Source organism: Bradyrhizobium guangxiense (assembly GCF_004114915.1).
Classification (GTDB): Bacteria; Pseudomonadota; Alphaproteobacteria; order Rhizobiales; family Xanthobacteraceae; genus Bradyrhizobium; species Bradyrhizobium guangxiense.
This window is the reverse complement of record NZ_CP022219.1, coordinates 1081430-1139100: the sequence shown is the minus strand read 5'-3', so window position 1 is coordinate 1139100 and position 57671 is coordinate 1081430. Positions and strand designations below refer to the sequence as shown.

The following is a 57671-nucleotide window of genomic DNA, read 5'->3' as shown; positions in this document are numbered from 1 at the left end:
TCGCGCAGCAACGGAGCTCGAGCCGCCGCGATATGCTGCCACCATCCGCTATGCTGACTTCCTGATTGCCACGAACAATCTGGATCGTGCGCGCGAGGTACTGCAGAAACTAAACGAAAGATCTCCGTCATATCTGCCGCCCCGCGTGGTACTGATGAAGTTGGCATGCTCTGCCAAGCAGGATGATGCGTGCGTTAGCCGCGTCCAGAACGTGCTGTCGCAGGATCCCATCAATTTCGATGCATTGTTGATCAGCGGAAATATCAGCCTCGAAAAGAACGATCCAACGGCCGCAATAAGATCGTTCGACCAGGCGCTCAAGCTTAGCGGCCAAAGCCCTCAACTCTTGTATAGCCTCTCGCGTGCGTATTTGATGGTCGCGCGCACCGTCGACTCGGTAAATGCCCGCAAGTACGTTGACAGCTCCGAGGGCCTGCTCACATCCGCCCTTCAGCTTGCACCCAACTTCGATCAGGCAGCCCTTCTTCTCGCCGATTTGAAGATTCGCAAGGGTAGCGGAGCCTCTGCCGTCGATCTCCTCACCCCCCTGATCGCCCGGCAACCAAGCCCGGAGGCATATAACTTGCTCGCTGCTGCTTATCTGTCGCAGCAAAATACTGACAGTGCGCTCGAGGTATACCAGCGGATGGCCGGACTGTTTCCGAAAAACCCGCTTCCGCATCAAGCGATGGGTGCGATCTATGTCGCCAAGGGACAAGCAGCAGAGGCCCGGCAAAGCTTCGAGAAGAGCTTGTCGATCTCGCCCGATTTCGGGCCGGCAACGGAAGCGCTGGTCACCCTCGATGTACAATCCGGAAATTTCGATGCAGCGCTGGCGCGCGTAAAGCAACAGCTCGACAAGCACCCTGCCGAGGCCCAGTGGTGGGGCTTGTCCGGAAAGGTGAAGCTTGAAAAGCGCGACTATGACGGTGCCGAACAGGATTTGGCCAAGGCGCTCGAGATCGATCCTGATCTGGAGCTAGCCCAGCTGCTTCTCGGACGAACTTATATCGCCGCGAACAAGCCTGAGATGGCGATCAAGAAGCTCACGGAGATTACGACCCGAAAGAAGACCGTGGCTCCGCTCATCCTCCTGGCCAGTCTCCAGGAGCAGCAGAAAAATGTCCAGGCTGCGCGAGAGACCTATGAGTCGGTGCTGACGGTGGCGCCCACCAATGCGATGGCGTTGAATAATCTGGCCGTCATTTACTCCAACCAGGGTGACCTGGAGAAGGCATCGGACCTGGCCAAGAAGGCCCAGGATGCAGCTCCGAGCGACTCCAGGATCGGCGACACGTTGGGTTGGATCCTGTACAAGAAGCACCAGTACCGCGAGGCGTTATCGCTGCTGCGTGACAGCGCGTCCAAGAACCAGAACGATCCAGATATCCAGTTTCATTATGGAATGGCCGCGTACGCTACCGGCGACGAGAGTGCTGCCGCCGCTGCTTTTGGAAAAGTAGCGCAGTCCGGCGTCGATACGCCGTTACGATCGGAGAGCCAGCGCCGTATGGATTTTCTGTCGCTGGGAAGCGGCGGCGCCATGCCGGATGAATCTCGGATCAAGAGCTTCCTGAAGGACTATCCGGACGATCCCGTCGCACTCAGGCGGCTGAGCGAGCTCGCCGCGAAAAGGGCGGACGCCGATGGCGCGATCCAGGGATACGAGAAGCTGCTTGCAATGTATCCCGAGTTCGCACCTGCTGCGCGAGAGTTGGCGCTGCTGTATGCCGGCAAGACAGGCAACAATCCGAAGGCTTTGGAAGTGGCCTTGAAAGCGCGGCAGAGTTATCCGAGTGACCCTGAGGTTGGACGGGCGGTTGGCATTCTTCAATTTAAGGCGGAGAACTATCCTCGCGCGGTCGAGCTCCTGAAGGAGGTTGTCAGCAAGCGCCCTGAGGACGCAACTGCGTACTATTTCCTCGGGAAGAGCTATCACGAGCTCAAAGACCGGCCGCAATGCAAATCTGCTCTCGAGCGATCCATCGCTCTCAACGTTGAGCCACAATTCGCAGAATCCGCTAAATCCGGGCTTGCCGATTGCACGGAGCCGTCACAATAGCACGGTCTTCGCGGTGCATGTTCGGCCGCTCGCCTCTTTCAGATTTCCCAGGCGAGCGGCTGACCCACCACCGTGCCGCATGATTGCAAAGGTCGGCGCGCACCAGCGTGCGCGTTACCGCGAGGTCTCGATCTCAAGAAGTTCGCGGGGGCCGCCGGGCCGAGCGTCATCGAAAACGCCAATAGCCAGACGTCCGGTTTTCCAAGCCATGCAGTCGAGATTGGTCCGGCCAGCGGTCAGAAGGGGGCCCGAGGGGTTCGCGTCATGTCCGTGCACAACGTGACGTTGGCCATGGCCCTGCTCGACCTGGGGCTGGTAGCGCTTCCACAGGAGAATGCGCTCTGATTGCGCTTCCAGCGGTTGATCGGGGTCCACTCCGGCGTGCACGAAGACTCGGTGCTGATCCACATGGATCCGAGGTAGTTGCGCGATGAACTGCAGGTGAACCGCAGGCAACCGTCTCAGGTCGGCCGGGTTTACCGGGTCGAGGCCATACGAAGCAAGCGTCTGAGCGCCGCCGTTCTGCATCCACCATTGATGTTTTGCTTGGCCGAGGCAGGCCGCCAGCATCATCACCTCGTGATTGCCCTTCAGGGCAATCAGGCGAGGATGGCGATCCGGCCAGTTCATGATGAACTCAAGTACTTCGGCGCTCTGCGGGCCGCGGTCGACGTAGTCCCCCAATGTGACGATTTTTGCTTGCCGCCCCCTCGAATGGTCGATGATCCGACCCACGGCCAGTTTGAGCAGATCTGCGCGGCCGTGGATATCCGGGATCGCATATGTAAATTCAACACCAGCCACTGCTGCACCGTACCGTGATCAAACGTCGCTCCAATTGGAGCACAACGAACGAGGCGCTGGACGGCAGTTCCATCAGGCCCAACCCCGTCAAGGCCTATAGCATCCGCCCCGGGGGTCATAGGCCTAGTCCGCCGTGGAGCTTAGATTCCAAGCTGAATGTTAATTTATAGGCAGCTGTGGCATACTCGATCATCGAGGCCGGCGAGATTAACCCAACCGATCGACAGTTCCGCCGCCGCCAAGGAGATTATTCCAATCTATTTCAATGTCGCTTTGAGATGAAGTAAGAGTGAGAGGTCGACCTTTTACGTCGTGGACCACAATACAAGACCAATTCTCTATCGGATGTGTATTAGACATGCATACGGCTTCCAAACGTGTTGCGCTGATCACCGGGGTTACAGGACAAGACGGTGCCTATCTGGCCGAGTATCTCCTGGGGCTCGGTTATACCGTTCATGGCGTGAAGCGGCGCTCGTCCTCGTTCAATACGGCGAGGGTCGACCATCTGTATCGTGATCCTCACGACGAAGACGTGCCCTTCCTCATGCACTATGGCGACATGACGGATTCGACGAACCTGATCCGTCTCATACAACAGATCCGACCGACGGAGATCTATAACCTCGCGGCTCAGAGCCATGTCGGGGTGAGTTTCGAGAGTCCGGAATACACCGCCAACGCGGATGCGGTCGGAGTCCTGCGTATCTTGGAGGCTATCCGCATTCTCGGAATGGAGAAGGAGACGCGCTTCTATCAAGCGTCCACTTCCGAGCTATTTGGACTTGTGCAGGAAATCCCTCAAAAAGAGACTACTCCGTTTTATCCGCGTTCTCCCTACGGTGTCGCCAAGCTTTACGGTTACTGGATCACGGTGAACTACCGCGAAGCGTACGGCATGTTCGCCTCCAATGGCATTCTGTTCAATCACGAAAGCCCGCTTCGCGGAGAGACGTTCGTAACACGCAAGATCACTCGCGCCGTCGCGAGAATTGAGGTCGGCTTGGAGGATACGCTTTATCTCGGAAACCTCGATGCACAGCGTGATTGGGGACACGCGAAGGACTACATCGAGGGCATGCACCTCATTCTGCAAGCAGATCGACCTGACGACTTTGTTCTTGCAACCGGCGAAATGCACTCCGTGCGAGAATTCGTCGCCGCTTCCTTTGCAGAAGTGGACCGCCGGATCGAATGGCAGGGGAAGGGAATCGACGAGGTCGGCATCGACAGGAAAACGGGCAAGGTCCTCGTGAAGATCGATCCGACCTATTTCCGGCCGACAGAAGTCGAGCTCCTTATCGGCGATGCTTCCAAAGCACGGCAGATCCTTGGATGGAGTCCGAAAAGAAAATTTGCCGAGTTGGTCTCCGAAATGGTCGGAAGCGATCTGGCCGCGGCGAAGCGGGAGGTTGCCAATGGCCGAAACGCGGTTTGAGCTGAGGGGAAAGTCGGTCTTTGTCGCCGGCCATCGCGGCATGGTCGGCTCTGCACTCGTTCGGCGTTTGGCGTCCGAAGGAGTTCAACTCCTGACGACAACACGAAGCGAACTCGACCTCCGCGACCAAGCTTCCGTATTCGCGTGGTTCTCTGCCAATCGTCCGCAGGTCGTCTTCTTGGCCGCAGCGAAAGTCGGCGGGATCGTCGCCAACAACACGCTCCGTGCAGAATTTCTCTATGACAATTTGGCGATCATGAGCAACATCGTCCACGCCGCTCACGTGAATGGCGTAGAGAAGCTGATGTTTCTAGGGTCTTCCTGTATCTACCCCAGGCTGGCTCCTCAACCCATCGAGGAAAGCGCGATCCTGACGGGCCCTCTGGAGCCTACGAATGAACCATATGCGATCGCAAAGATCGCGGGCATCAAGATGGTCGAGGCTTATCGTCATCAGTACGGCGCCGACTTCATCAACGTGATGCCAACCAACCTCTACGGACCTGGAGACAACTACCATCCCGAATACAGCCATGTCGTGGCGGCCCTGATCCGCCGCTTTCATGAAGCCAAGCTCTCGGGCGCGGACCAGGTCGTGGTGTGGGGCACGGGGATGCCGCGGCGGGAGTTCCTTTATGTCGACGATCTTGCGGATGCATGCATCCACATCATGAAGATCTATTCTGGTTCGGATCTGATCAACATTGGCACCGGACAGGATATCACCATCGGCGAGTTTGCTCGGCTGATTGCGGAAGTGGTGGGCTATCGTGGACAGATCGTCTTCGATACGACGCGTCCGGACGGCACTCCGCGCAAGCTGCTGGATGTGACACGCCTGGAGAAGCTCGGTTGGCGTGCTCGAACTTCGCTGACGCATGGCATTCGCCTGGCTTATCAAGCATTCCAGGAGGAGACAGCGGCTCGGGCAAGCTGACGCTGCTGGCGACACTCCGCGCGCCAGCCTCCCTTCCGAGCCCTTGCAGTTTGCCAGGATGGCTTACTATGACGCTCCCGTCGCGAAACTAGCCGGCCAGCTCCGCATGCCGTGGTCTCGGATTACACAGCTTTTTGCAGCCCTCTTGGGCCTGACAGCCGGCTATGGCCCGGCAATGGCGCAAATGGCGGAAGACACCCTTCCGCCGTTTGCGATCAACATTCACCGGACACCGAAGCAGGATTGGCGGGGCTACGGCATCTATCTTGGCAGGGGGGATTTTTTGACTGCCGCACACGTTGCGGGCCAAGCCTGGTTGACGAAGCCGCGGGTCGTGATCGAGGGTCGGGAATACCCAACTACGATGGTCAAGGAAGGCACTTTCGAGGGGACGGATCTCACTCTTCTTTCGGTCGAGGAAGCTCTCCTGCCGATGCGATTGGCCCTGCGCAGAATGCGGCTGTGCGCCGCCGTTCCGGCGCCGGGGGAAGACGTCGTGACACTCGTCCCGGAGAGGATCGAGCATTCGCGCATATTTCCTCCGCAGATGATCCCCGAATCGGCACGGCGCTTCAGGACGGCCATAGCGGATGTGGCTCAGACCGGGAATTCCGGCGCAGGGGTGTTCGACCTTCGGCGTCACTGCTTGGTCGGGATCATGAGCCGCAAGATCTCCGAGGTCCGTCGGGAAAGGCTGACCGGCAAGAACGATAGCCGGGACATCGCGAAATACTTCGTCCCTGCACCTGACATCGGGGCCTTTCTGCCTCCTGGCGTGCTGGGCGGGTCAGATCGATAGAGGTGTTTAATTACCTCCATCGGCGATCCGTCAACAGGCGGGTAGGTATCTAAAAGACCGGCACATTCATTGCAGGAAGCCCATGCATTGCAGGAAGTCATGCAATTGCGTTCACTCGACCGTGAGCGAACCACGGCAAGGCTTCTCGGTACCAACGTTCATTAAACGGCGAGGACAGATCCATGCAGCGCTCAAAGCCAATCAAGACAAGTCTTGGGCCCTCTCCCGATTCCACACGGGAAAGCCTGGATGTCGCTTACGCTCAGATCGTCAGGCTGCGGCAGGAGATCGTCGAAGCCCAAGCTGCGTTGAAGCCCGAGGCGATCAGCCAGTCAGCACCGAAAGAACTCCGGACCTGATGCCGCGGGGCGCGGGGGCTTCTTCTCCAGACACCGAGCACCGCAGTCCGCGCTGAATCGGCCCGATCGGGAGCAGCGTGTATTAGCTTGACCCGTTAGCCCATGACGCCCGCGTGGTGCGTGCGTCCGAACTTGCCTTCTTTACGTCCTTTCCGCTCGGTCCCAATGAATAGACGTTGTACTCGCCCTGATCAGTGACGGCGTATTGATACGGCCGGCCCCAGGGATCCAGCAGGGTCTTGGCATTCTTCAGATACGGACCATTCCAGCGGGGCGCCTCCGGGGGTGCCTCGACCAACGCCCTCAAGCCGACGTTGATGCTCGGATATGCACCATTTTCCATATAGTACATTTCAAGGGCGGTGTTGATATTCTCGATCTGCAATTGAGCAGACTGAGCTTTCGCCTTTCCGAAATATCCCATCAATTGCGGCGTCGCGACGGCCGTGAGGATGGCGATGACCCCCATGACCACCAACAACTCGAGCAGAGTGTATCCCGCATCGGCGCGGCCCCGCCTCAAGCGAGCCCTCCCAGTCAGCCCCTGTCTATTCCGAACGATCTCCAACACGATCCCGCCTCCGAATTTGTCTACTGTTCATTTTGGACCCAATCCTGATGCGAAGTTGTCTCCAAAGACTTGACGTCCTCAGGCCGACCAATTCGGCGGTGAATTTCGCGTAACTCAATCAGCTAAAATTTAGTGCAAGGCTCGGATTCCAGACCAGGCGCCTGTCCAGGCTTCGGTAGTGCTATTGGAGCGTTAATTGAGAATGCCGTCTCTCTGTGGATATTACGTTCGAAGCGATACACTTCGCTCTGTCCTCATGACGACACCGACGGCACGCTCATGCTGCTGTCTATCGTAGCCGCCGCGACCATTCTCTGCTCGATATCTTGATCTTTGCAGTGTCAAAGCTCTCTGTCGGCGCGCTCCCACCCTTCCCTTCAAATCGGGCGCAACGCGCGCAGTTAACCTCAATGTCGATGTCAAGCTTAACCGCACGTTTCTGTTGTAGTTGGAGGACCATTCAATAAGTTCCCCCGCTATTGAATTCGCGGCCGATCGCTGACCACCCAATCGTCCGACATTGCCATGAACAGCAACTCGGAAAATAGCGTGGTCACATGCGTCTCTTTGTTGGATTAGACCTGCGTCAAGCCGCGCATGAAAAGGACGATTTTGATGGCGGTGGCAAAGAAGCGGTCGAGGGTAAAGCCAGGCGATCCGAGGCAGCATAACGGCTCGCTGCAGGCTTTGATCGCGGAGGGTATTTCACTCCGCGAGATGGTCGCAAAGGCCGAACTCCAAGCTCTCAATCGCAAGATGCAGAAAGCGATCTCCGCCGAGGCAGCGACCGCCCGCCGGCCGAAGGATTGATTCCTGAACGAATTGACAGGATCTGCGTATCCTGCCGACGGTGTCTGCCAAACCAATATGCCACGCGCGTCGGGTTTCAATAATGGAACACAGGTCCGGAGCTCGGCTTTCTCTTCACCCGAGCGCAACTAAATTGTAAACTTGATCGAGAGCATTTAGGCTGGCTCTCAATTTTTCAACGAACGTTGCTGATCAATACAAATTTTCAGGAGAGCTAAAGGTGACACTTCGGCGACACAATTCTGCTCGTTGCGGCCGTCAACCCACACGAAAATCTTTACAAGCCCGCTACGCCGAAGTCCTGAGGTTGCGAGAGGCAATTGATCGAACCCAGGCCAAGCTCGTCCGAATGACCGAAGCCGGCCGACGTACAGCAAAGTAAGCTTTCGCCCGGCAACTCAGTCGCAACGGCGGATTGTGCGCCATCGCACCCCAAGGCTGGTCCGCACCGGCCGTCGTAAATCATAGCAAATTGCACCGACGGCCCATCGGCCGTAAGTCGCATACTCGCCATATCCGAACGGATAATCATATCCATCATCCAATGGATTGGCGGTGAACGCATCTTGCACGACAGCTGGCCAGGGAGCGCGGACCGGCGGGCCGACAAGAACGCCCGGACCATAGTAGAACGGCATCTGCGCCTTTGCAGGGAAGGAGCATAATAGGCCAGCCGCGACAATCGCTAGCGAGGAAGCCAATCGCATGGTGTAAATCCGGTCCGATAGACAGCGTCTGAGCAAACGGAGATCGCTTGTTCTATCTTGCCGGCTTGCCGCCATACAGCAGAGTTGCTGCCGCTGGTTAATCGCAACTGGTCATCCAACCGCAAATTGGCTGGATGAAAGGGACTAGACGCTTCCGAAAGCCCAAAGCTTATCGAAATTCCAGGTCAGCCAGATACCGGCTGCGAGATGCGGGCCAAACGGAATGGCCGGCCGGCCGCCAACCTCGTATCGTTCGGCACCGGAGAGCAGGATGGCCGCAAGCGCCGAGCCAACAGCAATCAGAATTGCTCCCGGCAAGGCTGCGAAACCAATCCAAAGGCTCGCGGCACTGACGAATTTCACGTCACCAAACCCAAACCCGTCATATCCGCGCAACCAGCGGAAGGTGCTTCGAAAGGCGGCAACCGCAACGAAGACCGCAGCCGCTTCGAAGACGCCGATATACACCGCGGCGCCATGCGCGAACGCATATTCTGCCACTCCACCGGCGGCGAGCGCCAGGTTGAAGCTATCCGGGATGATTCCGAAACGCGCGTCGATCGCGCAGACCGCCATCAAGACCACGAGCAAGTAAAGTCCGGAACACAGCGCTTCTGGCTCGATCGCGCCGGAAAACAAACTCGCAACGAGCCAAATCGAACCGCCGACCAGAGACCAAGCCACAAGGGCGTCGTGCCGTCGCGCCCGACGGAATGTCAGGCCATCCGCGAGGAAGCGGCCAACGCGCCTGGCGATCTTGGGCAAGGCGCAGTTCACTTTGATGCCACGCTCCGCTTCAGCGCAAGCGTCTGGCCTTGGCCTTCGAGCGTGACCTGTTCAGGTTTCACCTCGATAAGTCGCCAGCCGTCGATTTCCCCATTGACCTGGATCCAGCGGCCCATCGGATTTTGGGCTGACGTGATGAATGCTTTTTGCAGCGATCCGCTGATCAGGACGCCTCTGAGAACGATGTTCGAATCCAGTGCTGCAACGGCCGGGCTAACGGTCGGAGACGCAGCATCCGCCGACGCGTCTACAACCGCAATCGGCGCTTGCCGCATCCGCGCGAAGACAGGACGCGCGGTGACATGATCGTAGGCCTTCTTCCCACGCGCTTCGCTCGTCGAAACCGTGGAGGAGCCGGCCCCCAGCGAGGTCGAGGGTATCATTACCGACACCTTCAAGGCGAGGATTGCGGCGATGGTCGCGATCCCGGTCAGCACGATCGACACCCGCAACCCGGTCATGAGATAGCGCGACGCCGGCGGGAGCTCCGCAAACGCTTCCCGCGACGGCAGGATCGCCTCGATGGGCGCGGCAAGGCTCCGCGCTCGCGGAAAACTCCGCGACCAGATCGTTGCCAGCTGGACGCGCCTGCTTTGCCGAACTTCCCCGGTCATTGCCTTGTCCTCGTTCCAGCGAGGTCGGCAGCGCGTTGATCCTCCTTCATTCCCGGCGGCTTGCCACGAAGATCCTGCATGACGCCTTCCACCTTGAACTCCGCCCGAAGCATGGTTGCGTCGCCGTCACTGGCCGGCCTCAAAGAAGCGTCGGTGATGAATAGAAATGGAGATTGATCCTCAATTTCGGCTATCACGTCGCGCACAATTCCGAGCGATCCCTCAAACTGCAATCCAACTGCAACCGTCCTGGATTGCGCGACACGACCGCCCTGCAATCCGCGAAGCCCGAGCACATGCGCACCCCTGGCGGTCGCCATGGCTTGCAGCCTCGCTTGCAGATCGGCACTGACGACGCGTTCCTCATCGCCAGCCATGAAGGGTTGCGCGCTCTGGGCGCCGCGCTGCTCCATCACCTGTGCTCCGCGGGTGATGCGCTGGAGATACGCCAACTGCGCGACGCTGTCCTGGATCTCGTCGTTTCGAGTCGAGAAATGAGAAAGCACCGGCCCGACGAACAGAAGAGCCAAGAGCATCAGACCGACCACATTGAAGGCCAGGAACGCTCTCCCACGCACCTGCCTGCCAAACCACCCCATCATTGCTCCGCCTTCCATACGGGCTCGGTTGGCCGTGCCAGTAAGCTGTTGCGCAAACGGAACTTGATGCTGAACCGGTCCTTACCCTCATTTGCATCAGGAACGATGGCGGCGATCAGGGTCGCTCCTGAAAACATCGGCGACTGGTCAAGAATTCTCACAAGATGCGCCGCCTGCGAAGAGTAGCCGGATATGGTCACCTGCCCCTGATTCATTCTCAGCTCTGTCAGGAATGTATCGTCTGGCAGAACGCGGGACAGTTCGTCCCAAACGGCCAGGAAGCCACCGTCCGCTTTCAGCGCGTAGAGCCGAATCCTTTGGCTGGACTGGCTCTTCCCCTCCTGCAGGCTTGCCTTGGCTTCCAGGAGTTCGGTATCCAGCTCGGCTGCCAGGCCGGCTTGGTACCATTCGAAGATCATGAGACCCAAAACCGCTGCCGCGAACAGCGTTAGCCACAGAGACTTGATGGCGCGAACGGCCTCCGGCGCACCCGCCGCCGCATCAGGTCGGATCTGAACCACAGAGACGAGCTGACCAGCATCAGTCCTGACAGCCAGAAAGTCGATCTCTTCCATCGCAACCGCCATGGGAGCGATGGCCGCTGTCGCCCGCTCTCGCGCGATGATCCAGTGGCAATGGGGGACGGTCCCGTCGCGAGACGCATTGGGGATCGGGCAGGCTGCATGCCAGACGTCCGTGAGCCGAAAGGGCGTTCGGCGGACAATCTCCTGATCAAGTATTTGAGGCAGCGAAGCGAGAGCCTCGCCGGGAACGTTCAGATTTCGCCGCAAGAACAGATCTTCAGGAAGAACGGCAGCGAGCAGAACCTGATCGCGTCGGAGGCCGAGTTGCGCGAGCCATTCGAGCAGCGCGGAGCTGTCAAAAGCAGCCGAGGGGAACTGCTGCCGAACCGTCCGCCCGTCCTGGTCCAGATCGCATGTGACGGCATCGTCACCACGCGACACAAAACACGTCGGCCGGGCCTTGCGGTTGAGCAAAGGGCGCCACCTGGGCGGGATGGCCGTGCGAAACTCGGCCATCCACCAATGCGTGAACTGGCGCCAGCCAAGCGCAAGAGTCTCCCGATCAAGAGGACGGATTTCCGAAAGGCCGATCATCGCGCGCATTGTTCCTTGCAGGAGCCCAGCTCAGCTCGACAAGCATATTTACTAAATCTTTACGAAGAGTAACGAACCGTTCCGGCCTGCCGGTTGCTCAACCTTGCCGAAGGGCAACCACGGCCCGGGGACCGCTTGTTCGCCCGTCTTCGAAGTCGACCATGATGGAGACCAGGCTTGGCAAGCTTTGCGAATTCCACTCGGTCTGCCAGACGGCCTGCCCCGACGCACTGAAATACCCGAAGTGAACGGCGCGAACGCCGCGTAAAACCACCACCGTCGAAATCGGCGATTTGCCCTGTTTCGGGCCTTCCGGGCGGCGGGCAATCTTGAGCACAAGCTCCCCGCCGACGCGCCTTAGATCCACCCCGTAGGCGCCGCCACGAAGCGCACGCCCTTCGCTCAGCGCGACAAAGCGGATCTTCTCCTCACCGCCTTCGAACACCGCGGAATTCTTCTCGTCGATAGGATAGGGCAGCGCCGAAGCCAGCAGATTCAGAAGGCTTTGGATCGCCGCATCAGCTCTTGCATCATTTCCGTTGGTTTGATCGGAATCGAATGCACGGCGGCCGATCGACAGCCCTCCCATGATGCAGCCGGCAAGCAGAGCAAGGATCGCCATCGATACGAGCAGCTCGACCAGGGTCAGCCCCTGCTCGGCCGCGCGAGAGCGCATGGGGCGCCGCGGTCCGCGCTTTCCGACGAGTCCCATCATGGCGCAATCCGAGGCGCAATTTTCAGGGCAGATAGCCTCTCCTCGCGTCCATCCGGCGAGCTAACCATGACTTCGACCCAAACGGGAATGATGGCACTATCGGCCTCCTTGGCCACCCTGCCTTTCCGTTGCTCGCCTTCGATCGTTGCGCGAGTCACAGTCTCTCGCCACATGAACTGGCCAACTTGGCCTTGTTGCTGACCGATCACGAGCTTCGACGTGATCCCGGCCGCTTCCAAACGCGACTGCGCAATGCGATTCATGACTCTGCTATTGCGGGCCTGCGTGTCGGAACGCATGGCGACAGCGATCCCGACCAATATGGTCCCCATTCCCAGCGCCAGAACTGCAAAGGCAATGACGATTTCGATCAAGGCAAATCCGTCGCGACCGCCGCTCCTCGCTGGACCGATCCGAGGGTAAGCAAATCGGCCCATCATCGACCCAGGACCGGCTGGCCAGTAAACCAATTCACCGCAATCCGCCGGGTGTGGCCCTGATAGCTCAGCAGAATGTCTCCGCCGCTGGACTGACCGTCCGGAAAGAAGCGGAGCGCGCCCGTGTCGCCGCGGCGTTCTATTTCCGCAATCGTCACTGCGATGCTCATCCCTTTCGGCAATTTGTGCATCGCATTCAGATAGCCGAATTCCGCATTCACCGGATCGATCGCAACGACGACGTCTGTGTTGGCGGCCATCGCTCGAGACCGCGCGAGCTGGAACGTGGCAGCCATCGATCGAGCCGTCCCTTCGACGCGGGCCACGGCATTCCGTGGCCGCGCCATGACCGCTGACGCGAGGATAAGCGCCATGATCCCAAGAACCACGAGGAGCTCAATCAATGTGAACCCTGCGGATGAGCTTGACCGAAGCCTCATTGGATCGCCAGATTGTTGATCGAGAGCACGGCGCTCATCACCTGCATGATGAGCGCGCCCACAGCGCCGCCGATGACAAGCGTAAGAACCGGAGTCAACAGACTGACCATCTGCTCAATCCGACGCTGCAGTTCTCCGTCGAGAGTGGTCGCAATCCGGATCAGCATGCGCGCGAGTTGCCCGGACTGCTCTCCCACCGCGATGAGTTGCAGCGCCGCCGGTGGCAGAAGATCCGTGCCGGCGAACGCCTGGTTCAATGACACGCCTTCTGGCACGCGAGCGATTGCGTCGGCATAACCTGCATTCATGTAGCGATTGGCGATCAGCGACCTGGCTATCTGCAGCGCAGTCATGAGCGGCACTCGCGCATCGAGTAGCGTGCCAAGCGAGCGTGCAAAGAGGCCGGCCTCCCGCATCTGAAGCAGTCGACCGAAAACGGGAGCCCTGGACTTTATGCGATCAAGCTTCAGCGCCAAACTTGCGCTCTTCCTGATTTTGTACCAGAGCATTGCGCAGAGCGCCGCCCCTCCCAACAGACAAACCGTCAACGGCAACCAGTAATCCGGAATGCTGGCCAGGACTCCGAGAATTCCCGGCAGCGGCAAACCGGCATCTGCAAAGATCGGCGACAGGTTGGGGATGAGCACGAAGACGATCACCGCGACGGAGGCGAGTGACATGAGAAGGAGGATGGCGGGATAGACCAGCGAAGATCTGATCTTGTTGCGGATCTCCAGGCGCTTCGTGAGCATGTCGCCAATCTGCCCCAAGACTTCGCCGGTGCGTCCGCTGGCCTCCCCTGCGCCCACGATCGCCACGTAATCCTGCGGGAAGATCGCCGGCCGGTGACGCATGGCCTCAGAAAGCTGAGCACCGCCCAGGATCTCCTGCAGCAGATCGGTGGCCAGGCGAGAGCGCTTGGGCGACGTACCCGGCCCGGCCAACACCCGAAACGATACATCGAGCGGCAAGCCCGAATTGACCAGCGCCGCCATTTCAACGGTGAAAGCCGTCAACTCGCTCAGACCCAACTGGTTCGATCGCACCAGTTCCCGGCGCCAAATCGGCTGGCTTTTCTGGGGTGCTGAAGCTGGCACCTCGTCACCAGCCTCGGATAGGGAAGTCTCGAATGGCGTGAGCCCGGCGGTATAAAGGGCGTCGATCGCCGCATCGATTCCCTCAGCCGCGATCGTCCCCGCCGTGACGACTCCCTGAGCCGTATAGGCTCGATATCGATAGGTCGCCATCGCAGTGCTCCTTCATGTCGTGCGGGTGACGCGAAGCACTTCGTCCAAGGTCGTTTCCCCAGCGGCGACCTTCATCAGTCCGTTCTCGTAGAGGCTCACGAATCCGGCAGCCCTTGCCAGGTTTTCGAGCGCCAGCTGATCGCCACTTCTTCGGCCGATCGCCTGTCGTACATCGTCGTTGACGACGAGCAACTCGGAGACGGTTGTTCGGCCGTTATAGCCCGTGCCACCACAGGCCTCGCATCCAACCGCCTCGCGGCTATCGGACCAATCCACCACCATGCCATCGGGGGGCGCGATGGTCAGCCTGGCCGGGATACCGCCGTGATCGACGTGCCGACGCGAGCAATGTCGACACAAGCGGCGCACCAGGCGCTGTGCCATCACTCCCGAGACTGTCGAAGCAAGCAGGTAACGCTCGAGCCCGATGTCTATGAGGCGCGTGATCGCTGCGAGGGCTCCGTTGGTATGCAGGGTGGAAAACACGAGATGACCAGTCAGAGCCGCCTGGACGGCGATACGCGCGGTCTCGACGTCGCGGATCTCGCCGACCATGATAACGTCAGGGTCCTGACGCAGGATCGCGCGCAGGGCCGACGGAAAATCAAGTCCGATCTGCGGTTGAACCTGAATTTGATTGATGCCGGCAAGCTGGTATTCGATCGGATCTTCGACCGTAAAGACCTTCAGCTCCGGACGGTTGAGGTGCTTCAGTGCAGTGTACAAGGTCGTCGTCTTGCCGCTGCCGGTTGGCCCCGTCACCAGGATAAGCCCATTCGGAAGCGCCATCAGTCGATGAAGATTCTCCTCCGTCGCTTTGTCCAAGCCGAGTTTCGGGAATTCGAGTTCGACGCGACTGCGGTCGAGAATTCGCAATACGAGGCTCTCGCCGAATGCGGTTGGTATCGTCGATACACGAATATCGACCTCGGTCCCTCGAACCGCGGTCTTTATCCGACCGTCCTGCGGCAGTCGTCGCTCCGCGATATCCAGCCTGGCCATGATCTTGATACGCGTCGTCAAGGCAGCTCGAAGTGTTGTCGGTACAGATCGCTCGGGCCGGAGGAAGCCATCAAGACGGATGCGAATTGCGACTTCGTCGCGCCCAGGCTCGACGTGAACGTCCGAAGCACCCCGCTCGACAGCGCGCGATATGATCTGGTTCACCAATCGTATGATCGGCGCCTCATTCGCGATATCGCGCAGCCGTTCAACGTCCGGCTCATTTCCCTCGTTGCCGCCGATCGCCGTTAGCTGCTCATCGTCAGCCTGAGATGCTGGCTCCTGGTCCTGATAGACGTTCCGGAAAGCGCGTTCGATGTCGGCAGGCGCAATTACGGCGAGGTCGACGCGAATGCCCAACATGTAGGAGATCGAACGACGCGCCTCGTCGTCGAATGGATCCACGACGGCCAGCAACAAGGACTCTCTGCCGAGCGCAACGGGAAGGGAGCGGCTCGTCTTGAGAAACGTCAATCCCAGCCGTTCGGCCAGGACCGGCCGCGCCGGGATGTCGCCGGGCCCGACCACGGGCAACCCGCAGTAGGATGCATAGGCGCTGCACAGGTCGACCTCGGACACCAAGCCGAGCTTCACCAGAACGGAGTCGATACGTTCCGAAGCCGCCTCCGCCGCTCGCCTGGCTCGCGCCACCGCGCTCCTGTCGAGAATTCCTTCGGCGACGAGGTGGCCGGTAAACGCTTCCGCGAAGTTCGGATCTTTGGGGGGCGGCCCCACCCCGCTGTCCTCGGGCAGACGCGCATGCCGCAGCAATTCCTGAACACTGGACGGCATCGCGTGCTCGTGGACCTGACCTGTGAGAAATACCGGGGAATCCTAGAGCGGTTTGGTTAACACATGCTGTTTGACGGATCGTTTGCCATTTGTGTCTAGTTTGGCCGAACCCGATCTGCGAGCCTGGCAAACTGCTCGAAATGGACGACATTCCCCGCAAAATCCCCCCTGGGTCGTTGCTATATAGCCGTCAGCGCGGCTTCGCCCTGGTGACCGTGATCTGGGGCTTGGGATTGATCCTCCTGCTCGGAGGAACGCTCGTTGTCGGCGCGAAATATCGCAGCAAGATCGCGAGCGCGGGCACTTCGGTCGCCAGGGCATCGGCGGCGGCCGAGAGTGCAATCAATCTGGCTATTGCGGCAACATTGATGCCGGAAGGAAGGACAAGGTTTCCATTGCAATGCAGGATGCCGGGCGGCGAACGCGCTTTCGTCACGGTGGAGGAGGAGATCGGCAAGGTCGATCTGAACGCTGCATCCAAACCCATTCTGGAACGGTTGTTCGCTGCGCTCGCAAGCGACAAGGCCCTCGGCGAGAGAATAGCCGGAGAAATCCTGAGAGCCAGGAGCACCGTGCCGAGCACCACGCCAAGGCTTGGCACAGAGGCGGGGATTCCACCACCGTCCACCACGAACGGCAAGCAGGGTCCTCGACCCGGATTCGCCAGCATCATGGAACTGGATCAGATGGCCGGCATGTCGCCCGGGCTGTTCCGGAAGGCATTGCCGTTCGTCACCGTTGCATCGGGCCGCACTGCTCCTGCGGGCGAAGCGGCCTCTCCCGCCCTGATCGAGGCGCTTGGGCTGAGCCCTCCGCCTGCTCAACCTCGCCGGATCTTGGCATCAGGCAATGTCACTATACGCGCGGATGTGACGTTGAGTGATGGGTCCAGACAAGTCCGTGAAGCGCTGATCGACTTCGAGGGTGGAGCCGGGCTGCCCTACGCGATACGCGAGTGGCGACTAGGCACTGCGACCCTATCGCCAACGCAGCAGCGACGGCTGCCGCCCTGCGTGAGAATCTGACATCGGGCCTAGCCCTTCGAATTCAGGACGACCGGCGGGCGAGACGCACGTGCCGATTCCTCGAGGCGCTCGCGCTCCGCGGCAACGGCAGGACCCGGGTCAATGACCGTGCAGCCTTTGGTGCGCTGAAGGTCCGTCAATGCATCCAAGCGCTTCCGCTCGTCGAGCAGTTGCTTAGGAGCATCGAGGGGAAATCGTTCCGAGTCGTAGCCCGCGAGCGGACCGACAGCGAGCCAGTATTCGAAACGCGCCGCACGCCTCACCGAGTACCGAAACGATGCGGCAATTGCGTTGCATGACATCGATTCGTCGACCGGCAGCACCATGTACGGAGAGGGCGGAGCAAAGCTGTAGTAACCCGTCGCACAGCCCCCGAGGGTGCACACCAGGACGGGGAACAGGGCTAGGCGCAACGCGGTGCTCACGGGACCACCAGCCGTTGCGCCGTATTGGCGAAAGTGCGCTCCCGGGTCGACGTATGAGGCATATAGACATGCATCTTCCGCCGGTATTCCTCCGTAACGAGACGGCTTTCCGTCGGATCCCGCACGACCTTCGGTGTGATGAGGATGACAAGCTCGGTCTTCTGGACCGAGTTGCCTCTGTTCGCAAAGAAAGCTCCCAGGCCAGGAATGTCGCCAACGATGGGAATCTGCGTGCTCGTCCTGTTAGACTGATCCTGGATCATGCCGCCGAGCGCGAGGACCTCACCGTCGTTCACGACGACGGTCGTCTTCACGCGCCGTTGCTGGATGGTCGGCGAATCGATGTTGGAAGTGGTCGTCTTCACGACGCTGCTGACTTCCTGCTCGATGTCCAACTGAACTCGACCGCTTTCATTGATCCTGGGGGTTCCCGCCAGGATCACGCCGGTATCCTGCATCGTGATCGAATTCACGATCGCCGTGTTGGCGGTGACCGTGCTGGTGGCCGTCTGCGTGGTGATCGGCACCTGATCGCCGATTTGCAGTCGGGCGGTCTTGTTGTCGAGCACCATCAGCGAGGGCGTTGAGATCACGTTAACATGGGTAAGAGCGTCCAGCGCGCTGAGGGTGGCCGCGATGCTCGCGGTATTCACAGCGTAGTTGAATCCCGGAAACGCCGCCGCGACTCCTCCCGCAAGGGCGCTGGAGAACGTGGCGGTTGGCTTCCCCTGCTTCGCGAGCTGCCATTGCAATCCGAATTGCAGATTGTCGTTCAACGTCACTTCGGCGATCACCGCTTCGATGAGCACCTGGCTCGCAACGACATCGAGACCCTGAACGACGCGCAGTACGCGCTGATAGTCCCGGTCGTTGGCCATGATCAGCAGGGAATTCTTGGCTTCGTCGGCCACGATCTTGAGAACGGGCTCCCCCTTCGAATCCGCACTGCCGCTGTCTTCGGACGGCTCTGCCGCAAGGCTGTCGGGATCCATATCTGCCTGGCGAGAATTGGACTGCGTGTCACCCCCTCGTCCAAATCCACCGGGCCCGGCCGAGTCCGCCGCGGTCGCGACACCGTTCGGCTTTTTCATGTCGCCCAGCAGACTGACCTGCTTCGAACGCGGGGATACGCTCCTGGTCGACGAGCGCACCACCTTCATCTCGCTGGAGAACATGGATTGGAGGACCGCCGCAAGCTCTGCAGCCGTTCGATTCTGCACCTGGTAAATGTGCAGCTGAGGCTCAGTTCCGCTTGCACGGGAGTCCAGCCGTCGGATCCAAGACTGCGCGCGAGGGAGATAACTTGGATGGGACGTTATGACCAGAATTGCGCCGAGCCGATTGTTCGCGACAAACTTCACGCGCCCCTTCAGCGGCCCTTCCTTGTCGGACGAAAAGACCGCCTTGAGTTCGTCCACCATTTTTTCAGGCTGGGAGGCCTTTACCGGGACAACCGCAAACGACATTCCCTTCATCACGTCGACATCGAAGATCGCAATGGAGTCGAGCATGTTGTCGATTTCGGAAGGCGTGCCCTTCAAGGCCAGAATGTTACGCGCGTCGTCGGCCTGAACTATCGCTCCCTTGGGCACCATCGGCTCAAGCACACGAGCGACCTCCGTTGCGGCCACATATTTCAGTTGAACGACTCGGACTCCACTGCCCGGACTTGCTCCATCGCCTCCTCCACGGACGGTGGCCACGATGCCAGTGGCGGCTTGGTCGGTCGGGACGATTCGGTAGACGCCCCGGCTCTGCACCAGTGTTGCTCCGGCGGGTGCCAGCGCTGCTTGAAACAATTCCAGCGCTTCCGCCTTCGTGACCGGCTTCGTCGTCTCGACCGAGATCACACCGTCTACGCGCGGATCAAGGACGTAGTTCACGCCGATCAGATCTCCGAGGACGGTTTTTGCCGCTTGCTGCAAAGGGACGCCCGCGAGATTGAGCACGACGGTACCATTAGCCGCTCCCGCTGCCGGCTTCTCGGGCGAAGCACCGATCATTTGGCCGTTACCGCCCTCTGACGTCGGAACCGCCCGCGACGACCGTGATGGCAACGGGACCGCGCCTGTCGTGGCGGGATCGGTCGCTTGGGCGTAAGATTCGAGTGATACCGGCTGCGATGACAATTTCGGTCGCGCGTCGACGGTGAGACCCACGGCACCCGGCGAACTGCAACCAGAAACAGCTATGGCCGCCATGACGCAGGCGGCCATACTCAAACTAAGGCTGCGGCTAGCCGGCAAAGAAAAGGCTCCAACATCAAATAGGTATTAATCTGCGTAAACAAGCGGTAAATCATTAAGGTTAAGCAAACGTAAACCTGCAGTCGCCGCAAATTGCGGCCTGCCTCATCTGCCCTTCGCTGAGTCACACTTGTGAAGCGCCACCGAATGAACGTCGGGAGGCGACCGGCCAAACCCGCCGAATGCGAGGGCTACGGAACATTCGTAGCTCTCGGCGGTGGCGCGCGAGCATCGCAACTCGCTTGTCTTTATTCTGCGGTCAGTGCTGCAGCCTGAATCGCTGAGCTTTCGCTCCGTCGCGCGGTATCACAAGCAGGCGCCATACGGCCGAGCGCATTGCCGGTTGGACTCGGCGCTCCGACCCGGTGCTCCTGCCGCAGGGCCCCGCGAGCAGAACGCAGACGAGCCCCTCGAATCGGTCGCTCTATTGATCTTCCTTACGAGCCACAACTGACTTCGGCCAAACAGGCAGCAAGGTCTTACTTACGCCACCAAGCACCAACTTTGTTCTGGCTTAGGCCCGGCGCCGTCGAGACGTACCTTCTCCCGTCTCTTGATTTGCAATGACAAACTCGTCGATCGAGTGGCCGGTTCTCAATGCGGCAGTCAGCCACCGTGGCTGCTTTCCTCGACCGGACCAGGTTTGGGATGGCTCATTGGGATTACGGTACTTCGGATAGACCCGAGGATACTTGCGCCGCTCCCTCGAAGCACCTTCCGCAGGCTCCCCTAAGCCGGTTTCTTTTTCGCCGCGAAGTTGGGCCAGGCGCTTTTCGAGCTCACGTTTTTCAGAAGTCAGGCGCACTGACAGTATTTGCCCAATCTCCTCGTGGAGCGCCCACATCTCGTCAAGCGGCATCGCCTCAAGGTCGATCTTCTTGTGCATCGCAACCTTATCGCTCATAACCGACCGCATCTCACGGTACGATTCGCCCACCCCTTTTTAATTTCTGCCAGCGGTCTTAAATCCAAGTCAAGCGGCAAAAAAGGGTCAGAAAATCGCACAAAAAATGGATAGCGTCGTAACACATTGAGCTTACGACATATTTCGCAAAAGCGGATTAGTCTGAAAATCCCAGCAATATTTTGAGCTATTGCCTCCGTCATGGTGGCCTCGTGCAACCCCCAGGTGGGGGGAGCCCTCGTCACGCGCTAAACGTCACGGTCCCCTTGCGAGCATGGCTTCGGCCCAGCGCTGCATCGCTGCCTCCCCGGCTCCCAGGCCTGATCGTTCCACTCGCCCACGATTTCCAAAGGCGCCGAACAGGCCGTCGATTCAGATAGACGCCTTGCGCTCAAGAATGCTGAAGTTGTCACGCCGCTCAGTACGGCTGGCCACCACCCAACGTTTCCAACTGTTATCGTGCTTGGCGTAGAGCTCCAGCCAGCGCAGGTCCTCGTCAGCCGGTTCGAGATCATTTTGCTTAGCTGCATCGGCCCTGGCCCCGAGACGACCTACCTGCCGGCTGTCCAGGCGTTGGAACTCGAGCGTCTCCTCATGGGTCAGCCCGATCAGGACGTGGCGTCCCATTCCATCGACGACATATCGACGCGGTGCGTTGCTGCTCAAGCGGCGCTCCTCTCTTGCCTTCGGTGGTTCGTCCAGTGCGGCGTGTGGCGCCCGATAAAGTACTACGGCACGAAAGCAATCAGCAGATAATGGACTCGCGCTTCCGATCACGGCGACACCGCGAGCAATCAGTTCAGCTAAAATCGTCCCAGCGTAGCTGCCGGAGCCCGAACAACAATCAGCTCAATTCAACGTAACCATATATGGTTACCCACCGCTCTTTGCGGTCGGGCCGCGCATCATGGTGGAGCTGATTGGCAAGGCCGTTCGCGACGCATCGGCGCGATCGTCATCATCGGTGAGTCCCTGCAAAGCTGATCGCGCGCTGCGACGCTGTGTAAGCGGCGCAGCTCTCACCAAGCCGTACGACTACGGAGTGATCGCATAGAGTTGCAAGTAAGGTTGAGCAGTTAGCTTAATCCGCAGTCTTTGTTGCGCAGTTTCCAGGATCCTCTATTCCTCTCGTCACCGGCCTCCCCCAAGGTCGGCCCCACCCAAGCAAAGCCGTCGAGCGACATGGGTCCGCTTGGCGGCTTTGCCGTTCTGTCGGCAAGAGGATCTTTTCGGTTATGGCGCGCAAGCCCTGGTCGTTCAAGGAGGACCGCAAGCTCATGGAGCTGGCGAAGTCTTCTGCTTCGCTGGAAGATGCGGCCAAGCAGCTGGGACGATCGCCCGACGCAATCAAGCGCATGGCCTTGAGGCTTGGCCTGTCGCTCAAGTCGAAGAGCAGGAAGAAGGGCTAGACCATCCCGCAGATGCCTCGAGCGTTCGATGTCCGCTTGTGGCCGATGCCTGGTTCCTTCGATGCACTGCTCTTCGAGTGGCCGATCTATGACCCTTGGCGCCTGAGGTTCGCCTGCTCAATCGCTGTACCTCCGGACATTAGGCGATGCGTATTGCGTAACGCTGCGATCGCATCATCGAGATCGAATTCGGTTCTGCGGATCGTCTCGATGAACCGAGCCATCAGCGCCGCGTTCAGCTTGACGCGGGTGTTACCATCGCGGCTCTTGCGGCGATCGAGCGACAGATTCAACGCCTGAAGCCGGGCTTCGGAGGCGGTGCAATCATAGAGCGCCGCAAGTTCGTCATAAGTCATCCAGATCTGAGGCATGTTATTCCACCACGGTTGTTCAGCCTCAGCCTAGGTTTCATGTCTAAAGGCTTTGTTGTGCGATGCCCAGGCGGCTCAGTTCCGCTGCGATAGCGTGAACGCAAGACTAAGATGCGGGAGGCTTGGAAGGTGCGGGGAAATGGCGCGACCGCGAACGGCTGTCGAGGCCCTTGGGCAATTTGTCGTTGAGCTTCACGACGGCGCCTCGAGGCTCCGCCGCCGGCGCATCTTCCTGGCAGTAGATCAGCGTCACCTCGAACACCACGTCGGGCGCTTGCTTGGCCTTGCCGGAGCAGGTCGCCAGCGCACCGCTGCACACGCCCGCGAGCTCGACCTCGACCTCGTCCAGACCGAACACGGTGGGCGGGCCGTCGGCATACCGCCGCGTGGTCAGGACTGCCGTGAAGTTCTCGTCGTCGGCGAACTGATAGGAGCCGCCATAGGTGAAGAAGCTGTCGCTGCCGGAAATCCGTCCGTCCGCCAGATGCACGACGCCCGTGCCCTGGGCGACCGGCGTCCTGAACCAGGCTGCGTATTTGCCGTCTCTCATGGAACTATCCGCCGTAGAATTCGCTGGTATTTGCAACCAACGCTCGGGCGCGACAATAACCAAAGTGGCAAGCATTCCGCCACGGTTAACGTCCTGCAAAGCCAACCCGTCAAATTGCCGCCGCACGAGGCGGCGCCGTCAGAACAATTCGATGCCGTCGTCCGCGGTCTCGACCGCCTCGACCCGTTGCGTGGCGGCGATCGACTTAAGTCCGAGCGTTTGCAGGACCTCGCGATGAACGTCCCGCTCGCGTTCCATGGTGTAGCGCGCGAAGAGATCGTCGAGGATCGCCTGATCCTGCGCTTCCGGCTGTAGCCGCTGCGCGCCCGCGCTCGCAGTCTCGAGTCGCGCGGCGACCGCAGGCAAGGCCGCCGAGCTTTCCCCGAGCGCGGTCATCAGGCCTTGGGCCGAATTCATCAACCTCTCGAACTCCGCACCTTCGTTCACGAGCCGGCTCATCAGCTTCCCCAGCCGTTCATTGCCGGCCTCGACCTCGCGTAGCGCCAGAAGGATTTGCGGCTCGAGCTTGGCAAGCTGCGTGGGATCACCCTGCACGCGGAGCTCCTTCAGCTCCTTGGCCGAGCGCTCGATGCCGTCGAGCACGGGTCTAAGGCGGCCGGCACCGGCCGAGACCTGGTCGGCGGTCGCCTTCAGCTCGTTGGCGATCACGACGAAAGCGCTGCCGCGGTTGCCGAGATGACTTGCCTTGAGGCCCGCATTCATCCCGATCAGCGTGATGTCGACCGTCGCCTCCGCAAGTCCGGCGATCGCTTGGCGAAATTTCGCCAGCGTGTCCTCGACGATCGCGAGCGCCTCGTCGACGGATCGGCCCGCGCTCTCGCAGGTGGCGATCAGGCTCGACGCATGCGCCAGCGTCTGCTTGATGCGCGTCAGGAACGACGAGCCGTCCTCCTCGCCGCCGAACAGCGTACGGCCGTGGCCGGTGACGCTGCCTGCATCGCGCAGGATGGCGGTCAGCGCAGCGACGATCTGGCCGACGTCGCCGCCGAACTCACGCTGGGCATCCCTGAGTTGGGCCGCCTGCAACCGGCAAATCGCACGCGCGCCGTGATCGCTCGAGACCGGTTCGGGAACGATGCTCGGCGCGGATTCCGACGCAAGGGCGAGGCCGTGGGACACGTGTTCGAGACGCTGACGCGTGCTGTCGCCTGCCTGCAGCGAGATGATCGCGCTGCCCACCGCCCCGGCGATCTTCCCGGTGCTGGAGCTGGCACGGTCGGCCAGATGACTGCTCCTGCTGCGCTGATCGCGCAGGCCCGAATAGGCCGCGCCAAGTTCGGCGCTCTCCGACGTCAATTGAGCCCTGTAACGGCTTTCGAACTCCTTCTGCCGGCCGGAGGCGGTGGCGACCGCATCGGACAGGCGCTGCTGGTCCCGCGCGCAGCCTTCGATCGAGCGTTGCACGGCCCGGCCGAGATCATAGGCTTCCTGCGTGAAGGCGAGGAAGCCCTCGCGGTCGCCGTCGAGCGAGGCCGCCTCGATCCGCGCGCTGCGCGCGATGATGGTGATCATCTGGATGTGCTTGAACAGCGGCTTGAGGAGCGAGGACGCCTCCGTCGTGCTCTTGCCGATGGTCTCCAGCAGGGCGGTCTCGGCCGGCAACGCCTGCGCCAGCTCGCTGAGACGCACGGCGATCTCCTGCAGCGCCGTCGCAGCGCCCTCGATCTCGGCGCCGGAGAGTTCACCTGAGAGCGTCGCGAGTCCCTGGTTCAGCTCCTTGAAGATCAGGTGGCCGCGTCCGAGCTCGTGACCGACGCGCGCGAAGACGTCCTCGATGCGTGAGGAGACGTCGTCGATTGCGGCGGTCGCCTCGGCGAGCGTATCGGCCGGAACGAAGGACATGGCCATCAACCCGCCACCGCCGGATGCCCGGCCTGATACCAGAGCATGATCTCGCGCGGGATGTGGTGCAGCGAAACGACCTTCTCGACACCACCATGGGCGACAGCTTCCTTGGGCATGCCGAACACCACGCAGCTCTCTTCGTCTTGCGCCCGCGTCGCGGCGCCGAGCTTGCGCATCTCCAGCATCCCGCGCGCGCCATCATCGCCCATGCCGGTCATGATGACGCCGAGCGCGTTGGCGCCGGCATGTTGGGCCGCCGAGCGGAACAATACATCGACGGACGGGCGATGCCGCGACACCGGCGGACCATCCTTGATCGCGATCTGGTAGCGCAGACCGATGCGCTGGAGCAGCATGTGCCGGGCGCCGGGCGCGATGTAGGCGCAGCCCGGCAGCACCGGCTCGCCGTCCTCGGCCTCTTTGACCCTGATCTGGCAGACGCCGTCGAGACGCCTGGCAAAGGCTGCGGTGAAGCCTGCCGGCATGTGCTGAACGATGAGAAGCGGCGGACAATGGGCCGGCAGCATCTCCAGCACGTCGTTGAGCGCTTCCGTGCCGCCCGTGGAGGCACCGATGCAAACGATGCCTTCCGTTGTCGGCCGGACCTTGCCCTGCACCGGCGGCGGGATGATGGCGTCGGCGGTCAGCTTCTTCTCGATGGCGCGACGTTCCGCGCGTGGGCGCACCCGCGCCCGCGCAGCCGATTTCACTGCCTCGCGCAGCCGGGTCGAGCATTCGAGCAGCGCCTGGCGCGTGTCGATCTTCGGCTTCGGCACGATGTCGACCGCACCGGCCTCGAACGCCTCGAACATCACATTAGAGCCCTCCTCGGTCAGCGAGGAGCAGATGATCACCGGAATCGGATGCTGCGCCATGATCTTGCGCAGGAAGGTCATGCCGTCCATGCGCGGCATTTCGAGATCGAGAATGATGACATTGGGTAACTCCTTCTCGAGCCGGCGGGCCGCGACGAAGGGATCGGAGGCGGTCGCCATCACCTCGATATCAGGATCTTCTGAAAGGATCGTCTGAAGGATTTGGCGCACCGACGCCGAATCGTCCACGATCAGCACGCGAACTTTCCCCCTCGGCATCGTGGTTGCGCTCCGGCTAGACCTGGAAGATGGTTGGCTGAATCTGCTTCAGCCCAGGGACGGCACTGTGAATCATCGATTCCGAATGCCCGACCAGCAGATAGCCGCCCGGACGCAAATGCCCGCACAATTGCTCGACCACCTTGCGCTGGGTCTCGCGCTCGAAATAGATCAGGACGTTGCGGCAGAAGATGATGTCGACGTCACGATCGACGGGATAGGACTTGTCCATGAGGTTCATCCTCATGAAGTGTGTCATCCGCCGTAACTCGGGTACGATTCGCACTTCTCCGCGCGACTTGTCCCGCGACGACGAAAAATATCGCTTCACGAATGGCTCCGGCACCGGGGCGAGCACGTCGCGGGCATAGATCGCCGTCCTGGCGAGGCGCAGCACCGCCGTCGAGATGTCGGTGCCGAGGATGCGATACTGGAAGCGCGAGCCGCTTCGCGCCATGTCGTCCAGCACCATTGCGGTCGTGTAGGCCTCCATGCCAGTGGAGCTCGCCGAGCTCCAGATCTTCAGGTTCGCGTTCTCGCGTCCGTGCGACTTGAGCAGGGAGGGGACCGCGACGTCCCTCATGAAGGTGAAGTGCTGCGGCTCCCGAAAGAAAACGGTCTTATTGGTCGTCACCACATCGATGAGATGAGTGAGCTCGGTCTCGAAATGATCCGCCTCGAACAGGTTCTCGACATATTCATTGAGGTCGGAGAAGCTCAGCGCGCGCACGCGCTTGTGCAGCCGCCCCTCCAGCATCAGCCGCTTGCCCTGCGGCAGCTTGATGCCGACCTGGCTTTCGATCAATTCAGCGATGGTCCGGAAGTGGCGGTCGGACAGATGCACGGCCGTGTCCTGTATGGCAGGCATCATGGACGACGGCCCTCATCCGGGATGGCCGCCTGCACTGAATGTCGGACCATCCTGGCCATGTTGAATCCCGCGCGTTCACGTAACCACTGAAAGCGAACCCGTCCACGCCGCGTGAACCGGTCCGCGGGCAGCCCTTCCCGGGTCCTAGCGCTGGAAATCGGCGTCCCGATCATCCTCGCCATCGTTCATGTCGAAGGCAAAACCACCGCCGCCGACGACCTTTGCGGAGCGCACCGGCTTGGCCTGCGCCTTCTTGGCCGGACGCTCGGCCGCCGCCATGGACGCCGCCTTGGCGCGCAGCTGGTTGACCGCCCGGTCGATCGGTGCGGCCGCCTGGCTCTTTGTGCCCTGTTCGATGCGGAAATAGGCAATCGTGGACTGCAGCTGTTCGGCCTGCGAGGCAAGCTCCTCCGAGGTCGAGGACACCTGCTCGGACGCGCTGGCGTTCTGCTGGCCGACCTTGTCGAGCTGCTGGATCGCTTGGTTGATCTGCGCCGAGCCGACGTCCTGCTCGCGGCAAGCCGCGGTGATCTCCTCGACGAGCTCGGCCGTCTTCTTGATATCGGGAACCAGCTTGGCGAGCATCGAGCCGGCCTCCTGCGCCACCTTGACGGTGTCGGCCGAGAGCGTGCCAATCTCGGCCGCGGCCGCCTGGCTGCGCTCGGCGAGCTTGCGCACCTCGGAGGCGACCACCGCAAAGCCCTTGCCGTGCTCGCCGGCGCGCGCGGCTTCGACCGCCGCGTTGAGCGCGAGCAGGTCGGTCTGGCGCGCGATCTCTTGCACGATCGTGATCTTCTCGGCGATGGTCTGCATCGCGTTGACGGCCCGGCCCACGGCTGCGCCGGAGGCTTCCGCATCCTTGGCGGACTGCGACGCGATCTTCTCGGTCTGGCTCGCGTTGTCCGCGTTCTGTTTCACGTTGGAAGCCATCTCCTCCATCGAGGAGGAGGCTTCCTCGGCAGACGAAGCCTGCTCGGTCGCGCCCTGCGACAGCTGCTCGGCGCTGGCGGAGAGCTCCTGGCTGCCGGCGGAGACGTTCTGCGCCGCGGTCAAGGCTTCAGACACGATCTGGCGAAGCTTCTCGACCATGCGTTCGAGCGCGAGGCCCAGCGTGTCCTTGTCCGACAACGGCTTGGCCTCGACCGTGAGATTGCCTTGCGCGATCTCGTTGGCGACGGCAGCCGTCGCGTTGAGATTTGCCGTCATCGCATTCAGGGATTTGACGAGATCGCCGATCTCGTCGTTGCTGGACGCATCGATCTTGTGGCTGAGATCGCCGATCGCGACGGCATCCGCCAGGTCGACCGCCCTTGCCAGGGACCGGCTGATATTGATCGAGATCCAGACCGCGCCGACCGCCGCAACGACCAGCGAGACCACGACCAGAACGATGAGGATCAGCTGAGCGCGTCGGCTGTCCTCCTGGGACTGCGCGGCCTGCTCGGCCATCTGCCTCTTCGTATTCACGACATAGGCGCTCATCGCCTCCGTCGCATCCGCGACCACCTTGCGCCCATCTCCCATCGAGCGCTCGGTCGCCTTCGCCTTGTCCGTCTTTGCCAGCCTGATCGTCTCTTCCTGATAGGCGTTCATCCTGGCGTAAGCACCCGCGAAGTTATCGAGCAGCTTCTTGCCGCCCTCGCTGGCGAGAGCGTAGACCTCGTCCCTGATCTTGGTTGCCTCCTCGCGGAGCTTGACGGCCTGGGCGGCGAATTCATCGGCTTCGGCTGGCGTTCCGAGAATTGCGTTCTTTTCCGCCCTGAGCTGCTGCCAGATAATCTTTTCGACCTCGGCGGCCTTCTCCATGCGTTTGGCACGAAGCACCATGGACTCCGCGGTTGCCGCCATGTCGGACAGCTTCGTGTAGCTTACGACGCCTGCGATGATGAAAAGAAGAATGACAACGCCGAAGGCGCTGGCAAGCTTGGCTTTGACGGTGAATCTCATGTCAGTCTCGTTGGTTCGAAGTAGGGGTGCTTACGCGGGACCACGCTTCACTCTTGCAAACTCAGGCGGCGCGAGGCGCGTCCGCGCCGGCATCGCGCCCTTCCGGGATCTTGTCGTTCGCCATCAGCTTGGCGAGGTCGAAAATGACGACGAACTTTTCGCCCTTACGGCCGATGCCGGAGGCATAATCGGATTGCCATTTGCCGCCGACCTCGGGGATGGGCTCGATCGCCTGCTCGTCGATGTCGGTGACCTCGAACACACAGTCGGCGACGAAGCCGACGCCGACCAGGCGGTCCTTCATCGGCACGTCGAGGATGATGATGCGGGTGGCTTCGGTGGCCGGCACACTCGGCAGGCCGAGCTTGGTCCGGAGGTCGACAATCGGATAGCCGCTGCCGCGCACGTCGATCATGCCGAGCAGGAAGTTCGGGGCGTGCGGAAGCCGCGAGATCGGCCGCATGTCGAGGATCTCACGGACATTGCGGATGCTGATGCCGAACGTCTCGCCGGCGAGCCCGAGCGTCAGATATTGCGAGGTTGCGGCCATGGTGCTTTCCACTCGATCAGGTGTTAGCGCTGGAATTCGGCGTCGCGATCGTCGGCGGCATCATCCATGTCGAAGGCGAAGCCGCCTCCGCCGGCGACTTTCAGGGAACGTGCCGGCTTGGGCGCGGGCTTCCTGACGCCGTGATCGGCCGCCGCCATCTTCGCCGCCTTGGCGCGGAGCTGGCCGACGGCGTGCTCGAGCTCGGGCGCGGCTACCTTCCCATTGCGCCCGCCCTGCTCGATCCGGAAGAAGGAGATCGTCGATTGCAGCTGCTCTGCCTGCGAGGCGAGCTCTTCCGAGGTCGAGGACACCTGCTCGGAGGCGCTGGCGTTCTGCTGACCGACCTTGTCGAGTTGCTGGATTGCCTGATTGATCTGGGCCGCACCGACGTCCTGCTCGCGGCACGCCGCGGTAATCTCCTGAACGAGGTCGGCGGTTTTCTTGATGTCGGGCACAAGCTTGGAGAGCATGCCGCCCGCTTCTTGGGCGACCTTCACGGTCTCAACCGAGAGTGTGCCGATTTCGGCGGCGGCCGCCTGGCTGCGCTCGGCCAGTTTGCGCACCTCGGAAGCGACGACGGCAAAGCCCTTGCCATGCTCGCCGGCGCGCGCGGCCTCGACCGCAGCGTTCAGGGCAAGCAGATCGGTCTGGCGCGCGATCTCCTGCACGATTGTGATCTTTTCGGCGATGGTCTGCATGGCCTGAACCGCACGGCCGACTGCGGCGCCGCTGGCTTCGGCATCCTTGGCCGATTGCGCCGCGATTTCCTCGGTCTGGTTGGCGTTGTCGGCATTCTGCTTCACATTGGAGGCCATCTCCTCCATCGACGAGGAAGCTTCCTCCGCGGACGAGGCCTGCTCGGTCGCACCCTGCGAGAGCTGCTCCGCGCTTGCGGAGAGCTCTTGGCTGCCGGCGGAGACGTTTTGCGCTGCAGTCAGGGCTTCGGAAACGATCTGGCGGAGCCGCTCCACCATGGTTTCGAGCGCGATGCCGAGCTTGTCCTTGTCGGAGATGCGCTTGGCTGTCACGGTGAGATTGCCGCGAGCGATCTCGTTGGCGACCTCGGCGTTGCCATTGAGGCTCGCGATCATGCGCTCGAGCGCGATGCCGAGCGTGTCCTTGTCCGACAAGCGCTTGGCCTGGACGTTCAGATTGCCCTGCGCGACTTCGTTGGCAATCGCGGCCGTTCCGTTCAGGTTCGCGGTCATGGCATTGAGTGCCTTCACCAGATCGCCGACCTCGTCGTTGCTCTTGACCTCGATGGTCTGGCTGAGATCGCCGATTGCGACCGCGTTTGCCAAGCCGACGGCCTTCGTCAACGCGCGGCTGATGCTCAGCGCCATCAGGGTCGCGGCGGCGGCACCGATGATCAAGGATGCAAGGAGGATGCTGATGAGCATGATCTGGGCACGGCTGCTATCCGCCCTCGACTGTTCTGCCCGATCGTCCATGAGCTTCTTGAGGAAACCGACATAGTCCTCGAGGGCCTTCGACGCTTCGGCCACCGCCTTGCGAACCGGCCCGGTCGATTGCTCCAAGGCCTTGGTCTTGTCGGATCGGGCGAATTTGAGCGAGTCGTCCTGAGCGGCATTCACGTTGGCGTAAAGCGGCGAGAACCTGTCGAGCAGCTTCTTTCCGGTCTCCGTCGCCGTCGCGTAAATGTCATCCCTGGTCTTGAGCAGCTCCTCGCGAATCTTGCGAACCTCGGTCGTGTAGCGGTCAACGTCGCTCTCCGACTGCGACAGGATGGCGTTCTTCTCCGCACGGATCTGCAGCAGGAGAAGCCTCTGCAATTCGTCGGCCTTGCTCGATCGCCCGGCGGCCCCGATGATGACCTCGGTCGTGCTCGCCATCTCGCTGAGCTTCAGATAGGCGACGGTGCCTGCGATCATGGAGAGCACGAGAACCGCACCAAAGGCGGCGGCGAGCTTTGCTTTGACGGTGAGGCGCATAAGTCAAGACCTTCGGGGTTTGGCCCGGTTTGATGTTGGGAAATCGAGCGACATCACCTGCTGCGCTCGTCCAGCAACAACATTCAGCGTTGAAACTCGGCGTCGCGGTCGTCTTCGCCGTCATGCATATCGAAGGCAAAGCCACCGCCGCCGGCGACTTTCATCGCACGTGCCGGTTTGCGGGCGGGCGCCGGCTTCTTCGTGCCGCGATCTGCTGCTGCCATGTGCGCAGCCTTGGCGCGGAGCTGACCGACGGCACGGTCGATCGGCTCGGGCGCCGCCCTCTCCCTGCGCGTGCCTTCCTCGATCCGGAAAAACGCGATGGTGGACTGGAGCTGCTCGGCCTGAGAGGCGAGCTCCTCCGAGGTCGAGGAAACCTGCTCGGACGCGCTGGCGTTCTGCTGGCCGACCTTGTCGAGCTGCTGGATCGCTTGGTTGATCTGGGCCGATCCGACATCCTGCTCGCGGCAGGCCGCTGTGATCTCCTGCACCAGTTCGGCGGTCTTCTTGATGTCGGGCACAAGCTTGGACAGCATGTCTCCCGCTTCCTGTGCCACCTTCACGGTTTCAGTCGACAGCGTGCCGATGTCGGCCGCAGCGGCCTGGCTGCGCTCGGCGAGCTTGCGCACCTCGGAGGCGACCACCGCAAAACCCTTGCCATGCTCGCCGGCGCGGGCCGCTTCCACCGCCGCGTTGAGCGCGAGCAGGTCGGTCTGGCGCGCGATCTCCTGCACGATCGTGATCTTCTCGGCGATGGTCTGCATCGCTTCGACGGCACGACCGACTGCAACACCGCTGGCTTCTGCGTCCTTGGCCGATTGCGCCGCAATCTTCTCGGTCTGGTTGGCGTTGTCGGCGTTCTGTTTCACGTTGGAGGCCATCTCCTCCATCGAAGAGGAAGCTTCCTCCGCCGACGAGGCCTGCTCGGTCGCGCCCTGCGACAGCTGCTCGGCGCTGGCGGACAGTTCCTGGCTCCCCGCGGAGACGTTCTGCGCCGCCGTGATCGCTTCGGCGACGATCTGCCGGAGCTTTTCCACCATCGCGTTCAACGATCTGACGAGATCTCCGATCTCGTCGTTGCTCGCCGTGGGAATGGTCCGGCTGAGATCGCCCTCCGCGACCGCGCCCGCGAGGTCAACCGCCCTTCCGAGCGATCGACTGATCGAAAGGGAAATCCAGAGCGCAGCCCCGATCGCAACCGCCAGCGAGACGCCGATCAGCGTCATCAACAAGAATTGGGCTTGGTGTCCCTCTGCCTTGGACTGGACAGCCTGCTCAGCCATCTGCTTCTTGGTGTTGACGACATAGGCGCCCATGGCTTCCATCGCATCCGCGACGACCTTGCGGCCGTCACCCATCGAGCGCTCGGTAGCCTTCGGCTTGTCCGTCTTCGCCAGCCTGATCGTCTCTTCCTGATAGGTATTCATCTTGGAATACGAGGTCGCGAAGCTGTCGAGCAACTTCTTGCCGGCCTCGCTCGCCAAGGCGTAGACCTCATCCCTGGTCTTCGTCGCCTCATCGCGAAGCTTGGCCGCTTCGGCGGCAAACTGCTCGGCCTGGGCCTCCGTACCGAGGATGGAGTTCTTCTCGGCGCGGAGCTGCTGCAGAATGTTCTTTTCGATCTGCGTTGCCTTTTCCATCCGCGTTGCACGCAGGACCATGCTGTCAGCGGTCGCCATCATGTCGCTGAGCTTCATGTAGGCGACACCGCCCGCGACCGCGGACAGAACGATGACCAAGCCGAACGCACTGGCAAGCTTTGCCTTGACGGTGAATCTCATTTCCAGCCCCTACCTCGGTCTCGCCCGAGACCACATTTCAATTCAGGATGCGTTCCATGTTCGGAACGATGACGAACTCTTCACGCCACTTCGCAATGAAGCGGATAAATTCCGGCTTCCAGTGCATGCCGACACGGGGCGTCTGCTGCACATCGGTCTGCGATATCTCCGTGACTTCGTAGACCTTGTCGGCGGTGACGCCGACCAGTACGGGCTCACCGTCGATCTCGAGCTCGATGACCACGATGCGCGTGTCGGCCGAGTTGTCGAGCTGCGGCATGCCGAAGCGAATCCGTAGATCGGCGAGCGGAATGACGTTGCCGCGCACGTTGATCACGCTGGGGACGAAGGCGCGCGCGCCTGCCACCATGGTGACGGGGACGGGATCTATGATCTCGCGCACGAGACCGGCGTCGAGTGCAAATTTCTCCTCGCCGAGGCCAATCATCACGACCTGCATTGCGCCGGATCGATGCTGGCCCGCCAAATCCTGGTTCATCACGCCGCCTCGTTGATGTGCTGCTTTTCGACCTTAGACTGAGCCAATGCGACGAGCTGCGCGACGTCGAGGATCAGCGCTGCCGTGCCGTCACCAAGGATCGTTGCGCCGGAGAAGATCGTGACATCGGAGTGCAGCTTCGAGAGCGACTTGATCACAGTCTGGTGGTTGCCGATGATCTGGTCGGCAACGAGACCGACGTGGGTCTCGCCGGTCGAGATGATGATCGTCTTCTGGTGCCGGTCGGGCGCTCCGGATGCGGCCATGAGCTCGCGCAATCGGAGGAAGGGCACGAGATTGCCGCGCACATTGAGGAAATTGCGGCCGCGGGAGCGTTCGTCGTCGGCCGTCAGCTCGATGCATTCCTCGACCGCAGACAGTGGAATGATGTAGCGGCCCTCGCCGACGCGGATCAACAGCCCTTCGATGATCGCGAGCGTGAGCGGCAGGCGCAGCGTCACGGGGGTGCCTTGGCCCGATCTGGTCGACAGGTCGATCGAGCCGCGCATATTCTCGATGGTGCGCTTGACGACGTCCATGCCGACGCCGCGGCCGGACAATGCCGAGATGGTCTGCGCGGTCGAGAAGCCGGGGTGGAACAGGAACTGGTGGATCTCGTGATCGGTGAGCACGGCGCCGGCCGCGATCAGCCCCTGCTCTTCCGCTTTCGCACGGATGCGCGCGGTGTTGAGACCGCCGCCATTGTCCTTCACGGTGACGAGCACTTGCGCGCCGGAGTGGACGGCGGCGAGTTCGATCCGGCCCTGCTCGGTCTTGCCATTCGCGGCGCGCGTGGCCGTGTCCTCGATGCCGTGGTCGATGGCGTTGCGGATCAGATGCACCAGGGGATCGGCCAGGCACTCGATCATGGTCTTGTCGAGCTCGGTGTCCTCGCCAGTGGTGACGAATTCTACGGGCTTCGACAGATCCCGCGACAGGTCGTGCACGAGGCGGCGGAAGCGGCCGAACAGCGAGCCGATCGGCACCATGCGCGCGCCCATGGTGGTGTCGCGCAAGGACGAGGCGAGACGTTCGATTTCCTCGGCGATCACCTTGATCGAGAGGTCCGAGCCGGACGAAGCGAGCTGGGTCAGGCGCGCCTGCGCGATGACGAGCTCGCCGACGCGGTCCATCAGCTCGTCGAGGCGTTCGGCCTGGACGCGAACAGTGGCAATGCCGCGCTCTTGCTTGGCCTCCTCGCGGCGCGCAGGTGCCGCCTCGCGCTTGATCTCGGCTTTCGGTTCGGTTGCAGTTTCGGCCCTGGGCTCGGCTTTTGCAGCCGACTGCTCGGCAACGGGCATGGGAGCGGCCTCGACCACCGGTGCAGCCGTCTCAGCGACGACCGGCTCCTCGTCGAGCAGTTGGAACAGCGGGGCGGGCGCGGGCGCTTCGACATGTTCCAAGGGCAAGAGCGTCAACTTCATCTCGTCCTGGACGAACATGAAGACGTCGTCGATCGCGTCCTTGTCGCAGGCCGCGTGCAGCTTGACGTCCCATTTCAGGTAGCAGTCTTCCGGCTCCAACTCGTCGAGGAACGGGATGCCGTCGGTGACAGGCACCACGAAGCAAGGACCAAGCTTGCAGAGATCCTCCAGCAGGTCGAGCGGGTTCGAGCCGTTGCGCAGGATGTGGGATTCGAATTCCAGATACAGGTGCCAGCCGGCCTGCTTGCTCGCGCTGGGGGCCAGCGGAGGCGCCGCGATCTCGGCAACCGGAGCGCCGGGCTGGTCGGCCGAGACGAAGCGCTTGAGGTCGTCGAGGATGGCCTCGCCGATGATATCGTCGGTCGACTGAGAATCTTCGATCAGCGCGCGGATGTAGTCCTTGGCAGCGAGGGCAACCGAGATCAGCTCCTGCGTCGGCTTGATCTCGCCCTTGCGGACACGGTCGAAGGCGGTCTCGAATTCGTGGGTGAAGGAGGCGACCTTGTCGAAGCCGAACATAGCGCCTGAACCCTTGATCGTATGCAGCGCACGGAAGGCGGAATCGACCAGCTCGCGGTCGTCGGGACGCTGACCGAGGTCAAGCAGGGCTCCTTCAAGAACTTCGAAGAGCTCGGCGGCTTCCTGACGAAAGATCTCGGTCGGATCCATCGCACTCATGCGCGCACCAGCTTTCCGACCACGGCGAGCAGCTGCTCAGGCTTGAAGGGCTTGGTGATCCAGCCGGTCGCGCCCGCGCTCTTGGCTTCCTGCTTCACCGCATCATTGGATTCGGTGGTCAGGAACACGATCGGCATGCCCACTGCGCTGGGCAGCTTGCGCAGGGCCCGGATCAGCTCGAGCCCGTTCATGACGGGCATGTTGAGGTCGGTGATGACGAGGTCGAGCTTGCCGGCTTGCGCCTTGGCGAGCCCCTGTGCGCCGTCGCCGGCCTCGATCACGTTGTGACCGGCCGGCTCGAGCACGACCTTGATCATCTGCCGGATGCTGGGGGAATCGTCGACGGTGAGAATCGTGGCCATCAGGTGCCATCTTTCTTTTGCGGGAAATGCTGATCGAGCACCGCCTCGCTTGCGAAGCCGGCGCGACGAAGTGTGTTGCGCAGAGACTGGGAGAATGATGTGAGCACCACCGGGCGGCCTTGCGCCTCACCGGTCTTGGCGGTCGACAGCAGAAGCTGGATCGAGGTCACATCAGCCTTGTCGACGCTCGAACAATCGATTTCGAGCCGCTCCTGGCGCCCGAACGCCTCGCGAATGAGCTCATAGACGCTGCGAATGGCCGCGATGCTGCAATCGGCGGGCAACCGCAACGACCACTTCGGCTCCATGGGATTGAGCTCCATCGCTGCACCCGCCTTTGTAAAAATTCCGATACTCGTTTGACGCGAATCGAGTGAGCAAACCCCTAACGCGGGCATCCGTACAACTACGGGTCACATTCTCCCGGAATTCGCGCAGTCGCGTGCAGGCGCCCACAGCCTGAAATCTCACCCGCGACGTGGTGGCCGACCGCAGCGCATTTGCTTCGCGTTAAATTCGCTCGGGTTATGCGTGGAGCCCGTGCCTTTGCCAGCGAAGAGAGCCCCGGCCGCCGATGCTGACCCAAGCGCTGCTGGTTGATGACAGCCGATCCGTCCTCAACTTCCTGAAACGTCACATCGAGGCCGAAGGCCTGGTCGAAGCCACCGCCTTCCTCGATCCCGTGGAAGCGCTGACCTGCGCCCGCGAGCGCGTCTTCGACCTCGTGCTGGTCGACTACGAGATGCCGCATATGGACGGCATCAGCTTCATCCGCGTCTTCCGCACCCTGCCCGGCTGTGCCGACATCCCGATCGCGATGATCACCTCGCGACAGACCGACGACGTCAAGATGAAAGCGCTGCAGGCCGGTGCAACCGATTTCCTGCCCAAGGCGCCGCAAAGCGTCGAGATGACGGTGCGTCTGCAGAATTTGATTCAGCTTGGTGCAGCCGTGCGCAAGCTCAGCGATCGTGCCGCACATCTGGCCAGTGAAGTCGCGGCAGCAACGCGAAAGCTCGGCGAGCGCGAGGAGGAGATCATCCTGCGGCTCCCGCTCGCGGTCGAATACCGCGACAACGACACCGGCGAGCACACGCTGCGGGTCGCCCGCTACAGCCGCATCATCGCCGAGCAGCTCGGCCTGCCGCCCCGGCTCTGCCGCGACATCTATCTTGCCGCGCCGCTGCACGATGTCGGCAAGGTCGCCATCCCCGACGATATCCTGCTCAAGCCCGGCAAGCTGACCGACCAGGAGATGGCGGTGATCCGGACCCATGCGACGATCGGCGAGCGGATCCTGGCGGATTCCAGCTGCGAGCTGATCCAGCTCGGTGCGCAAATTGCCGCAGGACATCACGAGCGCTGGGACGGCGCGGGCTATCCCAATGGCCTCAGGGCCGATGAGATTCCGGTCGCAGCGCGCGTGGTCGCGGTCGCCGATGTGTTCGATGCCCTGACGACGCGGCGTCCCTACAAAGAGCCGATGCCGCTCGAGGTGGCGCGCAACTACCTGGCCGAGAACAAGGGCCGGCAGTTCGACCCCGCTTGCGTCGAGGCCTTCTTGTCGCGCTGGGACGAGGTCATCGAGATAGCCGCCGGTCAGCGGGCGACGCCTTTTCAGAAGACCGAGGCCCCTCTCGTTCCCGCCATGGAGAGCGCAGCGGAGAAGCGTCCGGTCGAGGACCGCCCAGTCCCGGCCGCCTGACTCGTCATTTTCCGCCAACACCTTGCCACTGCTTGATCTTTCTCAGGTCGCCGGTTTGAACCTGTTCCTGCTAAAGTGGCACCAATATTGAAGAGTGATTCTGGTCACACTTGCCTGGATGCTCCGCTGCTAAGCATCGGACCGGGATTGGGGGACCGGCACAGCATCGGTCGAACTGAGTGAGATTATCCATGAGAAGCCTGATCGGCGCCGCTGTCGGCGCGTTTTGTGTTGCGGCTCCCGCTTTGGCCGAGACGCCCGCCGCCATCGTCGAGGATGTCCAAGGCAAGGTCGACGGCGTCGAGTTCATGGACTATGTCGCGCCGGGCAAGATCATCAAGCTCGGACCCAAGGCCAGCATCACGCTCAGCTATCTCAAATCCTGCCTGCGCGAGACGATCAGCGAAGGCGTCGTGCTGGTCGGCGCCGAGCAAAGCACCGTGCAGCTCGGCGACGTGCAGCGTGCCAAGGTGCCCTGTGACACCAAGGCAGCGCAGCTCTCCGAGCGCGAAGCGAACCAGAGCGCCGCCACCACGTTCCGGACCATGCGATCCGATACCAAGGGCGCTCCATCCAAGCTGCCGACGATCTATGGCGTCGCGCCCCTGATCCAGGCCAAGACCGGCAGCACGCTTGTGATCGAGCGCACCGACGGCAAAGAGCCCACGATCAGCGTCGCGCTCAAGAGCGAGGTCATGACCCGCGGCAAGTTCTACGATTTCGCCAAGGCCGGGAAGTCGCTGACCCCGGGCGGCAGCTATCTCGCGAGCCTCGGCAGCAAGCGTTACACCTTCCAGGTCGACGCCAGTGCCACCTCGTCGCCGACCCCGATCATCGGCCGCCTGCTGCGGCTCGAATAAGCGGACTCGAATAAGCGGAATTGGCGACGGGGCGATGCGGCGGATCGGGGGACGGGACATTGTTGCAGCCGCTTTGATTGCGCTCGTTGCGGGCGCAGTCTGCACGTCCCCGCCGCTGCAGACGCTGCAAGGCCTCTCGCTCGACATCCTCACGGCGCTGCGCGGCAAGCTCATTGGCGATCGCCGCGATCCCGCGACATCCCCGGTCGTTGTCGTAGCGATCGACGGGGAGACCTACGAGACGCCGCCCTTCCGGGGATCGCCGACCCAGACCTGGACACGCGAGATCGGCCGAGTGCTCGGCAGCATCACCGAGGGCGGCGCCAAGGTGATCGGCTTCGACGTCATCTTCAAGAATTCGATCGAGCAGTCGGAGATTCCCTTTGGCGACACAGCCGTGGGCGGCCGCATGAAAGGATTCGATCGAGATTATCTGATCGCGCTGCGGCAAATCTCCGATAGCGGCAAACTGGTGCTCGGCGAAATCCTGAGCAACGACCATCCGGAAGTACCCTACCGCGCGCAGCAAGTCGCCGTGCGCAACGCCGTCCGGGCGCTCAATGTCCACACCGACCACGACGACGTCATCCGGCGGATGCCGCTGAGCTTTGCCATCGAGGGGCGGCCGGTCCCCGCGATGGCGGTCGAGCTCGCTGCACGCGCGGCCGGCGCAAAGCCGGAGATTGCGTCTTCCGGCGCAACCGAATTGTCCGGCTACGCGATCCCGAGTGCGGTGCCGAATACAATGACGCTCAACTTTCGAGGGCTGGGACGCGACATCCCGACCTTCTCCTTCGTCGATCTGCGCGCCTGCGTCGAGAAAGGAGACGCCGACTTCTTCCGCCGTGCTTTCGACGGCAAGGTCGTGCTGCTCGGCACGGTCCTGAATTTCGAGGACCGCAAACTCACCTCGATGCGCCTGTCCGGCGGCTACGACGGCACGCCGGCCGCACGATGCGCCCTGCCCGCGCCGGCCAGCGCGCCGCAAAAAGCCCGCAGCGACGTCGCGGGCGTGTTCGTCCACGCCACTGCGGTCCGAAACCTGGTGGAGCATGACGCCGTAGCCGAGCTCGGCTTTCCGACGCGGACCATTCTCACGATCGTGTTCGCCGCCATCATCGCCTGCGCAGCCTCCATCTTCGCGCCGACCGGTGCATTCACCGCCTGGCTCGTCCTCACGGCTGTCTACACCGCCGTAGCCGTTGGCGCCTTCCTTCATGCCCGGGCGCCGCCGCTGGCCGAACCTGCGCTCGCGAGCCTTATGGCACTCGCATCGATGATCGGCTACCGCTTCGTGCTAGCCGACCGCGACGAGCGCTTCCTGCGCAAGAGCTTTGCCCTCTACCTCGCGCCCGAGGTCATCGAAACCATGGTCGCCTCCGGCAAGATGCCGGCGCTCGGCGGCGAGATGCGCAACGTCACCATGTTCTTCTCCGACCTCAGCGGCTTCTCGTCCATTGCCGAGACCATGACACCAGGCGAGCTGGTGACGCTGATGAACGAATATCTGTCCGCCATGACCGACATCATCGAAAACCATGGCGGCTATGTCGACAAATATATCGGCGATTCCATCGTCGCGATGTTCGGCGCGCCGGCCGACGACCCCGCACACGCACGCAACGCGGTGCACGCCGCGCTGAAGTGCCACGAGAAACTGGCGGAGCTCAACGCTCACAACCCCGCCTTCACCGGCCACGGCCTGTCCCACCGCATCGGGCTGAACAGCGGCGAAGCCGTGGTCGGCAATATCGGCTCCCGCCGCCGCTTCAACTACACCGTCATGAGCGACACCGTGAACCTCGCCTCGCGGCTCGAGGGCGCCAACAAATATTACGGCACCGCGATCATGGCCTCCGAAACGACGATGGCGCAGACCGGCGATACCTTCGCCTGGCGCGAGCTCGACGCAATCAGGGTGCTGGGCCGCGGCGAGGCCATCAGGGTGTTCGAGCCGTTGGCGGAGAGGGGCGCGGAGAGCGCCGATCGGGCGAAGGCGACTGCTGCGTATGCGGAGGGGCTCGCCCGCTGGCGCGCGCGGGATTTTGCCAAGGCGGCCAATGCATTCGGGCAGATGGCGGAGACCGACCCGCCGTCAGCGCTGTTTGCGAAACGCGCGAAAGGGTTCAGCGCCAATCCGCCGCCGGCGGATTGGACACCTGTGAATACGCTGGAAGGGAAGTAGCGGCCGCCTAAAACGGCAGTCCCACGTAATTCTCCGCGAGCAGGCGCTGCGCCGTCTCCGACGAAAGCAGATAGTCCAACTCGGTCTGCTGAAGCCGATCCTCATATTCGATCCGGTCGGGGAAGCGGTGCAGCAGCATCGTCATCCACCAGGAGAAGCGCTGCGCCTTCCAGATCCGAGCGAGTGCCTTGGCGGAATAGCCTGCAAGGCCGGAATCATCGCCGCGTTGATAATGCGCCAGCATGGCGTGATAGAGATAATAGATGTCGGACGCGGCACTGTTCAGCCCACGCGCGCCTGTCGGCGGCACGATGTGAGCGGCATCGCCGGCGAGGAACAGCCGGCCATAGCTCATCGGCTCGGCGACGAAGCTGCGCAGCGGCGCGATGCTCTTCTCGATCGACGGCCCCGTGATCAGGCGGCCGGCAACTTCGACCGGCAGACGGCGCTTCAGCTCGGCCCAGAACGCATCGTCGCTCCAGTCCTCGACCTTGTCGGTGAGCGGCACCTGGATGTAGTAGCGGCTGAGCACCTGCGACCGCAGCGAACAGAGCGCAAAGCCGCGCTCGTGCTTCACATAGATCAGTTCGGGCGACACCGGCCTGGTGCGCGACAGCACGCCGAGCCACCCGAACGGATAGACCTTTTCATATTCGCGCAGCACGTCCTTCGGGATCGACTTGCGGCTGACACCGTGAAAGCCGTCGGCGCCGACGACGTAGTCGCAATCGACGCGGACGCTCTCGCCGTTGGTGCGATAGGTCACGTAGGGCCGGTCCGACGTCAGATCATGCGGCGCCACGTCCTCGGCATTGTGCACGACCTTGCCGCCGAGACGATCGCGTGCCTCGTAGAGATCGCGCGTCAGCTCGGTCTGGCCGTAGACCAGCACCGAATTGCCGCCGGAATGCTTGTGCAGGTCGATCTTGGAGAGCACCCCGTCATGGGCGATCTCGAACCCGCGGTGAATCTCGCCCTCGCGGTCCATCCGCTCGCCGCACTGCGCCTCGCGCATCAACTTGGCGAAGCCGTGCTCGAGCACGCCGGCGCGGATACGGGCGAGCACATGGTCGCGGCTGTATTTCTCCAGGACGACCGTGTCGATGCCCTTGAGATGAAGGAGCTGGGACAACAGCAGCCCGGACGGCCCGCCGCCAATGATACAGACCTGAACTTTCATTTTTGCGTCCTCCCACCGGCAATTTTTTGCAGATTTGGCGCTGCAGACCGATGGAGGGTTTCGCCATTATCTTGTACTATTCGAACATGAGAGACACCACCCCGGCGATCCGGATCTATAACCTGTTCGGCGAGGCAGGCGACTTGCCCGATGTTGTGCATTGCGAGACCATTGCGTCCCGCTCGGTGCTGCACGACTGGACCCTGGCCGTGCACCGCCACGCCCGGCTGCATCAGGTGCTTCTGATCGAGCGCGGTGGCGGCGAGGCGACACTCGACGGGCGGGTGGTGCCCTTGAGGCCGATGCAGATCGTCAACGTGCCCGTCGGCCACGTCCACGGCTTCCGCTTCGTGCCCGATACGCAAGGCTGGGTGCTGACCATCGCCGCGGAAATTCTGGACGAGGCGCTGCTCGCCGCCGAGGGCCTGCGCGGTGCGCTGTCGCGCTCGGCCGTGGTGCGCGGCACGCCGCAGATCCGCGCCACCATGAAGCAGATCTTTGCCGAACATGCCGCTCGCGATTTCGGCCGCGCGCATGTGCTGCGCGCGTTGTCGTCCGCCATGATCGGGCTGGTGGCGCGCGCGCTAACGAGCGAGAGCGGTGGCGGCAGTACGGTTGAATCCAGTCTGTTCCGCCGCTTCGAGGCGCTGCTGGAGCAGCACCATCTGGAACGTTGGAGCGTCGCGGACTATGCCGAAGCGCTGGCGGTCACGCCGACGCATCTCAACCGGATCACGCGGGCGGCGACCGGTGATACCGCTTCCCACCTCATCCTCAACCGGCTGGTCCGCGAGGCGCGCCGCAATCTCGTCTACACCAATTTGCCGGTCTCGACGATCGCCTATGCGCTCGGCTTCGAGGATCCCGCCTATTTCAGCCGGGTCTATGCCGCAGCCACGGGCTTGTCGCCGCGCGCATTCCGCGCGCAGCTTCATGGCGAAGAGGCGTGAGGCCTCACACGTCGAAGAACACCGTCTCCTCCGGGCCCTGCAGATTGATCGTGAAGGAGTACACGATCTTGCCGGCACGCTCGGTGCGCTTTGCGATCAGGGTCGAGCGGCGCGACGGCTGCTCGATCAAGTTGAGCACGGGGTCGGCGGCGTTGGCAGCTTCTTCGTCCGAGAAATAGAGCCGCGTGTTGAGGCCGATGTTGATGCCGCGCGCGACGATCCAGACGTTCACGTGCGGCGCGCATTTGCGACCCGCTTTGTCGGTGATCGCGCCCGGCTTGATGGTCTCGAAGGTGACGAGGCCGCTCTCGAAGTCGGAGCCGGCGCGACCCCAGCCGCGAAACTCCTCGTTCAGCGCGCCGGCCGAACGATCGGCCGGATGGTTGTAGCGGCCGTTCGCATTGGCCTGCCAGATCTCCAGCAGCACGTCGCGCAGCGGCGTACCGGTGCCGTCGAGCACCTTGCCTTCCAGCGTGATGCGTTCGCCTTCGGTGTTCGGCGTCACCAGCACGTTGGAAAAGTTCTTCTCGAAGATGTCGAAGCCGGCCATCGCCGGGATCAGTCCGATATGGACGTAGGGCCCGGCGGTCTGCGAGGCGGTTTCCTTGAGATAGGTGAGCGGTTGCGGCATGCTCAATTCCCCGCGGTGCGATTTTCAAAATAGGTGGAGCGCTGGCCGCGCAGCACGATGTCGAAGCGGTAGGCGAGCGAGTCGAACGGCGTCGAGGCGTTGAGGTCGAGCGGCGCCACGAGGCGGTCGAGCGCATCCTTGTCCGGAATCGTCGTCAGGATCGGGCAGACCGGGATCAGGGGGTCACCCTCGAAATACATCTGCGTGATCAGCCGCTGCGCAAAGCCCGAGCCGAACACCGAGAAGTGGATGTGGGCGGGACGCCAGCTGTTGACATAGTTGCGCCAGGGATAGGGCCCCGGCTTCACGGTGCGGAAATAATAGTAGCCGGTCTCGTCCGTCAGCGCGCGGCCGCAGCCGCCGAAATTCGGGTCGATCGGCGCCAGATAGGTGTCTTTCTTGTGCCGATAGCGGCCACCGGCATTGGCCTGCCAGAACTCGACCAGCGTGTTCGGCACGCCGCGGCCGGTCTCGTCGACCACGCGGCCATGGACGACGATGCGCTCGCCGATCGGATCGCCGTCCTTGGCGTAGTTACGGATCAGGTCGTTGTCGAGCGGGCCGAGATCGTTGTGGCCGAACACCGGTCCCGTGATCTCCGAAATCGAGTTCTCCAGCGACAGCAGCGCCTGCCGCGGCGAGCGCAGCACCGAGGATTTGTAGCCGGGCGCGTGTGCGGGCGGATGGATGGAGCGGTCGCGCTGGAAGAAGCCGCCATCGCCAAGCGGCGGGGTCAGGGGCTCGGGACGGTTGAGGCGGGGATCCCGCAAGGCTGGCGCCTGGGCATTCATCGTGTCTCTCCCTGGGGCGCCCGGTTCGGACGCGCGGCTTATCGGGAGATCATGGGCCGGCCTATTCCCCGGATAAATAGATCGATTATAATATATTGCATGAATGAAATCGATCATTTGGCGCTCGACGGCCACGCCCTCGAACTGTTCCTTGCCGTGCTCGAGGAGGGATCGGTCACCGCGGCGGCCACGCGGCTCGGCCTGACGCAATCGGCGGTCAGCCACGGGCTGAACAAGCTGCGGCGGATCGCCGGCGATCCGCTGTTCGCGAAATCCGGCCGCGGCATCGTCGCCACCGCGCATGCCCAGGCGCTTGCCGGAAAGGCCCGGGCTCTGATCGACGAGATGCGGAGCTTTGCCGGGGGCGTCACGTTCGAACCGGCCCGCGCGCAGCTGTCGCTGACGATCGCCGCCAACGATTTCCAGCGCGATCTGCTGCTGCCGCGGTTCTTCGCTCATGTCGCTGCACAAGTGCAGGACCTGAAGCTGCGTGTGATCCCGTCGCAGTCGCCCTCGCCGGCGATGCTGCGCGAAAACCGCTGCGACATCCTGATCACGCCGCTGCCGCCCTCTGGCGTCGACATCGTCCAGAAGCGGCTCTTGAGCGATCATTACGTCTGCTACTTCGATCCCAAGATGCGTAGCGCTCCGACCGGCCGCGGCGCCTATCTCGCGGCACGTCATGTCACTGTTGTCTACACCGACAATGAGCGCCTCGACTTCGACCGCCGGCTGGCGGCCAACGGACTGCACCGCGACATTGCGATCTCGGTGCCGAGCTTCTCGGGCGTGCCGTCCTTCCTTCGCGGCTCGCAGATGCTGGCCAGCATGCCGAGCCTGCTGGCGTCCGGGGTCATGCGCGGTTTCGCGCAAACGCGGATTCCGCTGGCGCCCCGCCCCCGGACGCTGGCCGAGCTGCCGATGTTCATGGTCTGGCACCAGCGCTATCAGAAAGACCCAGCTCATCGTTGGGTCAGAAGCCAGCTCGAGACGGTGGCAGCGACGGCCGCCAAGTCCTGATGTCCGCCAGGTCCTGATATCAAAGTCCTGATATCAGTCCTGATATCAGGTGCCGCCCTCCGCAAGACTGCCCTTCGCAAACCCACTGGTTGCGCAGGGGGAGCCACGCTAAAATACGCCTATGACAGTGACCGACATTGCGAGCCGGACCTACAATCACAGCTGGCGGCTGGATCCCATCATCCGCAGCCTGCTCGATACTGATTTCTACAAGCTGTTGATGTTACAGATGATTCGGGAAGACTACCCGGATCAGCAGGTGACCTTCTCGGTCATCAACCGTTCGCGCCATGTGCGGCTCGCCGACATCATCGACGAGGGTGAGCTGCGCGCCCAGCTCGACCATGCCCGCACCATCCGCTTCAGCAAGAAAGAGCTGATCTGGCTGGCCGGTAACACTTTCTACGGCAAGACCCACATGTTCTCGGCGGACTTCATCCGCTGGCTGGCTGAATTCCGTCTTCCCGAATATGAGCTGCGCAAGGTCGAAGGCCAATATGAATTGCATTTCCACGGACCGTGGACGCACACCACGATGTGGGAGATCCCGGCTCTGGCAATCCTCAACGAGCTGCGCTCGCGCGCCGCGATGAAGGGCCGCGGCAGATTCGAGCTCGACGTGCTCTATGCCCGCGCCAAGGCGAAGCTCTGGACCAAGGTGGAGCGTCTTCGCAAGCTGGAGAATCTGCGCCTGTCCGACTTCGGCACCCGCCGCCGCCACGGCTTTCTCTGGCAGCGCTGGTGCGTGGAGGCCGTGAAAGAGGGTCTCGGCTCGTCCTTTATCGGCACGTCCAACGTGCTGCTGGCGATGGACAACGATCTCGAAGCCATCGGCACCAATGCGCATGAACTGCCGATGGTCGCGGCCGCGCTCGCCAAGGACGACGAGGAATTGCGCTGGGCGCCCTATCGCATCCTCGACCAGTGGCGCCAGACCTATGGCGGCAACCTCTTGATCGCACTGCCCGACGCCTTCGGCACCAAAGCGTTCCTGCGCGATGCGCCGGAATGGGTCGCCGACTGGACCGGCTTCCGGCCCGACAGCGCGCCTCCGGTCCAGGCCGGCGAGGAGATCATTGCCTGGTGGCAGAAGAAGGGTCGCAATCCCAGGGACAAGCTGCTCGTCTTTTCCGACGCGATGGATGTCGGCTCGATCGAGGAGACCTACCATCACTTCACCGGCCGGGTGCGGCTCTCCTTCGGCTGGGGCACCAACCTCACCAATGATTTCGTCGGCTGCACGCCGGACGGCTCGTTCAATCTCGATCCGATCTCGCTGGTCTGCAAGGTGTCGTCGGTGGACGGCCGTCCCGCCGTCAAGCTCTCCGACAATCCGGAGAAGGCGACCGGCATGCCCTCGGAGATCGACCGTTACCTGCGCGTGTTCGGCGATGCCGGCCGCGTGCGAAAGCCGGTGCTGGTCTAGCAATCCTCTAGATCGGGTAAATCGCATGCGACGAATGCGCGGCATTGGTGCGCCGATGCTGCTCCAGTTTCTCTTCGTCGGTATTTGAAGCGATCTGCGGTCATCCGCTTCACAACGCCTTCACCCTGCGACGTGGTCCCCGCATTTTCAGGTCGAGTTAAGCAACCTTCGCCTCTACTTGGTGTTGCAGACGCAACGCTCCGCTGGGGTCGTTGATCGATTTGGGGAACGCAGAGTGTTTCGCAGAACTGCCACGTCGATGGAGGGACGCAGTTTCCTTCACGTCATCAAGCTCGTCTCGCCTTTCGTGATGGTCGTCATGCTCCAGGCGGCGATCGCGGGATTCAGTCTCGAGGTGATGTCGTCGGTTCGCGCCTATGTCGCGGGCGAAGCGTTGTGGTCGCGCTCGCAGAAGAACGCCGTCTATTTCCTCAATCTCTATCTGCATTCGGGCGATGCCAGCCGGTTCGCGCAATACCAGGCCTCGCTCGCCGTTCCCATTGGCGATGAGTTCGCGCGCTGGGCGCTTGAGCACGATCCGGTCGACGTCGAGGCGGCGCGCATCGGCTTCCTGCAAGGTGGCAATCATCCCGATGACGTTCCGGGATTGATCTGGCTGTTTCGCTACTTCAACCGCGTCAGCTTCCTGCAGGAAGCGATCCGCGAGTGGGCCGCCACAGACCCCATGCTGCTGGAGCTGAGCGTCTTCGGCGAGGTCATCCGGTCCGAATGGGAGAACGGCCCCGTTCAGGACGCAAGCCGCCTGCAAATCCTGTCGTCGCGTCTCTCCGAGCTCAACGCCCAGTTCACGGTTCATGCCAACCGGTTCTCGACCGTCCTCGGTGAAGGCTCCCGCGCCATCAAGCTGACCCTGACCGGCATCAACATCGTCACCGCCGTCACGCTGGTCCTGCTCCTGATCTGGCATACGAGACGATTGGTGCTGCAGCGACGCGCCTTCGAAGACGCCCTGCATGCCGAGAAGGAACGCCTGGCGTGGCAGGCATCGCACGACTGGCTGACCGGCCTCTCCAACCGCCGTGCCTTCGAGGCGCGCCTGCAAACCGAGCTGGCCGATGCCGCGACGGGCTCGCTCGGCCTGATCCTGATCGACCTCGATCAGTTCAAGAGCGTGAACGACAGCTGCGGTCATCTTGCCGGCGACCGGCTGCTCTGCCAGGTCTCGCGTCTCCTGCAACGAGACCGGCGCCCACACGATTTGGTGGCGCGCCTGGGCGGCGACGAATTCGGCCTGATCCTGCCGCAATGCTCACCTGCGAACGCGGTCGATATCGCCGAACGGCTGCGAGGATCACTCGAGCTGTTCAACTTCAGCTGGGACGATCGCTGCTTTGCGGCGACCGCCAGCATCGGCGTCGCCTGCATCGCCGACGGCACCACCACGCTCGAGGACGCGATGCGACGCGCAGATGCCGCCTGCTATCGCGCCAAGGAAAAGGGACGCAACCGCGTTCAGGTCGACGGCGGAAGACCTGATATCGTCGTCGTTGCAGCTCGGCCGCGCGAAGCTGCACGAGCCTGAGGCCCGATCACCGTGAACGCGGAATCCCGAGACCGGCGAGATGTGCGTCGAGGAATTGCTCGACCTGCTGACGCAGCATCTGCGGCGGCACGGCCACCATGCGCTCCTCGAGACCGAGCGAGATGATGCCGTGGACGGCAGAGAACAAGGTGCGCGACAGCAGCGCGATCTTCACGTCATCTGCGTCCGGCAATAGCCGCACCAGGGGCGCATGCATCAACGCGAAAGCATCCATCACCATCTGCAGGATGTCGTCGGGATAAGGACGGTCGTCCTCCATCCGATGCTCGAACAGCGACCGCAGCAGATTGGCGTGCTTGGCGAAGAATTCGAGATAGGTCTCGGCAAGCCCGTAGAGCTGGCGGACAGGGTCTTCGGCCGGAACCCCGCGAAGCCGGGCCGTGAGGGCCTGAACGGTCTCCCGATTGACGGTCAGGATCACGCCGTCGAAGTCGCCGAACTCGTTATAGACGCTGCCAACGGAACAGCCGGCGGCCTCCGCAACGTCCCGAACCTTCAACGATCTCAAGCCCTTAGTTGCGATAATGCCGCGGGCTATCTCCAGGATCTGGAGCCGCCGCCGCAATTTTTTTTGGTCTTGCAGTGATTCGTCTTGAACATTGTTCATTTTCAAGCTACTCATATGAACATTGTTCAAATTAGCCCGGAGCCCTGCAAAATGCAAACCCTCGCTGTTGATATCGCCGCCACGTTCATCGACGACGCCGCGGCCCTCGTGACCGGCTTTGGCCGGGCCCTGCTGCGGTTCGCCATGGCACCGATCAATCGCATCGCCAACGCCTGTGACGTCGCTGGCGTGCTCGCGGAACGTCGGGCGGCCTTCCGGATGTGGCGGGCCAGCCGCGATCGTGCACGTCTCGAAGGCCACAGGTTCAGCGTTCTTGGCCGCTTCTCGCCCTTTCGCCATCTCTCCCATCTCACCTGAGATGAGCGCGGCCGTGCGCGTCGAGGACGACCCGAATTCCGGCTCTGGTCGCAACGAAGGACTCACCATGTCCGGACATTCGCGGTCGATCTCGCTGGCCTCCATGTGGCCGCTCAGGTTTTCATATCGCCTCGGCCAGATCCGGGTCAGCGCGGCTGACGCGACCGAGACCAGATATTTGCGAACCTAACCAGACCAATTGGAGACCAACAGGATCGGAGGAACCGAGGGGACAGAGCAGGCCAGCAACTTCGATGCTGCGCAATCGTTCGCCCCATGCGCTTCCGGTCGTGACGTTTCACAGACAACGTAACAACCTCAGGCTGCTTTTCCAAAACAGGAATAGTCATGATCAGGGAATTGATGTCGTCACGCCGCTTTGCGCCGCTGTTCTGGGCGCAGTTTTTCTCGGCGCTCAATGACAACGTGCTCAAGAACGCGCTTGTCATTATCTTGCTTTACAGTGCCGCAACCGGCCACGGCGATGCGCTGGTGACGGTGGCTGGCGCCGTCTTCATTTTCCCCTATTTCATCCTGTCCGGGCTCGGCGGCCAGCTCGCCGACAAATACGTCAAATCCGTCGTCGCGCGGCGGCTCAAATTCGCCGAGATCTTCGCAGCCTGCTTTGCCGCAGCCGGCTTCTTCCTGCATTCGGTGCCGCTGTTGTTCGCGGCGCTCGCGCTGTTCGGCACCATCGCCGCCCTGTTCGGGCCCGTGAAATACGCCATGCTGCCGGACCAGCTCGAGCTCGGCGAGCTCGCGACCGGCAACGCGCTGGTCGAAGGCGCGACCTTCATGGCCATCCTGCTCGGCACCGTCGCCGGTGGCCAGTTCGTGGCGGGCTCGGCGCATATGGGCTGGGGCGCATCGGCCGTGGTCGTGCTCGCTCTGCTTTCCTGGGCGTTCGCGTCCCGCATCCCGCAGACGACGCCTTCCGCGCCTGAGCTGCCCGTCGACGCCAATCCCTGGACCTCCACGGTGAGCCTGCTCAGGACGCTGCACGCCGACCATCGCCTCTGGGACGGCACCGTGATCGTCTCCTGGTTCTGGCTGGTCGGCGCCATCGTGCTGTCACTGCTGCCGGCGCTGGTCAAGGATGTCGTCGGCGGCACCGAGGGCGTGGTGACGCTGTGCCTTGCGATCTTCGCGATCGGCATCGCGATCGGCTCGCTGTTCGCTGCCAGCCTGAGCCACGTTCGTCCGAACCTCGCGCTGGTGCCGATCGGCGCCATCATTATGGGCTGCGCCGGCCTCGATCTCGCCTGGGCGATCGCCGTGACCGCCAAGGGCCAGGACATCGCCGCGCTCGACTTCGCAACCTCGTTCGCCGGCTTGCGCATGCTGGTCGATTTCGTCGCCTTCGCATTCGGCGGCGGGCTGTTCGTCGTTCCGTCCTTTGCCGCGGTCCAGGCCTGGTCGGCGGCGTCCGAGCGCGCCCGCATCATTGCGGCCGGCAACGTGCTGCAGGCCGCCTTCATGGTGGTCGGTTCGCTGTTCGTCGCGCTGCTGCAGGCCGCTGGCCTCCATGTCGGCTGGATCTTCTTCGGTCTCGGCGTCGCCAGCTTCGGCGCGGTCTGGTTTGTCCTGACCAAGTGGGGCAAGGAAGGCGTGCGCGATTTCGGCGCGCTGCTGTTCCGCGCTCTGTTCCGCACCGAGGTGCGCGGCCTGGAAAATCTGCCGCCTCCAGGCACGCGGATGCTGATCGCGCCCAACCATGTCAGCCTGATCGACGGCCCGCTGCTGCACGCCGTGCTGCCGATCGACGCGAGCTTCGCGGTGGATACCGGCATCGCCAAGGCCTGGTGGGCAAAGCCGTTCCTGCGCATCGTCAAGCACTACACCATGGACCCGACCAAGCCGCTGGCCGCGCGCGACCTGATCAAGCTCGTTGCCGCGGGGGAGCCGGTGGTGATCTTTCCGGAGGGACGCATTACCGTCTCCGGCTCGCTGATGAAGGTCTATGACGGCACCGCGATGATCGCGGATAAAGCCGACGCCGTGGTCGTGCCGGTCCGTATCGAAGGCGCGCAGCGCTCGCATCTCAGCTATCTCAACTCCAGCCAGATCAAGCGCTCGTGGTTTCCGCGGGTGACGGTCACCATCCTGCCGCCAATCAAGCTTCCGGTCGACCAGGCGCTGAAGGGCAAGGCACGCCGCAATGCCGCCGGGGCCGCGCTCCAGGACGTGATGATCGACGCTCTGGTGAAGAACGCTATGCTCGATCACTCGCTGTTCGAGGCGCTCGGACATGCCTATCGCGATCGCGATACCGGCAAGGTCATCATCGAGGACGCGCTCGGCACCAAGCTGACCTATCGCAAGCTGATCCTCGGCGCGCAGGTCTTGAGCCGCAAGCTCGAGACCGGCACCGGCGTCGGCGAGAATGTCGGCGTGCTGTTGCCGAATTCGGCGGGCGTCGCCGTCGTCTTCATGGCGCTGCAGAACATCGGCCGCGTCCCGGCGATGCTCAACTTCTCGGCGGGCCCGGTCAACGTGCTCGCCGCCATGAAAGCCGCGCAGGTCGGGACCGTGCTGACCTCGAAAGCCTTTATCGAGAAGGGCAAGCTCGACAAGCTGATGGCTGCGATCTCGGCCGAGGCGCGTGTCATCTATCTCGAGGACGTCCGTGCTTCGATCAGTATGGCCGACAAGATCAGGGGCCTGCTCGCCGGCACGACGCCCCGCATTGTGCGCCAGGCTAACGATCCCGCCGTCGTGCTGTTCACGTCCGGCTCGGAAGGAACGCCGAAGGGCGTGGTGCTGTCCCACCGCAACATCCTCGCCAATGCGGCGCAGGCGCTGGCACGGGTCGATGCCAACGCCAATGACAAGGTGTTCAACGTGCTGCCGGTGTTCCACTCCTTCGGGCTGACCGGCGGCATGATGATGCCGATGCTCGCGGGCATTCCGATCTACATGTATCCCTCGCCGCTGCACTACCGGATCGTGCCGGAGCTGATCTACCAGACCGGCGCCACCATCCTGTTCGGCACCGATACGTTCCTCACCGGCTATGCACGGTCGGCGCATGCCTACGACTTCCGCACCCTGCGCCTCGTCATCGCCGGCGCCGAGGCGGTCAAGGATCGGACACGCCAGGTCTTCATGGAGCGCTACGGCATCCGCATCCTCGAAGGCTACGGCGTCACCGAAACGGCGCCGGTGCTGGCGATGAACACGCCGATGGCCAACCGTCCCGGCACCGTCGGCCGCCTCTCGCCGCTGATGGAAAGCCGACTCGATCCGGTCCCCGGCATCGAGGAAGGTGGGCGTCTGTCCGTACGCGGCCCGAACGTGATGCTCGGTTACCTCAGGGCCGAAAATCCCGGCGTGCTCGAAAAGCTTCCCGAAGGCTGGCACGATACCGGCGACATCGTGGCGATCGACGCTGCCGGCTTCATCACCATCAAGGGCCGCGCCAAGCGCTTTGCCAAGATTGCAGGCGAAATGGTCTCGCTGTCCGCAGTCGAAGCCATCGCGACGGCGCTGTGGCCGCAGGCCGCCTCGGTCGCCGTCTCGATCCCCGACCAGCGCAAGGGCGAACGCATCGTGCTGCTGACGACGGAGAAGACTGCCGAGCGCAGCGCGATGCAGGGACAGGCCAAGTCCATTGGCGCGTCCGAGCTGACCGTTCCCGCCACGATCATGGTGGTCGACAAGGTGCCGCTGCTCGGCACCGGCAAGACCGACTATGTCACGGCAACGACGATGGCGCGCGAGCAGGCCTCCGCGCCGGAGCGCGAGGTGGCTTGACCCCAGCCCATGGCTGTTCATTGGCGGATGTCCAGTGCGACGGCTCTTCCTGCACCGACTCTCCGATATCCCTCAAGAGCCGGCCTCACTACGCCGCTCCTGCGCGTAACGCACCAACGCGGCGAAGCGATAGATGCCGTGCACGAACTTGCCGTACGGCATGGTGATGAACAGCGCGAACACCGCCCCAAGGTGCAGCGCCAATAGCGGCCCCATGGCAGCGGTCTCGCGCAACAGCAGAAGCAGCATGCCGGTGAGCCCAGTCAGCAACAGCATGGCGATGAAACCGACATCCATGCCGTAGCGGGCCTCGTCGAGCAGCGCCGGATCGCGGCGCATCTTGGCCGTGAACAGGCCGATCGGGCCAACAATCAGTCCGACGCCGCCGAGCGTACCCAGCACCACCGGCAGATCCCACCATGGATATGGCGCCTCGCGGCCGAGCAGATAGTGATACAGCGTGGCGACCGAGGTCGCCGCAAAGCACAGAATGAAGCCGTAGAAGGTCAGGTGATGATACAGCTTGCGTCGGTCGGTCGGCTTGTCGTCTTCGTTATAGCAACCGACGCCGCCGCCATGCAGATAGCGCAGCTCGCCGGCGTCGCGGATGGCCTGGAAGATCGAGCCACCGTCGGCGCGGCCGGTGATCGTTGGACCGATGTCGCGCCAGAACGCGCGCACGCTCATCACCAGCGCGAGGACGGCATAAAGGAAGGCGGCGCCGAACAATGCGGCCATCGCGTTGTGCGGCATCAGCTTGTAGAAGGCGCCGGGGCCGGTGTGCATGCCAAACAGCGCGCTGCGATCGTTGAAGGCGGCGAAACCCAGGATGAAGGCGGCCATGCTGAGCGCGGCGATGATGCTGATGACAAGGCCGTTGTGCGCAAAGGCGCCGGACAGCGCACCCGGCCAGGCATAGGTTGCATAGGACTCGGCGCGCGCAACCGCGAGCGTCTTGGGAACGTTAACGTTGAACTCGTGCGGCGGCGAGAACTGGCAGTCGACATAGCAGGCGCCGCAGGCATGACAGAGATTGGCGAGATAGTTGAGATCGCCGTCGGAGAAGGCGCGGCGCATCTCCATGGCGGGAAAGACCGCGCAAAGTCCCTCGCAGTAGCGGCAGGGATTGCAGACCGTCATCAGACGGTCGGCCTCGTCGAGAATTCTGGTTCCATGCATGGCGTTACTTCGTCAGGCCTTTGCCCTCGAGCCATTTCTGGATCAGGGCTGCGACCTCAAGGTTGTTCTTGTCCATCATCACCATATGCGAATTGCCCTTGATGCCGGCCTGCGGGAGATCGACAACGTCGACGCTGCCGCCGGCTGCCTTGACGGCGTCCGCAAAGGCGACGCCGTTGGCGCGGATCTTGGGCCAGCGCGAATCGCGCTCGATATAGTCGCCGTAGATGATCAGGGTCGGGATGTTCTTCAGCACATCGGCCTTGGCGGGATCGCCAAGGCCGGCCGGCTCGATCGCGATCAGCGCCTTCACCTTGTCCGGTCGGGCTTGCGCAACCTTGAAGCCGAAGCTGCCGGCCTGGCTGTGGAACAGGACCACCGAGGGGCCAACGCGGTCGATCTCGGCGATATAGGCGGCGATGGTCGCATCATCCGTCGTGGTCCAGCGCGGCACGTTCTGCTTGACGAAGTTCTCGTAACCCTCGACTGGAAACTGGTTGCCTGGCAGTACCTTGCGCTTGGCGGGATCGGGATCGTAAGAGTTCGGTCCGTCGCCGATACGGAAACGCTCGAACGGATTGGCCGTGGTGAGGAAGACCGGCTCGCCCTTGAAGATATCAGGGGATTGCGCCCAGCCTGCGCGGCCGCGCTCAACTGCGTCGGAATTGTAGACCGCCCATCCCTTGCGCAGGAAATAGTTCAGCCAACCTTCGCGTCCATCGGGCGTGGTCTCGTAGGTGACGCCGGTCAGCCCGCCGCCGTGCCACATCAGCAGCGGATAGGCGCCCTTCTCGTTCGCCGGCAGGAAATACTGCACGTACATCTGCTCGACCTGATACGTCCCGTTGGGATCGACCTTGGCCGGCACGCCGCCGGGCGTGAACACGACCTCCTTCACTGGCTTGCCGGAGATTTCGACAAGACGCCCGCCGACGTGGAACGAGCCCATGTCGCGCAGGTTGATCGGCTCGGCAGCGCAGGCCTCACCGGCGATCAATAGAGCGGCGATCGAAGCGATGGCAATGCGTGACATGGTTTCTCCCGTTCGTTTCTTTTCTTCGCCTAGTTCTTGGCGTGGCGCGCCGCTTCCCGTCCCGCGATCCGTCCGAACACGCTGCCGATGGTCATGCCCATGCCGGCAGCATAGCCCTTGCCGAGCACGTTGCCGGCCATGATCTCGCCGGCCGCGAACATGTTGGCCGACAGCTTGCCGCCAGCCATCAGCATCCGCGCCTCCTTGTCCACGCGCGTGCCGAGATAGGTGAAGGTGATGCCAGGCCGCACCGGATAGGCGAGATAGGGGGGCGTCTCGATCTTGCGCGCCCAGTGCGTCTTGGGCGGCGTGATGCCCTCGGTCACGCAGTCATCCAGAATGGTGTGGTCGAAAGTGCCGGGACGCACCGCCGCGTTGAAATCGGTGATGGTCTTCTCCAGCGCGGCCGGATCGAGCTCCAGCTTGGCTGCGAGCTCGGCCACCGTTTGGCCGGCGATCGGCGGGGACAGCGTCGGCATGAAGCTGGTGACGACGGGAGAATCGAAGATGATGTAGGCGATCTGATCCGGTTGCGCCGCGACCAGCCGGCCCCAGATCGCGTAACGCTTCGGCCAGATGTCCTCCCCCTCGTCGTAGAAGCGCTGGGCGTGCTTGTTGACGACGATGCCGAACACGACGGAGTCGTGCCGCGTGATGATACCGCCGTCGAATTTCGGCGCACGAGCGTCGATCGCGACCGCATGGCACTGGGTGGGATCGCCGACCTCCTGCACGCCCTTGTCAAGCAGCATCTTCAGGATCGAGCCGCGATTATACGGCGTGCCGCGAATCAGGAAGTTGTCCGCGGCCTCACCCCAATATTGCTTCAGCCATTCGATGTTGGCCTCGAACCCGCCCGCCGCGGCGACCAGGGAGGTGGCGCGGATCTCGGTCTCGCCCTTGATCGGCCGCTTGAGGCGCGCGGCCAGGAACATGCCGTCCTCGATCACGAGGTCGGTGACCTCGGCGTCGTATTCGACGTCGACGCCGAGCCGCTCGGCGGTGAGATAGAGCGCGTTCAGCATCGCGCGGCCGCCGCCGAGGAAGAACGAATTTGTGCGACCAAGGCTCAACGTGCCGCCGAGCGAGGGTTGCCAGCGCACGCCCTGCTCCACGATCCAGTTCAGGATGTCCTTCGACTCGCGGATCATGTGGCGGGCGAGCACCTCATCGGTCTGCCCGCCGGTGACGCGCAGCAGATCTTCCCAAAACTCCTCCTCGGTGTAGGGACCGGTCAGGATTTCGGTCGCGGCGTCATGGGCGCAGCGCATGTTGCGGGTGTGCCGGGTGTTGCCGCCGCGATAGAACTTTGGCGCGCCTTCGAGCACGAGCACCGAGGCGCCGACGCGCCGCGCCGCGATCGCCGCGCACAGCGCCGCATTGCCGCCTCCGATCACCAGCACGTCGTATTTGCTGCTCATGCGGTTTGCCCGGTGCGACGAGAGTGGAGACATTCTGCCCGCCGGCGGCTTCGGAACGACCCGGCCGGCATTGCGTACTTTTGTATACAAAGATATACAACAAGGGCGCAAGTGGCATCTCTGCATGGGCAGGATGCGTCTCGCGCTTCGAGGACCGATATGGCCAGACGCCCGGCAAAGGCAGGCGGATCGATCGCGCGCGGCGGCGGCGTTGCGCTCGGCGAGGCGGTGTTTCGCTCTCTCTGCGAGGCGCTGCAGGCCGGCAGCTACCGCGCCGGCGACCGCCTGCGCGAGGAGGAGGTCGCCCAGCGGCTCAAGGTCAGCCGCACGCCGGTTCGTGAGGCGCTGGGCCGACTCGCCGCGCGCGGCTTCGTCGAGCCCGCCGGCGGCCGCGGGCTGATCGTGCGCAATCTCGACATCTCCGAGGTGCTCGAGCTCTATGCCATGCGCGAGATCATGGAAGGCGCCGCGGCGCGCCTGGCCGCCGGGCACGCTTCGCCGCCGGAGGTCGACGCACTCAGGGATATCGAGCAGGCCTTCGTCGAGGCCTCCGCGACCGATGCCACCGAGATGGCGAGGCTCAACCGCGGCTTCCACGAGGCGATCTGCCGCGCCGCGCGCAACCGTTACCTCGACAATGCCTCCCGCGAATTGCAGGACTGGATCGCCCTGCTCGGTCCGACCACCTTCACCGTGACCGGCCGTCCTTCGACTAGCCACGAGGAGCATCAGGCCATCATCGAGGCGATCGCCGCGCACGACGGCGACAAGGCCGAGCAGCTCGCGCGCGCCCATATCCGCGAGGCGCTGCGCTGCCGCCTCAAGCTGCTGCAGAAGCAGTAGCCTATCGTCTTGCC

At 62.5% G+C, this 57671-nt stretch carries 53 protein-coding genes (2 of these 53 running past the window's edge); 17 read left to right on the top strand and 36 right to left on the bottom strand.

Features of this window, described 5'->3' with window-relative positions; genetic code table 11:
- Positions 1–2062, top strand: the 3' portion of a protein-coding gene (locus X268_RS05420; RefSeq protein ID WP_164937549.1) for a tetratricopeptide repeat protein. The gene continues 644 nt to the left of window position 1, outside the view; 2062 of the gene's 2706 nt are visible here — the last part of the coding sequence; its start codon lies off the left edge, out of view; it ends in the stop codon at positions 2060–2062.
- Positions 2063–2176: 114 nt separating this feature from the next.
- Here the strand turns inward: X268_RS05420 and X268_RS05415 are convergent, their stop codons facing one another.
- Complete coding sequence (locus X268_RS05415; RefSeq protein ID WP_128923972.1) at positions 2177–2866, bottom strand: metallophosphoesterase family protein; 690 nt, start codon at positions 2864–2866, stop codon at positions 2177–2179.
- Between the two features lie 358 nt (positions 2867–3224).
- Between X268_RS05415 and gmd the strand changes: the two genes are divergently transcribed.
- From gmd to X268_RS39255, 4 genes are all read left to right on the top strand, one after another.
- Entirely contained in the window at positions 3225–4304 is a 1080-nt protein-coding gene (gene gmd, locus X268_RS05410; protein ID WP_128923971.1) for a GDP-mannose 4,6-dehydratase, read from the top strand.
- A complete protein-coding gene (gene fcl / locus X268_RS05405) occupies positions 4285–5241 on the top strand; it encodes a GDP-L-fucose synthase (RefSeq protein WP_128923970.1) in 957 nt (318 codons plus the stop codon). The genes gmd and fcl overlap by 20 nt, the downstream gene beginning before the upstream one ends.
- A 58-nt stretch (positions 5242–5299) precedes the next feature.
- Positions 5300–6040 carry a S1 family peptidase gene (locus X268_RS05400; protein WP_128923969.1) on the top strand — a complete coding sequence of 247 codons (741 nt, stop codon included), beginning with the start codon at positions 5300–5302 and terminating at the stop codon, positions 6038–6040.
- A gap of 182 nt (positions 6041–6222) precedes the next feature.
- Entirely contained in the window at positions 6223–6399 is a 177-nt protein-coding gene (locus X268_RS39255; RefSeq protein ID WP_164937548.1) for a hypothetical protein, read from the top strand.
- 82 nt (positions 6400–6481) lie between these two features.
- On the opposite strand, the gene gspG is transcribed toward X268_RS39255, so the two are convergent.
- On the bottom strand, positions 6482–6922 hold the full coding sequence (gspG, locus tag X268_RS05395; protein ID WP_128923968.1) for a type II secretion system major pseudopilin GspG: 441 nt from the start codon (positions 6920–6922) through the stop codon (positions 6482–6484).
- 663 nt (positions 6923–7585) lie between these two features.
- Here gspG and X268_RS05390 point away from each other — a divergent pair.
- Positions 7586–7780, top strand: a complete 195-nt coding sequence (locus X268_RS05390) for a hypothetical protein (RefSeq protein ID WP_128923967.1) — start codon at positions 7586–7588, stop codon at positions 7778–7780.
- 851 nt (positions 7781–8631) lie between these two features.
- Here the strand turns inward: X268_RS05390 and X268_RS05385 are convergent.
- From X268_RS05385 to X268_RS05345, 9 genes are all read right to left on the bottom strand, one after another.
- A complete protein-coding gene (locus X268_RS05385; protein ID WP_128923966.1) occupies positions 8632–9252 on the bottom strand; it encodes a prepilin peptidase in 621 nt (206 codons plus the stop codon).
- 8 nt (positions 9253–9260) lie between these two features.
- A complete protein-coding gene (locus X268_RS05380) occupies positions 9261–9734 on the bottom strand; it encodes a hypothetical protein (protein ID WP_128923965.1) in 474 nt (157 codons plus the stop codon).
- Between the two features lie 149 nt (positions 9735–9883).
- Positions 9884–10489: a type II secretion system protein GspM gene (gene gspM, locus X268_RS05375; protein ID WP_164937547.1), complete on the bottom strand. Its 606-nt coding sequence runs from the start codon at positions 10487–10489 to the stop codon at positions 9884–9886.
- On the bottom strand, positions 10486–11613 hold the full coding sequence (locus X268_RS05370; RefSeq protein WP_128923963.1) for a PilN domain-containing protein: 1128 nt from the start codon (positions 11611–11613) through the stop codon (positions 10486–10488). Before X268_RS05370 ends, gspM begins: the two co-directional genes overlap by 4 nt.
- 88 nt (positions 11614–11701) lie before the next feature.
- The gene (locus X268_RS05365) at positions 11702–12319 is read right to left on the bottom strand and encodes a prepilin-type N-terminal cleavage/methylation domain-containing protein (RefSeq protein ID WP_128923962.1); all 618 of its coding nucleotides are present in this window, start codon (positions 12317–12319) and stop codon (positions 11702–11704) included.
- Positions 12316–12693, bottom strand: coding sequence for a hypothetical protein (locus X268_RS05360; RefSeq protein ID WP_128923961.1), 378 nt, complete (start codon positions 12691–12693; stop codon positions 12316–12318). The genes X268_RS05365 and X268_RS05360 overlap by 4 nt, the downstream gene beginning before the upstream one ends.
- A 62-nt stretch (positions 12694–12755) precedes the next feature.
- Entirely contained in the window at positions 12756–13196 is a 441-nt protein-coding gene (locus tag X268_RS05355) for a GspH/FimT family pseudopilin (protein WP_128923960.1), read from the bottom strand.
- Complete coding sequence (locus X268_RS05350; protein WP_128923959.1) at positions 13193–14443, bottom strand: type II secretion system F family protein; 1251 nt, start codon at positions 14441–14443, stop codon at positions 13193–13195. Before X268_RS05350 ends, X268_RS05355 begins: the two co-directional genes overlap by 4 nt.
- Before the next feature lie 12 nt (positions 14444–14455).
- A complete protein-coding gene (locus tag X268_RS05345; protein WP_128923958.1) occupies positions 14456–16237 on the bottom strand; it encodes a GspE/PulE family protein in 1782 nt (593 codons plus the stop codon).
- Positions 16238–16377: 140 nt separating this feature from the next.
- On the opposite strand from X268_RS05345, the gene X268_RS05340 reads away from it, so the two are divergent.
- Positions 16378–17262: a type II secretion system protein GspK gene (locus X268_RS05340; protein ID WP_128923957.1), complete on the top strand. Its 885-nt coding sequence runs from the start codon at positions 16378–16380 to the stop codon at positions 17260–17262.
- Positions 17263–17270: 8 nt separating this feature from the next.
- Here X268_RS05340 and X268_RS05335 read toward each other — a convergent pair whose 3' ends face one another.
- The 4 genes from X268_RS05335 to X268_RS05320 all read right to left on the bottom strand — a co-directional run bounded on the left by X268_RS05335 (position 17271) and on the right by X268_RS05320 (position 21503).
- A complete protein-coding gene (locus tag X268_RS05335) occupies positions 17271–17687 on the bottom strand; it encodes a hypothetical protein (RefSeq protein WP_128923956.1) in 417 nt (138 codons plus the stop codon).
- Positions 17684–19690 carry a type II secretion system secretin GspD gene (gene gspD / locus X268_RS05330; RefSeq protein WP_164937545.1) on the bottom strand — a complete coding sequence of 669 codons (2007 nt, stop codon included), beginning with the start codon at positions 19688–19690 and terminating at the stop codon, positions 17684–17686. Before gspD ends, X268_RS05335 begins: the two co-directional genes overlap by 4 nt.
- Positions 19691–20447: 757 nt before the next feature.
- The gene (locus tag X268_RS05325) at positions 20448–20819 is read right to left on the bottom strand and encodes an H-NS histone family protein (protein ID WP_128923954.1); all 372 of its coding nucleotides are present in this window, start codon (positions 20817–20819) and stop codon (positions 20448–20450) included.
- Between the two features lie 390 nt (positions 20820–21209).
- On the bottom strand, positions 21210–21503 hold the full coding sequence (locus X268_RS05320) for a hypothetical protein (protein WP_128923953.1): 294 nt from the start codon (positions 21501–21503) through the stop codon (positions 21210–21212).
- A gap of 569 nt (positions 21504–22072) precedes the next feature.
- Between X268_RS05320 and X268_RS39250 the strand changes: the two genes are divergently transcribed.
- Entirely contained in the window at positions 22073–22246 is a 174-nt protein-coding gene (locus X268_RS39250; RefSeq protein WP_164937544.1) for a hypothetical protein, read from the top strand.
- A gap of 86 nt (positions 22247–22332) precedes the next feature.
- On the opposite strand, the gene X268_RS05315 is transcribed toward X268_RS39250, so the two are convergent.
- The 13 genes from X268_RS05315 to X268_RS05255 all read right to left on the bottom strand — a co-directional run bounded on the left by X268_RS05315 (position 22333) and on the right by X268_RS05255 (position 36514).
- Complete coding sequence (locus tag X268_RS05315; RefSeq protein ID WP_128923952.1) at positions 22333–22617, bottom strand: hypothetical protein; 285 nt, start codon at positions 22615–22617, stop codon at positions 22333–22335.
- Between the two features lie 106 nt (positions 22618–22723).
- A complete protein-coding gene (locus tag X268_RS05310) occupies positions 22724–23167 on the bottom strand; it encodes a hypothetical protein (RefSeq protein WP_128923951.1) in 444 nt (147 codons plus the stop codon).
- 138 nt (positions 23168–23305) lie between these two features.
- Positions 23306–25030 carry a chemotaxis protein gene (locus tag X268_RS05305; RefSeq protein WP_128923950.1) on the bottom strand — a complete coding sequence of 575 codons (1725 nt, stop codon included), beginning with the start codon at positions 25028–25030 and terminating at the stop codon, positions 23306–23308.
- A 5-nt stretch (positions 25031–25035) separates the two neighbouring features.
- On the bottom strand, positions 25036–26127 hold the full coding sequence (locus tag X268_RS05300; protein WP_128923949.1) for a protein-glutamate methylesterase/protein-glutamine glutaminase: 1092 nt from the start codon (positions 26125–26127) through the stop codon (positions 25036–25038).
- Positions 26128–26143: 16 nt separating this feature from the next.
- On the bottom strand, positions 26144–26998 hold the full coding sequence (locus tag X268_RS05295) for a CheR family methyltransferase (protein ID WP_128923948.1): 855 nt from the start codon (positions 26996–26998) through the stop codon (positions 26144–26146).
- A gap of 144 nt (positions 26999–27142) precedes the next feature.
- A complete protein-coding gene (locus tag X268_RS05290; RefSeq protein ID WP_128923947.1) occupies positions 27143–28945 on the bottom strand; it encodes a methyl-accepting chemotaxis protein in 1803 nt (600 codons plus the stop codon).
- Between the two features lie 61 nt (positions 28946–29006).
- Positions 29007–29495 (bottom strand): chemotaxis protein CheW, encoded by a 489-nt coding sequence (locus X268_RS05285; protein ID WP_128923946.1) that lies wholly within the window; start codon positions 29493–29495, stop codon positions 29007–29009.
- 23 nt (positions 29496–29518) lie between these two features.
- On the bottom strand, positions 29519–31447 hold the full coding sequence (locus X268_RS05280) for a HAMP domain-containing methyl-accepting chemotaxis protein (RefSeq protein WP_128923945.1): 1929 nt from the start codon (positions 31445–31447) through the stop codon (positions 29519–29521).
- A gap of 83 nt (positions 31448–31530) precedes the next feature.
- The gene (locus X268_RS05275) at positions 31531–33228 is read right to left on the bottom strand and encodes a methyl-accepting chemotaxis protein (protein ID WP_128923944.1); all 1698 of its coding nucleotides are present in this window, start codon (positions 33226–33228) and stop codon (positions 31531–31533) included.
- Positions 33229–33265: 37 nt separating this feature from the next.
- Positions 33266–33727, bottom strand: a complete 462-nt coding sequence (locus tag X268_RS05270; protein WP_164937542.1) for a chemotaxis protein CheW — start codon at positions 33725–33727, stop codon at positions 33266–33268.
- Complete coding sequence (locus X268_RS05265) at positions 33727–35829, bottom strand: chemotaxis protein CheA (protein ID WP_128923942.1); 2103 nt, start codon at positions 35827–35829, stop codon at positions 33727–33729. The genes X268_RS05270 and X268_RS05265 overlap by 1 nt, the downstream gene beginning before the upstream one ends.
- Positions 35826–36191 carry a response regulator gene (locus X268_RS05260; RefSeq protein ID WP_027562191.1) on the bottom strand — a complete coding sequence of 122 codons (366 nt, stop codon included), beginning with the start codon at positions 36189–36191 and terminating at the stop codon, positions 35826–35828. The genes X268_RS05265 and X268_RS05260 overlap by 4 nt, the downstream gene beginning before the upstream one ends.
- A complete protein-coding gene (locus X268_RS05255) occupies positions 36191–36514 on the bottom strand; it encodes an STAS domain-containing protein (RefSeq protein ID WP_128929152.1) in 324 nt (107 codons plus the stop codon). The genes X268_RS05260 and X268_RS05255 overlap by 1 nt, the downstream gene beginning before the upstream one ends.
- A gap of 251 nt (positions 36515–36765) precedes the next feature.
- On the opposite strand from X268_RS05255, the gene X268_RS05250 reads away from it, so the two are divergent.
- From X268_RS05250 to X268_RS05240, 3 genes are all read left to right on the top strand, one after another.
- A complete protein-coding gene (locus tag X268_RS05250) occupies positions 36766–37896 on the top strand; it encodes an HD domain-containing phosphohydrolase (RefSeq protein WP_128923941.1) in 1131 nt (376 codons plus the stop codon).
- Positions 37897–38087: 191 nt separating this feature from the next.
- Positions 38088–38756: a hypothetical protein gene (locus tag X268_RS05245; protein ID WP_164937541.1), complete on the top strand. Its 669-nt coding sequence runs from the start codon at positions 38088–38090 to the stop codon at positions 38754–38756.
- Between the two features lie 34 nt (positions 38757–38790).
- A complete protein-coding gene (locus X268_RS05240) occupies positions 38791–40941 on the top strand; it encodes an adenylate/guanylate cyclase domain-containing protein (protein ID WP_128923939.1) in 2151 nt (716 codons plus the stop codon).
- Positions 40942–40948: 7 nt separating this feature from the next.
- On the opposite strand, the gene pobA is transcribed toward X268_RS05240, so the two are convergent.
- On the bottom strand, positions 40949–42121 hold the full coding sequence (gene pobA / locus X268_RS05235) for a 4-hydroxybenzoate 3-monooxygenase (RefSeq protein ID WP_128923938.1): 1173 nt from the start codon (positions 42119–42121) through the stop codon (positions 40949–40951).
- A gap of 50 nt (positions 42122–42171) precedes the next feature.
- Here pobA and X268_RS05230 point away from each other — a divergent pair, with 50 nt between their 5' ends.
- Positions 42172–43071 carry a helix-turn-helix domain-containing protein gene (locus X268_RS05230; protein ID WP_128923937.1) on the top strand — a complete coding sequence of 300 codons (900 nt, stop codon included), beginning with the start codon at positions 42172–42174 and terminating at the stop codon, positions 43069–43071.
- 4 nt (positions 43072–43075) lie between these two features.
- Here X268_RS05230 and pcaG read toward each other — a convergent pair whose 3' ends face one another.
- Both pcaG and pcaH read right to left on the bottom strand, forming a co-directional pair.
- Positions 43076–43702, bottom strand: coding sequence for a protocatechuate 3,4-dioxygenase subunit alpha (gene pcaG, locus X268_RS05225; RefSeq protein ID WP_128923936.1), 627 nt, complete (start codon positions 43700–43702; stop codon positions 43076–43078).
- Positions 43703–43704: 2 nt separating this feature from the next.
- Positions 43705–44493 carry a protocatechuate 3,4-dioxygenase subunit beta gene (gene pcaH, locus X268_RS05220; protein ID WP_128923935.1) on the bottom strand — a complete coding sequence of 263 codons (789 nt, stop codon included), beginning with the start codon at positions 44491–44493 and terminating at the stop codon, positions 43705–43707.
- 99 nt (positions 44494–44592) lie between these two features.
- Between pcaH and X268_RS05215 the strand changes: the two genes are divergently transcribed.
- From X268_RS05215 to X268_RS05205, 3 genes are all read left to right on the top strand, one after another.
- Positions 44593–45513 carry a LysR family transcriptional regulator gene (locus tag X268_RS05215; protein WP_164937540.1) on the top strand — a complete coding sequence of 307 codons (921 nt, stop codon included), beginning with the start codon at positions 44593–44595 and terminating at the stop codon, positions 45511–45513.
- Positions 45514–45634: 121 nt separating this feature from the next.
- Positions 45635–46939: a nicotinate phosphoribosyltransferase gene (gene pncB, locus X268_RS05210; RefSeq protein ID WP_128923933.1), complete on the top strand. Its 1305-nt coding sequence runs from the start codon at positions 45635–45637 to the stop codon at positions 46937–46939.
- Between the two features lie 235 nt (positions 46940–47174).
- Complete coding sequence (locus X268_RS05205) at positions 47175–48482, top strand: GGDEF domain-containing protein (RefSeq protein ID WP_128923932.1); 1308 nt, start codon at positions 47175–47177, stop codon at positions 48480–48482.
- Between the two features lie 7 nt (positions 48483–48489).
- On the opposite strand, the gene X268_RS39245 is transcribed toward X268_RS05205, so the two are convergent.
- The gene (locus X268_RS39245) at positions 48490–49110 is read right to left on the bottom strand and encodes a TetR/AcrR family transcriptional regulator (RefSeq protein WP_208764451.1); all 621 of its coding nucleotides are present in this window, start codon (positions 49108–49110) and stop codon (positions 48490–48492) included.
- Between the two features lie 666 nt (positions 49111–49776).
- On the opposite strand from X268_RS39245, the gene X268_RS05195 reads away from it, so the two are divergent.
- Positions 49777–53181, top strand: a complete 3405-nt coding sequence (locus tag X268_RS05195; protein WP_128923931.1) for an acyl-[ACP]--phospholipid O-acyltransferase — start codon at positions 49777–49779, stop codon at positions 53179–53181.
- Between the two features lie 72 nt (positions 53182–53253).
- On the opposite strand, the gene tcuB is transcribed toward X268_RS05195, so the two are convergent.
- From tcuB to tcuA, 3 genes are read right to left on the bottom strand one after another with little or no spacing between them, the layout of a single operon-like run.
- Positions 53254–54360, bottom strand: coding sequence for a tricarballylate utilization 4Fe-4S protein TcuB (gene tcuB / locus X268_RS05190; protein ID WP_128923930.1), 1107 nt, complete (start codon positions 54358–54360; stop codon positions 53254–53256).
- A 4-nt stretch (positions 54361–54364) separates the two neighbouring features.
- The gene (locus X268_RS05185; protein WP_128923929.1) at positions 54365–55393 is read right to left on the bottom strand and encodes an alpha/beta hydrolase; all 1029 of its coding nucleotides are present in this window, start codon (positions 55391–55393) and stop codon (positions 54365–54367) included.
- Between the two features lie 29 nt (positions 55394–55422).
- Positions 55423–56814, bottom strand: a complete 1392-nt coding sequence (gene tcuA / locus X268_RS05180) for an FAD-dependent tricarballylate dehydrogenase TcuA (protein ID WP_128923928.1) — start codon at positions 56812–56814, stop codon at positions 55423–55425.
- Positions 56815–56973: 159 nt separating this feature from the next.
- Between tcuA and X268_RS05175 the strand changes: the two genes are divergently transcribed.
- A complete protein-coding gene (locus X268_RS05175; protein ID WP_128923927.1) occupies positions 56974–57657 on the top strand; it encodes a GntR family transcriptional regulator in 684 nt (227 codons plus the stop codon).
- A 1-nt stretch (position 57658) separates the two neighbouring features.
- Here X268_RS05175 and X268_RS05170 read toward each other — a convergent pair whose 3' ends face one another.
- Positions 57659–57671, bottom strand: the 3' portion of a protein-coding gene (locus X268_RS05170) for an IclR family transcriptional regulator (RefSeq protein ID WP_128923926.1). Its footprint extends 743 nt past the window's final position; only the last 13 of its 756 coding nucleotides appear in the window; its start codon lies beyond the right edge, outside the window — the gene reads right to left on this strand; its stop codon occupies positions 57659–57661.

Bases quoted from the DNA above. Each gene is read 5' to 3' on its own strand.
- gmd (WP_128923971.1), top strand. From the start codon at position 3,225: ATGCATACGGCTTCCAAACGTGTTGCGCTGATCACCGGGGTTACAGGA.
- fcl (WP_128923970.1), top strand. From the start codon at position 4,285: ATGGCCGAAACGCGGTTTGAGCTGAGGGGAAAGTCGGTCTTTGTCGCC.
- X268_RS05400 (WP_128923969.1), top strand. From the start codon at position 5,300: ATGGCTTACTATGACGCTCCCGTCGCGAAACTAGCCGGCCAGCTCCGC.
- X268_RS39255 (WP_164937548.1), top strand. From the start codon at position 6,223: ATGCAGCGCTCAAAGCCAATCAAGACAAGTCTTGGGCCCTCTCCCGAT.
- X268_RS05390 (WP_128923967.1), top strand. From the start codon at position 7,586: ATGGCGGTGGCAAAGAAGCGGTCGAGGGTAAAGCCAGGCGATCCGAGG.
- X268_RS05380 (WP_128923965.1), bottom strand. From the start codon at position 9,734: ATGACCGGGTTGCGGGTGTCGATCGTGCTGACCGGGATCGCGACCATC.
- gspM (WP_164937547.1), bottom strand. From the start codon at position 10,489: ATGATGGGGTGGTTTGGCAGGCAGGTGCGTGGGAGAGCGTTCCTGGCC.
- X268_RS05370 (WP_128923963.1), bottom strand. From the start codon at position 11,613: ATGCGCGCGATGATCGGCCTTTCGGAAATCCGTCCTCTTGATCGGGAG.
- X268_RS05365 (WP_128923962.1), bottom strand. From the start codon at position 12,319: ATGATGGGACTCGTCGGAAAGCGCGGACCGCGGCGCCCCATGCGCTCT.
- X268_RS05355 (WP_128923960.1), bottom strand. From the start codon at position 13,196: ATGAGGCTTCGGTCAAGCTCATCCGCAGGGTTCACATTGATTGAGCTC.
- X268_RS05350 (WP_128923959.1), bottom strand. From the start codon at position 14,443: ATGGCGACCTATCGATATCGAGCCTATACGGCTCAGGGAGTCGTCACG.
- X268_RS05345 (WP_128923958.1), bottom strand. From the start codon at position 16,237: ATGCCGTCCAGTGTTCAGGAATTGCTGCGGCATGCGCGTCTGCCCGAG.
- X268_RS05340 (WP_128923957.1), top strand. From the start codon at position 16,378: ATGGACGACATTCCCCGCAAAATCCCCCCTGGGTCGTTGCTATATAGC.
- gspD (WP_164937545.1), bottom strand. From the start codon at position 19,690: ATGATCGGTGCTTCGCCCGAGAAGCCGGCAGCGGGAGCGGCTAATGGT.
- X268_RS05325 (WP_128923954.1), bottom strand. From the start codon at position 20,819: ATGCACAAGAAGATCGACCTTGAGGCGATGCCGCTTGACGAGATGTGG.
- X268_RS39250 (WP_164937544.1), top strand. From the start codon at position 22,073: ATGGCGCGCAAGCCCTGGTCGTTCAAGGAGGACCGCAAGCTCATGGAG.
- X268_RS05315 (WP_128923952.1), bottom strand. From the start codon at position 22,617: ATGCCTCAGATCTGGATGACTTATGACGAACTTGCGGCGCTCTATGAT.
- X268_RS05310 (WP_128923951.1), bottom strand. From the start codon at position 23,167: ATGAGAGACGGCAAATACGCAGCCTGGTTCAGGACGCCGGTCGCCCAG.
- X268_RS05305 (WP_128923950.1), bottom strand. From the start codon at position 25,030: ATGTCCTTCGTTCCGGCCGATACGCTCGCCGAGGCGACCGCCGCAATC.
- X268_RS05300 (WP_128923949.1), bottom strand. From the start codon at position 26,127: ATGCCGAGGGGGAAAGTTCGCGTGCTGATCGTGGACGATTCGGCGTCG.
- X268_RS05295 (WP_128923948.1), bottom strand. From the start codon at position 26,998: ATGATGCCTGCCATACAGGACACGGCCGTGCATCTGTCCGACCGCCAC.
- X268_RS05290 (WP_128923947.1), bottom strand. From the start codon at position 28,945: ATGAGATTCACCGTCAAAGCCAAGCTTGCCAGCGCCTTCGGCGTTGTC.
- X268_RS05285 (WP_128923946.1), bottom strand. From the start codon at position 29,495: ATGGCCGCAACCTCGCAATATCTGACGCTCGGGCTCGCCGGCGAGACG.
- X268_RS05280 (WP_128923945.1), bottom strand. From the start codon at position 31,447: ATGCGCCTCACCGTCAAAGCAAAGCTCGCCGCCGCCTTTGGTGCGGTT.
- X268_RS05275 (WP_128923944.1), bottom strand. From the start codon at position 33,228: ATGAGATTCACCGTCAAGGCAAAGCTTGCCAGTGCGTTCGGCTTGGTC.
- X268_RS05270 (WP_164937542.1), bottom strand. From the start codon at position 33,727: ATGAACCAGGATTTGGCGGGCCAGCATCGATCCGGCGCAATGCAGGTC.
- X268_RS05265 (WP_128923942.1), bottom strand. From the start codon at position 35,829: ATGAGTGCGATGGATCCGACCGAGATCTTTCGTCAGGAAGCCGCCGAG.
- X268_RS05260 (WP_027562191.1), bottom strand. From the start codon at position 36,191: ATGGCCACGATTCTCACCGTCGACGATTCCCCCAGCATCCGGCAGATG.
- X268_RS05255 (WP_128929152.1), bottom strand. From the start codon at position 36,514: ATGGAGCTCAATCCCATGGAGCCGAAGTGGTCGTTGCGGTTGCCCGCC.
- X268_RS05250 (WP_128923941.1), top strand. From the start codon at position 36,766: ATGCTGACCCAAGCGCTGCTGGTTGATGACAGCCGATCCGTCCTCAAC.
- X268_RS05245 (WP_164937541.1), top strand. From the start codon at position 38,088: ATGAGAAGCCTGATCGGCGCCGCTGTCGGCGCGTTTTGTGTTGCGGCT.
- X268_RS05240 (WP_128923939.1), top strand. From the start codon at position 38,791: ATGCGGCGGATCGGGGGACGGGACATTGTTGCAGCCGCTTTGATTGCG.
- pobA (WP_128923938.1), bottom strand. From the start codon at position 42,121: ATGAAAGTTCAGGTCTGTATCATTGGCGGCGGGCCGTCCGGGCTGCTG.
- X268_RS05230 (WP_128923937.1), top strand. From the start codon at position 42,172: ATGGAGGGTTTCGCCATTATCTTGTACTATTCGAACATGAGAGACACC.
- pcaG (WP_128923936.1), bottom strand. From the start codon at position 43,702: ATGCCGCAACCGCTCACCTATCTCAAGGAAACCGCCTCGCAGACCGCC.
- pcaH (WP_128923935.1), bottom strand. From the start codon at position 44,493: ATGAATGCCCAGGCGCCAGCCTTGCGGGATCCCCGCCTCAACCGTCCC.
- X268_RS05215 (WP_164937540.1), top strand. From the start codon at position 44,593: ATGAATGAAATCGATCATTTGGCGCTCGACGGCCACGCCCTCGAACTG.
- pncB (WP_128923933.1), top strand. From the start codon at position 45,635: ATGACAGTGACCGACATTGCGAGCCGGACCTACAATCACAGCTGGCGG.
- X268_RS39245 (WP_208764451.1), bottom strand. From the start codon at position 49,110: ATGAACAATGTTCAAGACGAATCACTGCAAGACCAAAAAAAATTGCGG.
- X268_RS05195 (WP_128923931.1), top strand. From the start codon at position 49,777: ATGATCAGGGAATTGATGTCGTCACGCCGCTTTGCGCCGCTGTTCTGG.
- tcuB (WP_128923930.1), bottom strand. From the start codon at position 54,360: ATGCATGGAACCAGAATTCTCGACGAGGCCGACCGTCTGATGACGGTC.
- X268_RS05185 (WP_128923929.1), bottom strand. From the start codon at position 55,393: ATGTCACGCATTGCCATCGCTTCGATCGCCGCTCTATTGATCGCCGGT.
- tcuA (WP_128923928.1), bottom strand. From the start codon at position 56,814: ATGAGCAGCAAATACGACGTGCTGGTGATCGGAGGCGGCAATGCGGCG.
- X268_RS05175 (WP_128923927.1), top strand. From the start codon at position 56,974: ATGGCCAGACGCCCGGCAAAGGCAGGCGGATCGATCGCGCGCGGCGGC.